Annotated in this window: 50 protein-coding genes (1 of these 50 running past the window's edge); 31 read left to right on the top strand and 19 right to left on the bottom strand. The window is 72.9% G+C overall.

The window, feature by feature from the left end:
- The 3 genes in view from ACBJ59_RS31865 to ACBJ59_RS31855 are tightly spaced (each overlapping or abutting the next) and all read right to left on the bottom strand, a layout consistent with a single transcriptional unit that may run on beyond the window.
- Window positions 1-530 carry the 5' portion of a hypothetical protein gene (locus ACBJ59_RS31865; protein WP_375113914.1) on the bottom strand. 49 nt of this gene lie to the left of the window's left edge, so the window shows 530 of its 579 coding nt (coding positions 1-530); its start codon is at window positions 528-530; the stop codon falls past the left edge of the window.
- Window positions 520-1,095, bottom strand: coding sequence for an NADPH-dependent FMN reductase (locus ACBJ59_RS31860; RefSeq protein WP_375113913.1), 576 nt, complete (start codon window positions 1,093-1,095; stop codon window positions 520-522). The genes ACBJ59_RS31865 and ACBJ59_RS31860 overlap by 11 nt, the downstream gene beginning before the upstream one ends.
- A complete protein-coding gene (locus ACBJ59_RS31855) occupies window positions 1,092-1,751 on the bottom strand; it encodes a dihydrofolate reductase family protein (RefSeq protein WP_375113912.1) in 660 nt (219 codons plus the stop codon). The genes ACBJ59_RS31860 and ACBJ59_RS31855 overlap by 4 nt, the downstream gene beginning before the upstream one ends.
- A 115-nt stretch (window positions 1,752-1,866) precedes the next feature.
- Here ACBJ59_RS31855 and ACBJ59_RS31850 point away from each other — a divergent pair, with 115 nt between their 5' ends.
- Window positions 1,867-2,730 carry a LysR family transcriptional regulator gene (locus tag ACBJ59_RS31850; RefSeq protein WP_375113911.1) on the top strand — a complete coding sequence of 288 codons (864 nt, stop codon included), beginning with the start codon at window positions 1,867-1,869 and terminating at the stop codon, window positions 2,728-2,730.
- 19 nt (window positions 2,731-2,749) lie between these two features.
- Here the strand turns inward: ACBJ59_RS31850 and ACBJ59_RS31845 are convergent, their stop codons facing one another.
- On the bottom strand, window positions 2,750-3,772 hold the full coding sequence (locus ACBJ59_RS31845) for a zinc-dependent alcohol dehydrogenase family protein (RefSeq protein ID WP_375114170.1): 1,023 nt from the start codon (window positions 3,770-3,772) through the stop codon (window positions 2,750-2,752).
- Window positions 3,773-3,976: 204 nt separating this feature from the next.
- Here ACBJ59_RS31845 and ACBJ59_RS31840 point away from each other — a divergent pair, with 204 nt between their 5' ends.
- The 8 genes from ACBJ59_RS31840 (at window position 3,977) to ACBJ59_RS31805 (ending at window position 11,157) form a co-directional block, all read left to right on the top strand.
- Entirely contained in the window at window positions 3,977-4,936 is a 960-nt protein-coding gene (locus ACBJ59_RS31840; RefSeq protein ID WP_375113910.1) for a fumarylacetoacetate hydrolase family protein, read from the top strand.
- A complete protein-coding gene (locus ACBJ59_RS31835) occupies window positions 4,926-5,864 on the top strand; it encodes a cyclase family protein (RefSeq protein ID WP_375113909.1) in 939 nt (312 codons plus the stop codon). Before ACBJ59_RS31840 ends, ACBJ59_RS31835 begins: the two co-directional genes overlap by 11 nt.
- 7 nt (window positions 5,865-5,871) lie before the next feature.
- The gene (locus tag ACBJ59_RS31830; RefSeq protein WP_375113908.1) at window positions 5,872-6,984 is read left to right on the top strand and encodes an FAD-dependent monooxygenase; all 1,113 of its coding nucleotides are present in this window, start codon (window positions 5,872-5,874) and stop codon (window positions 6,982-6,984) included.
- A complete protein-coding gene (locus ACBJ59_RS31825; protein ID WP_375113907.1) occupies window positions 6,981-7,967 on the top strand; it encodes an amidohydrolase family protein in 987 nt (328 codons plus the stop codon). The genes ACBJ59_RS31830 and ACBJ59_RS31825 overlap by 4 nt, the downstream gene beginning before the upstream one ends.
- Window positions 7,968-7,970: 3 nt before the next feature.
- A complete protein-coding gene (locus ACBJ59_RS31820) occupies window positions 7,971-8,903 on the top strand; it encodes a VOC family protein (protein WP_375113906.1) in 933 nt (310 codons plus the stop codon).
- A gap of 13 nt (window positions 8,904-8,916) precedes the next feature.
- Entirely contained in the window at window positions 8,917-9,864 is a 948-nt protein-coding gene (locus ACBJ59_RS31815; protein ID WP_375113905.1) for a fumarylacetoacetate hydrolase family protein, read from the top strand.
- Between the two features lie 128 nt (window positions 9,865-9,992).
- On the top strand, window positions 9,993-10,658 hold the full coding sequence (locus ACBJ59_RS31810) for a CAP domain-containing protein (RefSeq protein ID WP_375113904.1): 666 nt from the start codon (window positions 9,993-9,995) through the stop codon (window positions 10,656-10,658).
- Window positions 10,659-10,722: 64 nt separating this feature from the next.
- A complete protein-coding gene (locus ACBJ59_RS31805; RefSeq protein ID WP_375113903.1) occupies window positions 10,723-11,157 on the top strand; it encodes a hypothetical protein in 435 nt (144 codons plus the stop codon).
- Window positions 11,158-11,245: 88 nt separating this feature from the next.
- On the opposite strand, the gene ACBJ59_RS31800 is transcribed toward ACBJ59_RS31805, so the two are convergent.
- Window positions 11,246-11,830, bottom strand: coding sequence for a TetR/AcrR family transcriptional regulator (locus ACBJ59_RS31800; RefSeq protein WP_364136371.1), 585 nt, complete (start codon window positions 11,828-11,830; stop codon window positions 11,246-11,248).
- Between the two features lie 148 nt (window positions 11,831-11,978).
- Between ACBJ59_RS31800 and ACBJ59_RS31795 the strand changes: the two genes are divergently transcribed.
- The 5 genes from ACBJ59_RS31795 (at window position 11,979) to ACBJ59_RS31775 (ending at window position 17,838) form a co-directional block, all read left to right on the top strand.
- Window positions 11,979-13,520: an MDR family MFS transporter gene (locus ACBJ59_RS31795; RefSeq protein WP_375114169.1), complete on the top strand. Its 1,542-nt coding sequence runs from the start codon at window positions 11,979-11,981 to the stop codon at window positions 13,518-13,520.
- Between the two features lie 142 nt (window positions 13,521-13,662).
- Window positions 13,663-15,195, top strand: a complete 1,533-nt coding sequence (locus ACBJ59_RS31790) for an alpha-N-arabinofuranosidase (protein ID WP_375113902.1) — start codon at window positions 13,663-13,665, stop codon at window positions 15,193-15,195.
- Window positions 15,196-15,318: 123 nt separating this feature from the next.
- A complete protein-coding gene (locus ACBJ59_RS31785) occupies window positions 15,319-16,317 on the top strand; it encodes a LacI family DNA-binding transcriptional regulator (protein ID WP_375113901.1) in 999 nt (332 codons plus the stop codon).
- A gap of 96 nt (window positions 16,318-16,413) precedes the next feature.
- Window positions 16,414-16,908 carry a hypothetical protein gene (locus ACBJ59_RS31780; protein WP_375113900.1) on the top strand — a complete coding sequence of 165 codons (495 nt, stop codon included), beginning with the start codon at window positions 16,414-16,416 and terminating at the stop codon, window positions 16,906-16,908.
- A 75-nt stretch (window positions 16,909-16,983) separates the two neighbouring features.
- On the top strand, window positions 16,984-17,838 hold the full coding sequence (locus ACBJ59_RS31775) for an alpha/beta fold hydrolase (protein ID WP_375113899.1): 855 nt from the start codon (window positions 16,984-16,986) through the stop codon (window positions 17,836-17,838).
- A gap of 21 nt (window positions 17,839-17,859) precedes the next feature.
- On the opposite strand, the gene ACBJ59_RS31770 is transcribed toward ACBJ59_RS31775, so the two are convergent.
- Both ACBJ59_RS31770 and ACBJ59_RS31765 read right to left on the bottom strand, forming a co-directional pair.
- Window positions 17,860-18,960: a hypothetical protein gene (locus tag ACBJ59_RS31770; protein WP_375113898.1), complete on the bottom strand. Its 1,101-nt coding sequence runs from the start codon at window positions 18,958-18,960 to the stop codon at window positions 17,860-17,862.
- Between the two features lie 19 nt (window positions 18,961-18,979).
- Window positions 18,980-19,807, bottom strand: coding sequence for a LysR substrate-binding domain-containing protein (locus ACBJ59_RS31765; protein WP_375114168.1), 828 nt, complete (start codon window positions 19,805-19,807; stop codon window positions 18,980-18,982).
- Window positions 19,808-19,909: 102 nt separating this feature from the next.
- On the opposite strand from ACBJ59_RS31765, the gene ACBJ59_RS31760 reads away from it, so the two are divergent.
- On the top strand, window positions 19,910-21,379 hold the full coding sequence (locus ACBJ59_RS31760) for a hypothetical protein (protein ID WP_375113897.1): 1,470 nt from the start codon (window positions 19,910-19,912) through the stop codon (window positions 21,377-21,379).
- Between the two features lie 61 nt (window positions 21,380-21,440).
- Here ACBJ59_RS31760 and ACBJ59_RS31755 read toward each other — a convergent pair whose 3' ends face one another.
- Window positions 21,441-22,004 carry a topology modulation protein gene (locus tag ACBJ59_RS31755; protein ID WP_375113896.1) on the bottom strand — a complete coding sequence of 188 codons (564 nt, stop codon included), beginning with the start codon at window positions 22,002-22,004 and terminating at the stop codon, window positions 21,441-21,443.
- A gap of 158 nt (window positions 22,005-22,162) precedes the next feature.
- Window positions 22,163-23,062: an LLM class flavin-dependent oxidoreductase gene (locus ACBJ59_RS31750; protein WP_375113895.1), complete on the bottom strand. Its 900-nt coding sequence runs from the start codon at window positions 23,060-23,062 to the stop codon at window positions 22,163-22,165.
- Window positions 23,063-23,114: 52 nt separating this feature from the next.
- Between ACBJ59_RS31750 and ACBJ59_RS31745 the strand changes: the two genes are divergently transcribed.
- Window positions 23,115-23,621, top strand: coding sequence for a MarR family winged helix-turn-helix transcriptional regulator (locus ACBJ59_RS31745; RefSeq protein ID WP_375113894.1), 507 nt, complete (start codon window positions 23,115-23,117; stop codon window positions 23,619-23,621).
- A 229-nt stretch (window positions 23,622-23,850) separates the two neighbouring features.
- On the opposite strand, the gene ACBJ59_RS31740 is transcribed toward ACBJ59_RS31745, so the two are convergent.
- Window positions 23,851-24,972 carry an NAD(P)/FAD-dependent oxidoreductase gene (locus tag ACBJ59_RS31740; RefSeq protein ID WP_375113893.1) on the bottom strand — a complete coding sequence of 374 codons (1,122 nt, stop codon included), beginning with the start codon at window positions 24,970-24,972 and terminating at the stop codon, window positions 23,851-23,853.
- Between the two features lie 134 nt (window positions 24,973-25,106).
- A complete protein-coding gene (locus tag ACBJ59_RS31735; protein ID WP_375113892.1) occupies window positions 25,107-29,849 on the bottom strand; it encodes a GH92 family glycosyl hydrolase in 4,743 nt (1,580 codons plus the stop codon).
- A 171-nt stretch (window positions 29,850-30,020) separates the two neighbouring features.
- On the opposite strand from ACBJ59_RS31735, the gene ACBJ59_RS31730 reads away from it, so the two are divergent.
- On the top strand, window positions 30,021-31,214 hold the full coding sequence (locus tag ACBJ59_RS31730; protein ID WP_375113891.1) for an acyltransferase family protein: 1,194 nt from the start codon (window positions 30,021-30,023) through the stop codon (window positions 31,212-31,214).
- Between the two features lie 62 nt (window positions 31,215-31,276).
- Here the strand turns inward: ACBJ59_RS31730 and ACBJ59_RS31725 are convergent, their stop codons facing one another.
- A complete protein-coding gene (locus tag ACBJ59_RS31725) occupies window positions 31,277-31,840 on the bottom strand; it encodes an ArsR/SmtB family transcription factor (protein ID WP_375113890.1) in 564 nt (187 codons plus the stop codon).
- Window positions 31,841-31,919: 79 nt separating this feature from the next.
- On the opposite strand from ACBJ59_RS31725, the gene ACBJ59_RS31720 reads away from it, so the two are divergent.
- A complete protein-coding gene (locus ACBJ59_RS31720) occupies window positions 31,920-33,332 on the top strand; it encodes an alpha/beta hydrolase family protein (RefSeq protein ID WP_375113889.1) in 1,413 nt (470 codons plus the stop codon).
- Here the strand turns inward: ACBJ59_RS31720 and ACBJ59_RS31715 are convergent.
- On the bottom strand, window positions 33,308-33,775 hold the full coding sequence (locus ACBJ59_RS31715) for a MarR family winged helix-turn-helix transcriptional regulator (RefSeq protein WP_375113888.1): 468 nt from the start codon (window positions 33,773-33,775) through the stop codon (window positions 33,308-33,310). The genes ACBJ59_RS31720 and ACBJ59_RS31715 overlap by 25 nt on opposite strands.
- Before the next feature lie 246 nt (window positions 33,776-34,021).
- Here ACBJ59_RS31715 and ACBJ59_RS31710 point away from each other — a divergent pair, with 246 nt between their 5' ends.
- On the top strand, window positions 34,022-35,290 hold the full coding sequence (locus tag ACBJ59_RS31710; protein ID WP_375113887.1) for a pectate lyase: 1,269 nt from the start codon (window positions 34,022-34,024) through the stop codon (window positions 35,288-35,290).
- 45 nt (window positions 35,291-35,335) lie between these two features.
- Here the strand turns inward: ACBJ59_RS31710 and ACBJ59_RS31705 are convergent, their stop codons facing one another.
- A complete protein-coding gene (locus ACBJ59_RS31705; RefSeq protein WP_375113886.1) occupies window positions 35,336-35,968 on the bottom strand; it encodes a GNAT family N-acetyltransferase in 633 nt (210 codons plus the stop codon).
- A gap of 54 nt (window positions 35,969-36,022) precedes the next feature.
- Between ACBJ59_RS31705 and ACBJ59_RS31700 the strand changes: the two genes are divergently transcribed.
- Window positions 36,023-36,994 carry a helix-turn-helix transcriptional regulator gene (locus tag ACBJ59_RS31700; protein WP_375113885.1) on the top strand — a complete coding sequence of 324 codons (972 nt, stop codon included), beginning with the start codon at window positions 36,023-36,025 and terminating at the stop codon, window positions 36,992-36,994.
- Between the two features lie 154 nt (window positions 36,995-37,148).
- Here ACBJ59_RS31700 and ACBJ59_RS31695 read toward each other — a convergent pair whose 3' ends face one another.
- Window positions 37,149-38,048 (bottom strand): hypothetical protein, encoded by a 900-nt coding sequence (locus tag ACBJ59_RS31695; RefSeq protein WP_375113884.1) that lies wholly within the window; start codon window positions 38,046-38,048, stop codon window positions 37,149-37,151.
- A gap of 153 nt (window positions 38,049-38,201) precedes the next feature.
- Between ACBJ59_RS31695 and ACBJ59_RS31690 the strand changes: the two genes are divergently transcribed.
- The 5 genes from ACBJ59_RS31690 to ACBJ59_RS31670 all read left to right on the top strand — a co-directional run bounded on the left by ACBJ59_RS31690 (window position 38,202) and on the right by ACBJ59_RS31670 (window position 46,011).
- Complete coding sequence (locus ACBJ59_RS31690) at window positions 38,202-39,359, top strand: alkaline phosphatase PhoX (RefSeq protein WP_375113883.1); 1,158 nt, start codon at window positions 38,202-38,204, stop codon at window positions 39,357-39,359.
- Between the two features lie 94 nt (window positions 39,360-39,453).
- Entirely contained in the window at window positions 39,454-40,473 is a 1,020-nt protein-coding gene (locus ACBJ59_RS31685) for an Acg family FMN-binding oxidoreductase (RefSeq protein ID WP_375113882.1), read from the top strand.
- Window positions 40,466-41,881: a nitronate monooxygenase gene (locus tag ACBJ59_RS31680; RefSeq protein WP_375113881.1), complete on the top strand. Its 1,416-nt coding sequence runs from the start codon at window positions 40,466-40,468 to the stop codon at window positions 41,879-41,881. Before ACBJ59_RS31685 ends, ACBJ59_RS31680 begins: the two co-directional genes overlap by 8 nt.
- An 88-nt stretch (window positions 41,882-41,969) precedes the next feature.
- Complete coding sequence (locus tag ACBJ59_RS31675; protein WP_375113880.1) at window positions 41,970-43,211, top strand: MFS transporter; 1,242 nt, start codon at window positions 41,970-41,972, stop codon at window positions 43,209-43,211.
- A 115-nt stretch (window positions 43,212-43,326) separates the two neighbouring features.
- On the top strand, window positions 43,327-46,011 hold the full coding sequence (locus ACBJ59_RS31670; protein ID WP_375113879.1) for a multicopper oxidase domain-containing protein: 2,685 nt from the start codon (window positions 43,327-43,329) through the stop codon (window positions 46,009-46,011).
- A gap of 90 nt (window positions 46,012-46,101) precedes the next feature.
- Here the strand turns inward: ACBJ59_RS31670 and ACBJ59_RS31665 are convergent, their stop codons facing one another.
- On the bottom strand, window positions 46,102-46,533 hold the full coding sequence (locus tag ACBJ59_RS31665) for a hemerythrin domain-containing protein (protein WP_375113878.1): 432 nt from the start codon (window positions 46,531-46,533) through the stop codon (window positions 46,102-46,104).
- Between the two features lie 198 nt (window positions 46,534-46,731).
- Here ACBJ59_RS31665 and ACBJ59_RS31660 point away from each other — a divergent pair, with 198 nt between their 5' ends.
- From ACBJ59_RS31660 to narI, 4 genes are read left to right on the top strand one after another with little or no spacing between them, the layout of a single operon-like run.
- Entirely contained in the window at window positions 46,732-50,403 is a 3,672-nt protein-coding gene (locus tag ACBJ59_RS31660) for a nitrate reductase subunit alpha (RefSeq protein WP_375113877.1), read from the top strand.
- Window positions 50,403-51,953, top strand: coding sequence for a nitrate reductase subunit beta (gene narH, locus ACBJ59_RS31655; RefSeq protein ID WP_375113876.1), 1,551 nt, complete (start codon window positions 50,403-50,405; stop codon window positions 51,951-51,953). The genes ACBJ59_RS31660 and narH overlap by 1 nt, the downstream gene beginning before the upstream one ends.
- The gene (narJ, locus tag ACBJ59_RS31650) at window positions 51,950-52,609 is read left to right on the top strand and encodes a nitrate reductase molybdenum cofactor assembly chaperone (RefSeq protein WP_375113875.1); all 660 of its coding nucleotides are present in this window, start codon (window positions 51,950-51,952) and stop codon (window positions 52,607-52,609) included. The genes narH and narJ overlap by 4 nt, the downstream gene beginning before the upstream one ends.
- Window positions 52,606-53,316 (top strand): respiratory nitrate reductase subunit gamma, encoded by a 711-nt coding sequence (gene narI / locus ACBJ59_RS31645; RefSeq protein ID WP_375113874.1) that lies wholly within the window; start codon window positions 52,606-52,608, stop codon window positions 53,314-53,316. The genes narJ and narI overlap by 4 nt, the downstream gene beginning before the upstream one ends.
- Here narI and ACBJ59_RS31640 read toward each other — a convergent pair.
- Complete coding sequence (locus ACBJ59_RS31640; protein ID WP_375113873.1) at window positions 53,276-53,719, bottom strand: pyridoxamine 5'-phosphate oxidase family protein; 444 nt, start codon at window positions 53,717-53,719, stop codon at window positions 53,276-53,278. The genes narI and ACBJ59_RS31640 overlap by 41 nt on opposite strands.
- 192 nt (window positions 53,720-53,911) lie before the next feature.
- On the opposite strand from ACBJ59_RS31640, the gene ACBJ59_RS31635 reads away from it, so the two are divergent.
- Entirely contained in the window at window positions 53,912-54,298 is a 387-nt protein-coding gene (locus ACBJ59_RS31635; RefSeq protein ID WP_375113872.1) for a hypothetical protein, read from the top strand.
- Window positions 54,295-54,732, top strand: coding sequence for a hypothetical protein (locus ACBJ59_RS31630; RefSeq protein WP_375113871.1), 438 nt, complete (start codon window positions 54,295-54,297; stop codon window positions 54,730-54,732). The genes ACBJ59_RS31635 and ACBJ59_RS31630 overlap by 4 nt, the downstream gene beginning before the upstream one ends.
- Before the next feature lie 7 nt (window positions 54,733-54,739).
- Here the strand turns inward: ACBJ59_RS31630 and ACBJ59_RS31625 are convergent, their stop codons facing one another.
- Together ACBJ59_RS31625 and ACBJ59_RS31620 are read right to left on the bottom strand one after the other, a co-directional pair.
- Window positions 54,740-55,648, bottom strand: a complete 909-nt coding sequence (locus tag ACBJ59_RS31625; protein WP_375113870.1) for an alpha/beta fold hydrolase — start codon at window positions 55,646-55,648, stop codon at window positions 54,740-54,742.
- Window positions 55,638-56,150, bottom strand: a 513-nt coding sequence (locus ACBJ59_RS31620) for a carbohydrate-binding protein (protein ID WP_375113869.1), incomplete at its 5' end; no start/stop codon positions are given. The genes ACBJ59_RS31620 and ACBJ59_RS31625, both read right to left, overlap by 11 nt.

Genomic DNA, 56,150 nt, shown 5'->3' with positions numbered 1-56,150 from the left:
CGGGCCTCGCCGGTGGCGGGGTCGTACTCCCGCCGTCTGATCGTGGCGATGTCGCCGCCGTAGACGTGGATGCCGACGGTGGGCTCGCCGCCGACGGCTGCGACGGCATGGACGTCGTCGTCGGTGGTGCAGCAGACGGTCACCTGCCCCGGCTCCCACCGCGTTTCGCCGGCCGGCGTCAGCGGCGCGCCCTCGGTGGACGGTGTCGGCTTGAGGTAGCGGCTCTCGTGCTCGACTCCCGCGTAGATGCCGGCGACGCCCCACGTCTCGTGCGAGTGCACGTTGGTGCGCTGGCCCACGTTCCAGACCACGGACGCCAACGACCAGCTGCCATCGGGAGCGATGTGGAGCGGATATGTCAGGTGACGCGCCGGCGATGACCGGGTCACCTCCGGCGGGAGCCGGTAACCGCCGGCCAGCAGGGCGGACAGCAGCTCGGCGACCCGCGCCGTGATCTCGTGCTCGTCGGCGGTGCCGCTCACCACCAGGCCCACCTCGTCGATGAAGGTCTGCAGGCGGTCAGACTCCATGGTGCTCTCCTTCGCGCAGGGTCTTCAGTGCGCTGCTCCAGGCGACGACCTGGTCCAGCAGGGTGGTCAGGGTGTCCTCGTGGCGGCCGGCCGGCTGGAAGACGGTGAAGTCCGCGAAATCGGTGAACAGCGACAGCTCCACCTGTGCGCTGACGTGCGCGACCTGGAGACAGCTCATCACCAGCCGCAGGTGCTCTATGGCGCGGGCGCCGCCGGCGCTTCCGTAGCCGACGAACCCGGCCGCCTTGTTGGTCCACTCCGCGTAGAGGAAGTCGATCGCGTTCTTCAGCGGGCCGGGTGCCGAGTGGTTGTACTCGGGTGTCACGAACACGTACGCGTCGAACGAGGCGATCTTCGCCGCCCAGGTGTGGGTGTGCGGCCGGGTGTACTGGCCCGTGATCGCCGGCATCGGCTCGTCCAGGGAGGGCAGTGCGAAGCCGGCCAGGTCCACCACCTCGAACCTGGCGTCGCCGCGTTCGGCCGCACGGTCGTGCACCCACCCGGCGACCGCGTCGCCCTTGCGTCCGGGCCGGGTGCTGCCGATGATGATCGCCACGTCGATCATGACGCGGCGCCCGGCAGGATCCGGTACTTGAGGTGGGTGACGCCGGGCGCCTCGACGGCCCGGACCTGCTCGAGTCGCACATCGGCGCCCCCGAGGTCGTCCAGGAGGCGCGACCCGCCACCGAGCAGCACCGGGACGACGTGCAGCTCGAGCTCGTCCAGCAGCCCCGCCGCCAGGTACTGCGCGACGACCTGGCCGCCGCCCCACAGCATGACGTCCCGGCCGCCGGCGGCCTTCTTCGCCTGCTCCAGCGCGGCCTCGATGCCGTCGGTGACGAAGTGGTACGTGGTCCCTCCCGCCATCTCCACCGGATCGCGCGGGTGGTGGGTGAGGACGTACACGGGGTAGTGGTAGGGCGGGTTGTCACCCCACCAGCCCGTCCACCGCTCGTCGCCCCAGGCGCCCCCGCCGATGGGGCCGAACATGTTCCGGCCCATCATCCCGGCGCCGATGTTCTGCAGCGACTCCTCGAACACCGGCGTGCTCGCGTTCACCTCGCCGCCCTGCCCGCCGTGGGCCCGGCGGAAGGCGGCCAGCGCGGCCACCCAGTCGTGCAGCCGCTCGCCACCCTCGCCCAGCGGGTTCTCCTGGCTCTGGTTCGGGCCGGCGACGAAACCGTCCAGCGAGATCGAGATGTGACATTTGAGCTTGCTCATCGTGCCTCCTCAGTCGGTCCGGCGCCGCTGTCCGGCGCCTCACACAGAGCATGGCCGGATGCACAGATGACGTCTAATGCCAATACTTCGAGATTTACATTGATATCTTCTATCTATGCTGAACCTGGTCCATCTCAAGGTGCTGGCCGCGGTGGCGCGACACGGGTCCGTGACCGAAGCGGCGAGGGAACTGCACTACTCGCAGCCGTCGGTGAGCCATCACCTGTCCCGCCTGGAGGCGGCCACCGGCGTCAAGCTCGTCCAGCGGGTGGGTAGGGGGATCCGGCTGACCCCGGAAGGGCAACTGCTGGCCAACCGGGCCATCGAGATCGTGGGCCGGGTCGACGCGGCGACCAGCGAGCTGGCGGCGCAGGTCGGACTGCGGGCGGGGCGGGTGCGCCTGGCCGCCAACGCGTCGGTGCTGAGCACGATCGTGCCGAAGGCGGCCGCCGCGCTGGCCCAGGAGCATCCGGGACTCGAGCTGATCCTGATCGACCGTCACCCGGTCGAGGCGCTGCAGATGCTGCGGCACGGCGAGATCGACGTCGCGCTCATCTTCCGGTACGCCGACGCTCCGGTCGAGGAGGAGGGATTCCGCCTCGTCCACGTCGGCGACGACCCGGTCCACCTCGTGAGCCGGCGGCCGGACGACAGCATCGCGAACCATCGCCACTCCGCCTGGATCGGCGGCTGCGAGCGGTGCCAGAACGAGCTGATCGCGCTGTGCCGGCAAGAAGGCTTCACGCCACGCATCGCGTCGCTCAGCGACGACATGGTCGTCGTGCAAGCCCTCGTCGCCGTCGGCGCAGGCGTCACCACCCTGCCCGGACTCGCGCTGCAGGCCCACCGCCGGCCCGACATCCACACCACCGAGATCGCCGGCTTCACCCGCCGGATCTACGCCGTCACCTACGGCGATCCACCCGACCCGCCCGCCACCCTCGCGCTGATCCAGGCCATCCAGGACGCCGCCCCGTAGGAAGCCGGTCCGGCGCTGGTCACCCCGCCCGGCCCGCCCGCCCCGGGCCGACGGTGATGACGATCTTGCCCACCTGGGCGCCCGCCTCCATGTACCGGTGCGCCTCGACGATCTCCTCCAGGTCGAACGTGCGGTCCACGACGGGCCGGAAGGCGCCGCTCCGCAGCCCGGAGGAGACGAAGGCCACCGCCCGGCGCAGCAGCTCGGGGTCGGCGGTCGTCTCGCGGGTCACGGTGTAGGTGCGCAGGTTCAGCGCGGGCATGCCCAGCTCGAACGCCGGATAGGGCGTCACCTCGCCGCTCAGCGCCCCGTACAGGAAGAGCGTGCCGCCGGGGGCGGTCACCCGGGCCAGGTCCACCACGCCGGGGCCGGCGACGGCGTCGAAGACGAACTCGGCGCCCCGCCCGCCGGTCAGCCCGAGCACGCGCCCGACGACGTCCTCCTCGCTCGTGACGATCACCTCGGCGGCCCCCGCCGCGAGCAGCGCCTCCCTCTTCGCGCCGGTACGCGTGAGGGCGACGGGCACCGCCCCGACGCGCCGGGCGACCTGGATCGCGGCCAGACCCACGCTGCTGGAGGCCGCGGTCAGCACCGCCGTGTCGCCGGCCCGCATCCCGCCGACCTGCACCAGCGCCCCGTAGGCCGTCAGGTAGGGCATCCACACGGCCGCGCCCGCCACCGCGTCGAGCCCGTCGGGCCGGTGCACCACCGCGGCGGCGGGCACGATCGCGCGCTCGGCGTAGACGCCGTAGTCGTTCATCGAGAACGCCGGCAGCACGCTGACCGGCTGCCCGGCCGCGAACCCCGTCACGCCGGGCCCGGCCGCCTCGACCACGCCCGCCGCCTCCGTGCCGAGCCGCGCGGGGAACTCCTTGACCGGCTCGATGTAGTTGCCGCCGCGGAACAGCGCCTCGGCCCGGTTGAGGCCGATCGCCTCCACCCGGACCAGCAGCTCGCCCGGACCGGGCCGCCCGACCTCCACGTCCTCCAGCCGCAGCACATCCGGCCCGCCGAGCTCGTGGAACCGTACCGTCTTGACCATCACGCACACCGTCCTTTCCGGGGCTCACTCAAGCGGAAAGTACGATGGCTGTCAAACTTTGATGGATATCGTAATTAGGGACCTCGCACGGGTTCACGCCACGCTCCGAGGCATCCACGCGGTGGATGACGGTCATCCGGAGAATCAATTTCCCTTATCCATCCGGATGGCCGAAGGTTGAGCCACAAACCCGGAGGAAACCTCGTGGAAACATCCCCGTCCCTTGCCGGCCCCTTCGCGCTCGGCACCTTCTCGGCCGGTCCCGGCCCCGCCTTCCCCGGCCTGGTCGTCGCCGATCGGGTCCTCGACCTGACCGGCCACGCGCCGGACACCCGCGCCCTGCTGGAGCGCTGGGACGAGGTGCTGCCGCTGCTGCACGAGGCCGCCGCGGCGGCGGGGGAGTGGCTCCCGCTGCCGGACCTGCGGGCGCACGCGCCCGTCGAGCCCCGCCGGATCCTGCAGTCGGGCGCCAACTACCGCACGCACGTCATCGACCTGGCCGTGGCGCACGAGCCCGCGGACGGCCGCCCGGCCGAGCGGGTGCGTGCCGAGGTCGCGGCGATGATGGACCGGCGCGCGGCCGAGGACCAGCCGTACGTGTTCATCGGCCTGCCGTCCTCGGTCACCGGCCCGTACGACGACGTGGTGATCCCGGCCTGGTGCACGAAGCCCGACTGGGAGCTGGAGCTGGCCGCGGTGATCGGCCGCCCGGCGTTCCGGGTGAATCCGGACAAGGCGCTGGAACATGTCGCGGCCTACACGATCGCCAACGACGTCACCGCCCGCGAGGTGGTCTTCCGCCGCGACATGCCGGAGATCGGCACCGACTGGCTGCGGGCCAAGAACGCCCCGACGTTCACGCCGCTGGGCCCGTACCTGGTGCCGGCCGCCTTCGTCCCCGACCCGTCGAACCTGCGAGTGACGCTGCGACTCAACGGCGAGGTCATGCAGGACGAGTCCACCAAGGACATGATCTTCGACGTGGCGCGGCTGGTCTCCTACGCCTCCCAGACGGTGGAGCTGCTGCCCGGCGACGTGGTGCTGACCGGCAGCCCGGCGGGCAACGGCCTGCACCACGGCCGGCTGCTGCGCGCCGGCGACGTGATGGAGGGCACGATCACCGGTCTGGGCACGCAGCGGAACGGGTGCCGCGATGAACGCTGAGCAGGCCATCGCCGAGGCCGCGGCGAAATACTCCAACTGGGGCCGCTGGGGCGAGGACGACGTGCTCGGCACGGTCAACTTCATCGACGAGGCCGCGCGGGCCGCCGCGGCCGGGCTGATCCGCCGGGGCGCGAGCTTCTCGCTGTCGCAGCGGTTCGACATGGCCGGGCCGCAGAAGGGCTGGCGGCGGCGGACGAACCCGGTGCACACCATGCTCGACACCGGTCTGGACGCCGTACATGGGGACCAGGGCTTCCCGCACGGGTTCGGCGGCGCCGACGACGTGATCGCCATGCCGCTGCAGTGCTCCACCCAGTGGGACGGCCTGGGCCACATCTTCGACCACGGCCGGGCGTGGAACGGCCGCCCCGCCGACAAGGTCGTCACCAGCGAGGGCGACCAGGTCACCGGCATCGAGCACCTGGCGCCGCACGTGGCGGGCCGCGGGGTGCTGCTGGACGTGGCCGCCGTCCATGGGGAGCTGCCCGACGGCTTCGCCATCACCGAGGAGCACCTGACGGCCACCGCGGAGGCGCACGGCGTCGAGATCCGGCGCGGCGACCTCGTGTGCGTGCGCACCGGCCGGCTGGCCAGGGCCAAGCGGGAGGGCTGGGGCGAGTACGCCGGCGGCCCCGCCCCCGGCCTGTCGTTCTGGACGGCGGGCTGGCTGCACCGTACCGAGATCGCCGCGATCGCCACCGACACGTGGGGCTTCGAGGTGCGCCCCAACGAGTTCGAGCCCGCCTTCCAGCCCCTGCACCAGGTCGTCATCCCGCACCTCGGCCTGCTCGTCGGCGAGATGTGGGACCTGGACGCCCTCGCCGCCGACTGCGCCGCCGACGGCGTGTACGAGTTCTTCCTCAGCGCCGCCCCGCTGCCGGTCACCGGCGCGGTCGGATCCCCCGTCAACCCCCTGGCCATCAAGTGAGGCAGCCATGCCCGCAATCGAGAACGTCCTGATCGTCGGGGGCGGCACCGCTGGCTCGGCCCTGGCGATCCTGCTCGCCCGCGCCGGCGTCGGCGTGGACGTCGCGGAGATCGAGCCGGCGCCGACCACGCTCGGCTCCGGCATCACCCTGCAGGGCAACGCCCTGCGCGTGCTGCGCGACCTCGGCGTGTGGGAGCAGGTGAGCGCGGCCGGGTTCGCCTTCGACCTGCTCGGGCTGCGCACTCCCGACGGGGGCCTGCTCGCCGAGATCCCCGACGCCCGCATGGGCGGGCCCGACCTGCCGGCCACGCTCGGCATGAACCGGCCGGACCTGGCCGCCGTCCTGGCCGCCGCCGTGCGCGAGGCGGGGGCACGCGTCAGGTACGGGCTCACCGTGGACGCGCTCGCCACCGACGGCCGGGTGCGCCTGTCCGACGGCACGAGCGCCGAGTACGACCTGGTCGTGGGCGCGGACGGGATCCGCTCGCACGTCCGTGGCCTGCTCGGCATCGACGTCGCCCCCGAGCCGAACGGGATGGGCATCTGGCGGGTCCACACCCGCCGCCCCAAGCAGGTCGAGCGCACCGACCTCGTCTACGGCGGCCCCTGCTTCATCGCCGGCTACTGCCCGACCAGCCAGGACACCATGTACGCCTACCTCGTCGAGAAGGCCCGCCCCAGGGACGCCGTCGGCGACAAGTGCGCCCACATGCGGGCCCTGGCCGAGGGGTACGGCGGCGTCTGGGACGAGATCCGCGCCGACATCACCGACCCCGAGCGCATCAACTACACCTGGTTCGAGTCGCTGCTGCTCGACCGCCCGTGGAACCGCGGGCGCGTCGTCCTGATCGGCGACGCCGCGCACGCCTGCCCGCCCACCCTCGCCCAGGGCGTCGCCCAGTGCCTGGAGGACGCCGCGGTCCTGGCCGAGCTGCTGCTCGCCGCCGACCGGCTGGACCAGGACCTGTTCGACACGTTCATGGACCGCCGCCACGCCCGCGTCAGGGCGGTGGTCGAGGCGTCGGTGCGGCTGGCCCGCTGGCAGCTCGACGGGGTTCGCGACGCGGACGTGCCCGGACTGATGGGCCGCATCGCCGCGATGGTCACCGAGCGGCCATGACCCGCACCATCGACGTGCACGCGCACCTGCTGCTGCCCGGCATCGAGCAGGCCGTGGCCGGGGACCCCGGCCACGCCGCCCACCGGGAGCTGGACGCGCGCCGCAACGGGCCCGAGGCGCTGGCCGTGTCGGGCAGGATGATCGGCGAGCGGATCGGGCCGCTCACCCGGGTGGACGACCGGCTCGCGGCGATGGACGCGGCCGGGGTGGACACGCAGATCGTCAGCCCGTCACCGTCGCACTACCACTACTGGGCCGGCCCCGAGCTCGCCCGTACGGTGTGGCGGCTGGCGAACGAGGCCACCGCCGCCCACTGCGCCGAGGCCCCCGACCGCCTGCACGGCCTCGGCCTGGCCCCGCTCCAGCACCCTGACCTGCTGGCCGAAGCCCTGGACCACGCCCTTGGCCTGGGGCTGAAGGGCGTGGAGATCTCCTCCCACGCCCCCGGCCTGGAGCTGTCCGACCCCGCCTACGAGCCGTTCTGGGCGCGGGCCGGGGAGAGCGGCGCGGTGGTGTTCCTGCACCCGTTCGGCTGCACGCTCGACGAGCGCCTCGACCGCTTCTACCTGTCGAACATCGTCGGCCAGCCCGTGGAGAACGCCGTCGCGCTGGCCCACCTGATCTTCTCCGGCGTGCTCGACCGGCACCCCGGGCTGAAGCTGCTGGCCGCGCACGGCGGCGGCTACCTGCCCTACTACCTGGGCCGGGCCGACCACGGCTGGCGGGTCCGCCCCGACGCCCGCACCTGCGCCCGCGAGCCCGGCAGCTACCTGCGCGAGCTGCACTTCGACTCGCTGGTGCATGACCCGGCCGCCCTGCGCGCCCTGGTCCGCGTCGCCGGCCCCGAGCGCGTGCTGCTCGGCTCCGACTTCCCCTTCGACATGGGCGACCCCGACCCGCTCGCGACCCTGCGCGCGGCCGGGCTGGACGACGCCCGCATCCGCGGCGGCAACGCCGTCCGGCTCTTCGACCTGAAGGACTGACCGATGAGACTCATCACCCACCTGCGGCACGTCGACCTGGCGGTGCCCGACTACGACAAGCAGCGCGACTTCTACGCCGGCGTCTGGGGCCTGACCGAGGTCGCGGGCGACACCGGGATCAGCTTCCTGGCCGCCGAAGGATCGCCCGAGCAGTACGTCGTCCGCCTGCGCAAGGCGGAGGACAAGCGGCTCGACCTGGTCTCCTTCGGCGCCGCCTCGGCGCAGGACGTGGACGCCCTGGCCGGGCGGCTGCGCGCCGCCGAGGTGCGGCTCATCTCCGAGCCCGGCAAGCTGGACACCCCCGGCGGTGGTTACGGGTTCCGCTTCTTCGACCTCGACGGCCGCACCGTCGAGGTCTCCGCCGACGTCGCCGTACGCAGGCACCGCAAGCTGGAGGCCAAGGAGTCCGTCCCGGTCCGCCTCTCGCACGTCGTGCTGAACGCCCCCGACATCGACGCCACCCGCGCCTGGTACGAGACCCACCTCGGCTTCGCCCTGTCCGACACCCTCGCCCACCCCCACATGGGCCAGGTCATGCACTTCATGCGGTGCAACCCGCAGCACCACAGCATGGCCATCGCCCGCGGCCCGCACGCCAGCCTGCACCACATCAGCTTCGAGCTGCGCGGCCTGGACGAGTACATGTACGGGACCGGCAGGTTGTTGCGCGCCGGCATCCGCATGATCTGGGGCCCCGGCCGCCACCTCGCCGGGGACAACACCTTCTCCTACTTCCTGGACCCGCACGGCAACACCGTCGAGTACACCACCGAGCTGGAGGAGCTGGACGAGGACGCCTGGCACCCGCACGTCCATGACTTCTCCCGGCCCGAGGTCACCGATCAGTGGGGGACCGCCAATCCGATGAACGAGCTGGTGGCCAAGGAGTCGTTCAACGACGTCGACCGCGGCGTGTTCGTCGCCCCGCCGGTCTGACGGGGCCCGCCGGATGCGCATCGCCGCCTTCACCCACGACGGCCGCACCCGCTGCGGCGTCGTGCAGGACACGTCCGTACGGCCGCTCCCGGACGGGGTCACCCTCCTCGACCTGCTCAGGGACGGCGACCTGAGCCGAGCGGGGACGCGGGCGGGCGACCCCGTCCCCCTGGCGGACGTGCGGCTGCACGCCCCGTTGCGCCCGCCGACCGTCCGCGACTTCGTCGCCTTCGAGGAACACGTCGAAGGCGTGCGCAGGAGCGTGGACGGCCGCGCCGGGGTGCCGGAAGCCTGGTACGACGCCCCCGCCTTCTACTTCACCAACCCCTATGCCGTGATCGGCCCCCACGACGACGTGCCGGTGCCGCCGGGCTGCCTGGCGTTCGACTTCGAGCTGGAGGTGGCCGCGGTGATCGGCCGCTCCGGGCGCGACCTGACCCCCGAGCGGGCCCGGGAGCACATCGCCGGATACCTGATCATGAACGACTGGTCCGCCCGGGACCTTCAGGGCCGCGAGATGCAGGTCAACCTGGGCCCGGCCAAGGGCAAGGACACCGCCACCACCCTCGGCCCGTGGCTGGTCACCGCCGACGAGCTGGAGCCGTACCGGGACGCCGACGGCTTCCTCCGGCTGGCCCTGTCGGTCACCGTCAACGGCGACGAGATCGGGCGCGACCTGCTGTCCAACATGAGCTGGCCGTTCGAGGACCTCGTCGCCTACGCCTCCCGCGGCACCTGGGTCCGCCCCGGGGACGTGCTCGGCTCCGGCACCTGCGGCAACGGCGGCTGCCTGGCCGAGCTGTGGGGCCTGCGCGGCCGGCAGGACCCGCCGCCGCTCCGGCCCGGGGACGTGGTCGAGATGACCGTCGAGGGCATCGGCGCCCTCCGCAACACCGTCGTCGCCGGCCCGCCCCCGACCCCCGTCCCGAAGGCCCGCCCCCGTCCCCGTACCCGCCCCTAGACCCCGGGCCACAGGTGGGACAGGCTGCAAAGCCGCCACCGTACCTGCGGAGATCTGAGTAGGGCTTACTCAGGCCCCCGCCCGGGGGTCGCGGTTTCACTGGAGGACCCAACGAAAGGAGTCCTCTCATGAGCGAGTTGCCACCATCCGTCCGGCGGCGTCCGCTGCTGGCCGGCCCCCTGGCACGCACCGCCTGCCTGCTCGGGGCCGCCGCCCTCGGCGTCACGGCCATGGGCGCCACGGCGAACACGGCGAACGCCTCGACCGCCGCCGCGCCGAACTGCGCCGCCGCGGCGGCGTACTACGACCAGGCTCCCACCAGCGCCAACCTCACGATGGTGCGGCAGGCGGTGCACTGCCTCATCGACGCCGAGCGTGCCAGGGCCGGGCTGGCCCCGCTCACGCGCAACGCCCAGCTCGACACCGCGGCGGCCGGGCACGCCGCTGCCGCCGCGGCCCTGAAGTGGTGGCGGCCGGGCGCGGACTCGCACACCAACCCGCAGACCGGGTCGACCCCGTACAGCCGGATCACGGGCGCGGGCTACTGCCCGAACCCGCTCTCGTGGGCCTACGCCGAGACCACCTACACGGGCTGGGGCGGAGGATCGGGCACGCCGCGGGCCGCCGTCCACTGGTGGGTGCACGTCAGCACGTACGGCCACCGCCAGATCGTCCTGAGCCCGACGCTGACCGATGTCGGCATCGGCGCGGCGGCGGGGGCGGCGGACCCGGCCGGCGCGGGCGCGGCGGGCGGCGGGACGTACGTGGTCGACTACGGGCGCTGCCGGCGCTGACAGCCAGGCCGCCCGGCCGGGAAATCGGATTGAACGGCCCGGCGGCCGGTGCGACCATCCACGGATGGACGAACAGGAACCGCGGTGGATCGAGGAGAACGTCAGTCTCGCCGTCGAGCAGCTCGGGCCGCTGAGCGAGGTGGACTTCGGCCTCAACCGGGAGTCCGTCGAGTGGGTCGAGGGCTTCATCGAGCGCCAGCGGGCCCGGCCGGACTTCGACCCGGAGCGGATCGACGGCCTGGTCGGCGTGCTCGGCTCGTTCCTGGGCGCCTGCGTCGCCGCCGCCACGGGGGGTCGCTGGCACAGGCACGACGACGAGTGGGGCGTGCTCCTTCCCGAGGGCAGCACGGCGTTCCCGTTCGTCAAAGTACGCAAGCAGTTCCGCGACGGGGCCGAGTCCGGCGAGTCGATCGAGAGCTTCTACCGGATCGCGGTCGACTTCATCGCCACCGGCAAGATGCGGGAAGCGCGGGAGAAGGCCGGTCCCGGCGCGACCTGATCCGCGAGAGAAACACCGGCCCCGGCGCGACCTGATCGCGCGGCTGGCGACTTCCCGCAGGGGCCGGCCCGGCGGCGGCTGACCGCGCTCAGTCGAAGCGCTGGGCCATCTGGTCGAACGCCTGGCCGGTCAGCTCGCGCAGCGTGCGCGTCTCGTGCTCCGCGCACCACCACTGCGAGGCGACCCGCAGCGCGGCCAGGAACGCGGCGGTGACCAGCTCGGGGGCGGCATCACCCGGCCGCTCCCGGCCGGTCACCGCCTGGCTCAGCTCGTTCTCCAGCCGGAACCTGCTCGCGAGCTGCCTGGCCCGCAGCGAGGGGTGGCGCATGGCCAGCCGGGCGCGCATGTGCCATTCCCGGTCGGGGACGCCGCTCTCGTCGTGGAGGCTCTCCATCGCGCCGCGCAGCGCCCGCCAGGCGGACTGGCCGGCCGGCTGCTCGCGTACGCGCCGCACCAGGGTGCCCAGGTGCTGCTCGTCGCCGTACAGCAGCGCGTCCTCCTTGCTGTCGAAGTAGTTGGAGAACGTCCGCCGCGAGATGTTCGCGGCGTCGGCGATGGCCTCGACGGTGACGTGGTCGAGGCCGCGCTCGATGGTGAGCCGCAGCGTGGCCTCGTGCACGGCCTGCCGGGTCTCGGCCTTCTTGCGCTCGCGCAACCCTGCTGTGCTGCTCATGATGGAACCAGCTTACCCAATGGGAATAAATGCTCAATGCGCAAAGTTGCCACTTGAGCATGTATGGTGTCCAGGTTCCATCCCTTTCTCCCTTGATCGGAGGTTGCGCGTGAGTGCACAGCCGGCAGCGCCGTCCGCGGCGGAGCCGATGACCCACCGCCAGATCCTCGAAGCCCTCAGCGGCCTGCTGCTCGTCCTGTTCGTCGCCATGATCAGCGGAACCATCGTCTCGGTGGCGCTCCCGCAGATCATCGGCTCGCTCGAGGGCAACCAGTCGCAGTACACCTGGGTCGTCACCGCGTCGCTGCTGGCCTCGACCGCCTCGACGCCCATCTGGGGCAAGCTCGCCGACCTGTTCAACAAGAAGCTGCTGCTCCAGATCTCCATCGTGATCTTCATGGTCAGCTCGCTGGCCTGCGGCTTCGCCCAGAACACCGGCCAGCTCATCGCCTTCCGCGCCGTGCAGGGCCTGGGCATGGGCGCGCTGCAGATCCTCGCCCAGGTCATCATCGCCGCCATGATCAGCCCCAAGGAGCGCGGCCGGTACAACGGCTACCTCGGCGCCGTCATGGCCGTGGCCACGGTCGGCGGCCCGCTGCTCGGCGGGCTCATCGCCGACACCTCCTGGCTCGGCTGGCGCTGGTGCTTCTTCATCGCCGTGCCGTTCACCATCGCCGCCTTCGCGCTGCTGGCCAAGACCCTGCACATCCCGACCGTGCGCCGCCGCGACGTGAGCATCGACTACTGGGGCGCCACGCTCATCGCGGCCGGCGTCAGCATCCTGCTCATCTGGGTCACCTTCGTCGGCAACTCCTTCGAGTGGCTGTCCTGGCAGACCGCGGCCATGGCCGGCGGCGGCGTGCTGCTGCTCGCCGTGGCCACCTGGGTCGAGTCCAAGGTCAGGGAGCCGGTCGTGCCGCTGCACGTCATCCGGCGCCGCACCCCCGCGCTGGCCATCCTGGCCAGCCTCGCGGTGGGCATGGCGATGTTCGGCGGCTCGGTCTTCCTCGGCCAGTACTTCCAGATCGGCCGCGGGTACGGCCCCACCGCCGCCGGCCTGCTCACCATCCCGATGATGGTCGGCGTGCTGCTCTCCTCCACGATCAGCGGCAGGATGGTCTCCAGGAGCGGCCGTACCAAGCCCTACATCCTGGTCGGCCTGGTCGTCCTGCTGGCCGGCTTCGCGGGCCTGGCCACCATCGACCACGAGACCTCGCTCGTGCTGATCTCGGCGTACATGCTCGCCGTCGGCGTGGGCGTCGGGATGTCCATGCAGAACCTCGTCCTGGTCATCCAGAACACCGTCCCGCTCCGCGAGATCGGCGCGGCCAGCGGCGCGGTCACCTTCTTCCGCTCGCTCGGCGGCACCGTGGGCGTCTCGGTGCTCGGCGCCGTGCTGGCCAACCGCGTCGCCGCCAGCATCGTCGAGGGGCTGGCCAAGGCCGGCATCCCCGCCACCGGCGACGCGGCCGCGGCCGGCGCCAGCCTGAACATCGCCGCCCTGCCCGAGCCGATCCAGGAGATCGTCCGGGCCGCCTACGGCGACGCCACCGGGCACATCTTCCTCATCTCCGCGGCCATCGCCGTCGTGGGCCTCGTCGCGGCGGCCTTCCTCAAGCCCGCCAGGCTGCGCGACAGCCTCGACCTGCCCGAGCCGGCCTCCCCGGAGAAGGCCGTCACCCCCGCCTGACCACCGGGCCCGGAAGGCCGCGTCCCCGTATCGCCCGCGGGGACGCGGCCTTCCGTCCGTCATGGGGACCTTGACACGCATTGGTGTATCGATAAAGTGAAGTGCCTCACCCTCTTGACCCCCACACGCAAGGTTCTCATCGATGAGCAATGTCGTCGTGCCCGCCATCATCAATGTCGACGTCCCGGGCCCGGTGATCAACCGGCACCTCTATGGACACTTCGCCGAGCACCTGGGCCGGTGCATCTACGGCGGGTTCTACGTGGGCGAGGACAGCGACCTGCCCAACGAGGGCGGGATCCGGCTGGACGTGGTGGAGGCGCTGCGCGCCCTGAACATCCCCAACCTGCGCTGGCCGGGCGGCTGTTTCGCCGACGAGTACCACTGGATGGACGGCATCGGGCCCAAGGAGCAGCGGCCGTCGATGGTCAACACCCACTGGGGCAACGTCGAGGAGAACAACCACTTCGGCACGCACGAGTTCATGGCGCTGTGCGAGCTGCTCGGGGCGGAGCCGTACATCAGCGGGAACGTCGGCTCGGGCACGGTCAAGGAGATGAGCGACTGGGTCGAGTACCTCACCCGCGAGGGCGACTCGCCGATGGTCAGGTTGCGCAAGCGGAACGGGCGCGAGGAGCCGTGGCGCATCCGCTTCTGGGGGCTGGGCAACGAGGCGTGGGGCTGCGGCGGCCACATGTCGGCCCAGCAGTACGCCGCCGAGGCCCGCCGGTTCGGCACCTACAGCCGCGACCACGGCGACAACAAGCTGTATCGGGTCGCGGCCGGGGCGAACTCCGGCGACTACGCCTGGACCGAGACGCTCATGAAGCAGCTCGGCGAGCTGGGCTGCGCGTACCGGCCCGCCGCCTTCATGCAGGCCCTGTCGTTCCACTACTACACGATCCCGGGCACCTGGCAGGACAAGGGCGACGCCACGGTCTTCGGCACCGACGACTACTACCGGACGATGGTCAAGGCCGCGTACGTGGACGAGCTGATCACCGGCCACTCCAACGTCATGGACTGCTACGACCCGGGCAAGAACGTGGGCCTGGTGCTGGACGAGTGGGGCACCTGGTGGAACGTCGAGCCGGGCACCAACCCCGGCTTCCTCTACCAGCAGAACACCCTTCGCGACGCGCTCGTCGCCTCCCTGCACTTCGACATCTTCCACCGGCACGCCGACCGCCTGGTCATGGCCAACATCGCCCAGACGGTGAACGTGCTGCAGGCCATGATCCTCACCGACCCCGACTCGGGCGCGCTCGTGCTCACGCCCACGTACCACGTGTTCGAGATGAACAAGGGCCACCAGGACGCGGCCTCGCTGCGGGTGGACCTCCCCTCGGCCGTGCCCACCCGCGAGGTCGGCGAGTCCACGCTGGCCACCGTCTCGGTGTCGGCCAGCCGCAAGGACGGCCGCCTGCTCGTGTCGCTGTCCAACCTGGACGCGGCCGAGGCGGCCGACGTCGAGCTGGACCTGCGCGGCGGCGCCGTGACCGGGGTGCGCTCCCGGATCCTGACCGCCGGCAAGCTGCACGACCACAACACCCCCGAGACGCCCGGCGCCGTCGCCCCCCGCCCCCACGAGCAGGTCACGGCCACGACGGCCGGCGGGCTGCGGGTGCACCTGCCCGCGCACTCGTTCGTCACGGTGGAGGCCGACCTCGCCTGAACCGTTCGTCACGGCGGCGAAAGGGGCGGCCCGTCGACCCGCGATACGCTCGATCGCACGGCCGCGCCCGGGCCGGGCGGACCCTCCGGCGCACAGAACGCGAGGTGACGGCATGGTGACGAAATGGTGACCATGGGCGATGTCGCCCGGCTGGCCGGGGTGTCGAAGATGACGGTCTCCAACGTGGTCAACAACCGTGCCGGGGTCAGCGAGGCGGTCCGCCTCCGCGTGCTGGAGGCCATCCGGCAGTCGGGCTATCGCGTCAACGTCTCCGCCCGGACCCTCAAGTCCGGGCGGACCGGCGTCATCGGCCTCGCCGTGCCCGAGATCGACCGCCCCTACTTCGGCCGGCTCGCCGCCCACGTGATCGACCAGGCGCGGCGGCGGGGCTTCCACGTCGCGATCGAGCAGACCGGCGCGGCGGCGGACGGGGAGATCGACGCGATCGCCCACTCCCGTACGCTGCAGTTCGACGGCCTGATCCTCAGCGCGGTCGAGCTGGACCGCCGCGACCAGCGGCTGGCCGGCGCCGACTACCCCATCGTGATGCTCGGCGAGCAGGACTTCGGCGGCCGTTTCGACCACGTCGCCATGCCCAACGAGGACGGCACGAAGGCGGCGACCGCGCACCTGATCGACCGGGGCTGCCGCCGGATCGCGATGGTCACCGGGGACGTCGCCGGGACCCTGAACGTGGTGACCCGCCGCCATCAGGGCTACCTCGCCGCGCTCGCCGAACGGGGGCTCGCCCCCGACCCGGCGCTGCTCGTCAGCCTCGCCGGGCTGACCATGGCGGCCGGGCGCGACGCGGCCCACCGCCTCGTCGACTCCGGCCACGCGTTCGACGGCGTGGTCGCGGTGACCGACACCGTCGCCCAAGGCGTCCTGCGCGGCCTCGCCGACCGCGGGCTGCGGGTGCCCGGCGACGTCCGGCTCGTGGGCTTCGACGACGTCCCCGAGTCGGAGTTCATGGTGCCCTCGCTGTCCACGGTGGCGCCCGACCACGGCTGGATGGCCGCGAAGGCCGTCGAGCTGGTGGTCGGCCGCATGCAGGCGCCGCTGCGCCCGACCGGCCAGCACGTCGCCCCCTTCGAGCTGGTGATCCGCGAGTCGACCGGCTGATCGGCCCGTGGGGCCGTTCCCGGCGTGGCTCCGCCGCGGGCCTTCATGAGGTGGTCACAATGGGAGAACGCCTGGTCACGCAGGGGGAGGCGACGGGTGCGATCCATCATGGGGCCGGCGGCGGCAGCCGCCCTCACCGCTGTCCTCGCCGCAGTCCTCAGCACTGTCGTCACCACTGGCCCGGCCGCCGCGCAGGTGGCGCGCGGGGATGACGACGACGACTCGACGCCCCTGTGGCAGAAGCTCACCTCCTTCCGCGTCTCGCCGGAGGTGCCCCACCAGAACGACGTCATCCGGGTGCTGCTCCACTGCCCCGTCGAGGCGAACCACGCGATCGTCGGCTCCACCGCGTTCACCCTGAAGGGCTCCTGGCGTATCTACCGCGAAGTGGGGGTCGGCCTCTCCGGGCGGGGTTTCGGCAGGCGGGGCGTGATCATCTCGCGCTACGCGCCCCCCGGGGACCACGAGGTCCGCATGAAGTGCGTCAAGGTGACGATCGACAAGGCGACCGGCCTCAGGAAGGTCAAGCTGATCAGCCGCGCCGCGGGCCCGCTCACCGTCCGGAAGTTCCGCATCGGGCAGTACTTCTGAGACAGGGCGCCGCCGGGCGATGAGTTCCGCCGCCTCCGCAGGTCTACACTTCCGAGACCCAGGAAGGAATGACCCATGACCCACACCATCGAGGTACCCGGCGCCGTCCTCCACTACGACGTGCACGAGGCCGGGGCGAGCACCCACCCCACCCTGCTCCTGATCGGATCGCCGATGGACGCCACCGGCTTCGCGGGCCTGGTCACGCGGATCAAGGACCGTACGGTGGTCACCTACGACCCGCGCGGGATCGGGCGGAGCCCGCGGACCGACGGCGCCGCCGAGTCGACGCCCGACCTGCACGCCGACGACCTGCACCGGCTGATCGACGCGCTCGGCGGCGGGCCGGTGGACATCTTCGCCAGCAGCGGGGGCGCCGTCAACGGGCTGGCGCTGGTGGCCCGGCACCCGGAGCAGGTGCGCACGCTCGTGGCGCACGAGCCGCCGGCCGTCCAGACCCTGCCGGACCGCGAGCCGGCGCTGGCCGCGGTGGTCGACATCCGCCGGACGTACGAGCGGGACGGGTTCGGGCGCGCGATGGGCAAGTTCATCACGATCACCAGCCTGCGGGGCGAGATCCCGGCCGACTTCGCGGACCTGCCCGTGCCCGACCCGGCCACGATGGGGATGCCGACGGGCGACGACGGGTCCCGCGACGACGCGCTGTTCGGGCAGAACCTGATGACCTGCACGCACTACGAGCACGACTTCGAGGCGCTGCGCGCGGCCTCCACCCGCATCGTCGTCGGCGTCGGGGCCGAGTCGGAGGGCGAGCTGGCCCACCGCACCGGCCTGGCGGTCGCCGAACGGCTCGGCACCAAGCCGGTGACCTTCCCCAGCCACCACGGCGGGTTCATGGAAGGCGACTTCGGCATGAAGGGCGACCCCGACGCCTTCGCCGTCACCCTGCGCCAGGTCCTGGCGGAGTAGCGGGGGCGCCCCGCGGCCGCCTCAGGAGGCGTTCGCGGAGGGTGAGCTCTCCGGCTCCTCCAGGTAGGGGTGCACCCGTCGCTGCCGGTCGAAGGGGACGAACCAGGAGGCGAAGCCCATCGGCGCGATGCGCAGGAAGGCCGCCTCCGGGTGCTCGTCGATCCCGTCCAGCTCGGGGGTGTAGAGCATCTCGTGGTCGACGTCGTCGAAGGCGTGGTCGGTGAAGAAGTCGTAGATGGACTCGGCCTCGTCCGAGTCCATGAGCTCGTACAGCTCGAGGACGGCCTTGGCCTCCTCGATGAGCAGGCGCAGGGCGAGCTCCTCGGCGACGCAGGCCGGGTGCCGCCAGGTGTCGTCGGCCAGGCGGCCGGTGACGCTGATCGTGGCGACGGCGAACTTGCGGGCGAAGGCGGCGTCGTAACGCAGCGCGTATTGCGGCGGCAGGCCGTGCAGGGCCATCACGCCGGGGTCGTCGGCCACGGTGGACTCCTCGGCCGCCAGCGTCTCGGCATCGTCCAGCACGTGGTCGATGAGGATGTCGGTGGCGGCCATCAACGCGCCGGCGGCCAGCGTGGCGCTCTCCCTGGACGCCACCCCGCGGTCCGGCCCGTCCGGGCGGTAGCCGAAGTGTTCGAGGCCGAACGCCTGCATCCGCGCCGCGCCGGAGATCAGCGACGCCCGCATCCCGGCCAGCCGTTCCTGCCGGAACCGCAGGCGTGACCGCTCGCCCTCGTCGGGAGCCACCGGCTGCTCGACCGGCTCGGCGTCGGCGGCCTTCAGCCCGGCGCGGAAGGCCTCCTCGTTCAGATCCACCTCGCTGCGCAGGACGCGCCAGCTCGCGAGCAGCTCGCTGCGTTCGAGGACGGACTCGACCAGCCGGCGGACCCCGGTCTCGGCGATCTCCAGCGTCGACGTCTCCACCACCACGCCGAGCAGGGCGCCCTTGGGATGGGTGGTCACCCGGAAGCCGTACAGGTCGATGTCGATCCCGTCCGGCCCGTCGAGGTGTTCGACGCCGTCGAGCCCGTCCGACAGCAGCGCCCCGGCGCCATGACACTGCAATGCGTCCAGCTCAGGCGCCCCGAGGGCCGGCTCGATCTCGACCTGCACGACGTACTCCATCCCCCCAGCTTCTCAGGTTTCAGGTCAGGCTCCACAAGGCGGCCACCAGTGGGCGGCGCAGGTCGGCCCGGCGTACGCACAGGCCGATGGCCAGCGGCGGCGGCGCCGGCTCGGCGGGGACGACGCGCAGCCGGTCGCGTACGACGCTGGACCGTAGCACCATGCGCGGGACGATGCCCGTGCCGTACCCCAGCGCGACCAGGGCGAGCAGCGCCTCGTGCCCCTCCGGTTCGGCCGCGATCCCGGGCCTGGACGGGGCGTGGGCGCGCAACCACCGGTCGGCCGCCTCCCGCACCAGGCCGCGGCGGGGCAGCACGAACGGCCCGCCGAGCCCTGGCGCCGCGGGGTCGCGGGCCGTGACGAAGACCAGTTCGGTGGTCGCGACCGTCCGGCTGAGCAGGGGTTCGGGCAGGCGGGCCGGGAGGGCCGCGACCGCGGCGTCCACCTCGCCCTCGTCCAGGCGGGCCAGCGCGGCGGCGGCGTCACCCGTACTCAGGTCGATCCCGATCGCCGGATGCGCCGCGCGGAACGGCGCGAGCAGGTCGGGCAGCAGGACCTGGCAGGCCGTCACCGTCGCGAACACCCCCAGCCGCCCGGTCAGCTCCACCGGCTCGGCATCGCCCTGGCGGTAGGCGTGCCACAGGTCCAGCGCGGCGATCGCGTACTCGCGGAACCGCCGCCCCTCGGCGGTCAGCGACACCCCGCGCGGGCCGCGGTCGAACAGCCGGTGGCCCAGCCGCGCCTCAAGGCGCTGCACCATCCGGGTGAGCGTCGCCGGGCTGACGTGGCAGTCCAGGCTCGTCCTGCCGAAGTTCAGGCTCCGCGACAGGTGCAGGAACACGCGCAGCTCGCGTTGATCGTCGATGACCTGGGCCTTTCATCCGATGCAACGGCCCGCTGCACATGTTGCGCTTGTCGCGGGGCCGGGGCGGATCCTACAACTTCTGGTATGACCTCCAACTCCTTCACCTCCGCGGTGTTCCCGCTCGAGACCATGGACGTGCCCGGCGGCACCGAGACGATCCTGCGCGGCGGGCGGCACCTGTTCCCGCTGCTGCCGGCGGCGTTCGAGGGCGTACGGCAGATCGGCGTGATCGGCTGGGGGCCCCAGGGCCGGGCGCAGGCGTGCAACCTGCGCGACTCCCTCGCCGGCACCGGCATCCGCGTCGCCGTCGGCCTGCGCCCCGGCTCCGGCTCCGCCGCCGACGCGCGGGCCCAGGGCTTCACCGAGCAGGACGGGTCACTCGGCGACTGGCTCGACGTCGTCTCCGGCAGCGACCTGGTCATCCTGCTCATCGCCGACGCCGCGCTGGCCGCCCACCACGGGGAGATCTTCGCCGCGCTGCGTCCCGGCGCCACCATCGGGCTGTCGCACGGCTTCCTGCTCGGCCACCTGCGCGCCGGCGGCGGGTCGTTCCCCGACGGGCACGGCGTCATCGCGGTCTGCCCCAAGGGCATGGGCGACTCGGTGCGCCGCCTGTATCTGCAGGGCGCCGACGTCAACGGCGCGGGCATCAACAGCAGCTTCGCCGTGCACGCCGACCCGGACGGGCGGGCCGTCGAGCGGGCGCTGGGCTGGTCGGTGGCGCTCGGGGCGCCGTACACCTTCCGTACGACGCTCGGCAGCGAGTACCTGTCGGACATCGTGGGGGAGCGGGCCATCCTGCTGGGCGCGGTGCACGGCCTGGTCGAGTCGCTGTACGGGCACTACCGGCTCGGCGGCGACGACCCCGTCACCGCCTACGAGCGCTCCTGCGAGAACATCACCGGCCCCGTCGCGCGCACCATCTCCCGCCACGGCCTGCGTGCCGTCCGCGAGCACCTGGACGCCGCCGGGCGGGAGACCTTCGACCGGGCCTACGCCGCCGCCTACGGCCCGGCCCGGGACCTGGTCGCCGAGATCTACGACGAGGTCGCCGACGGGACCGAGCTGCGCAGCGTGATCCTGGCCGAGCGGCGACTGGCGGCGCGGCCGATGAGCGGGATCAGCGGCTCGCCGATGTGGGCGGCCGGCGACGCGGTGCGGGCCCGGCGGGCGCGGCGGGACCTGGCCGTGGAGCCGTTCACCGCCGGGATGTTCATCGGCACCATGATGGCGCAGGTGGACGAGTTCGCCGAGCGCGGGCACCCGTGGTCGGAGATCGTGAACGAGTCGGTGATCGAGGCGGTGGACTCGCTGCTGCCGTACATGCATGCCCGGGATGTGGCGTACATGGTGGACAACTGCTCGCGTACGGCCCGGCTGGGGGCCCGCCGGTGGGGGCCGCGCTTCCAGGCGGCCTACGAGCAGATCGCCTTCCCCGCCGCGGCCGGCCCGGGCGACGGCAAGGCCGTGAGCGCCTTCGCCGACCACCCCGTGCACCAGGCGCTGGCGTCGGCGGCCCGGCTGCGGCCGTCGGTGGACATCCACGTCATGTGACGCGGCTGCGTCCTGTGACCGGCGGCGTCATGTGATCGTCAGCGTCCTGTGACCGGCGGCGTTATGTGATCGGCAGCGCCTCCTGGAAGCGGCGGGCGGCTCGGCGGCTGGTCAGCGTGACGACCCGGGCGTGGGCGGCGTGCTCGGCGATGAGCCTGCGGATCTTGGGCCGCATCCGGCGGCGGTAGCCCAGGACGTAACGGACGAATTCCCAGGTGATGCGGTCGTGGACGCCGTCGGCGTGCCGGCCGCCGCGGTAGCGCAGGCGGCGCCGCAGCACGCCCCACAGGCACACGATCGGGGGGAGGTCGAGGAAGACCACCGTGTCGGCGCGGGCCAGGCGGATGGGCAGGGTGGAGGCGTAGTTCCCGTCGATCACCCACTCCGGTCCGGCGACGAGCCGCTGCTGGATCGCGGCGAACTCCTCCTGCGGCAGGGGGTTCCAGCCCGGGTCGTAGTAGAGGGCGTCCAGGTGGGTCAAGGGCGCGCCGACGTGGGCGGCGAGCCGGCGCCCGAGGGTCGTCTTACCACTGCCGCCACAGCCGACGATCGCGATCCTGCGCATGTCCGCCCAGGCTAGCGAGCCGAACGCCACCCGCGCGGCCTTGGCGCCGCCCCCGCCCACCAACCCACCACCCGCGGCTCCGCTGTCGCCTCCTGCCCGACTGCCCGGGTCCATGGGCCGGGGTTGGTGGTCCGGGTCTCTGGCGGGGGTCAGGGCGGAGGGCGGTGGCTTCTCTGTCGGGGGTCAGGGGCGTGGGGTGGTGGCTTCTCTGGCGGGGGTCAGGGGCGTGGGGTGGTGGCTTCTCTGACGGCGGGGACTATCTCGTTGGCCCATCGGCCGAGTGCCAGGTCGGTGGGGGTGTCGTCGTCGGGAAAGTAGACGAAGCCCGAGGCGCCGTGGTCGAGCACGGCGCCGGTGAGTTCCTCGATCCACTGCTCGGCCGAGCCGCCGATCCAGCGGCCCTCGTGGTCGCGGGTCTCGGCGAGCGGGTGCGGTGTGATGACGCCGGGCAGGTTGTAGATCGTGGCGATGTCCCCGGGGTCCCGGCCGGCGTCGGTGGCCGCGCGGTCGATGATGGGGCGCGAGGTGCGGTAACGGGGGCTGAGCCAGTCGGCGGCGTGCCCGGGGATCCAGCCGTCGGCCACCCGGCCGGTCGCGGCCAGCGACTTCGGCCCGACCGAGCCGGTCCACACCGGCGGGGCCGGGACGGGTGCCGGCTCCAGGTCGGTGACCTGGTAGAACTCGCCGTCGAAAGTGACCCGGTCCCCGCCGCCGCACAGCGCCCTGATGAGGGTGACGGCCTCCTCGAACGCGCGTACCGCCGCGCCCGGCCCCAGCTTCGGCACGCCCAGCCTGGCGATGTCCTCCCACAGGCCGCCCGCGCCCGCCCCCAGCACGATCCGGCCCCCGGACAGCGCGGACAGCGAGGTGATAGTACGGGCCAGCATCGGCGCGGGGCGGCTGGGCAGGTTGGTGACGCTCACCAGGCCCGCGATCCGCGTGGTGCCGCCCAGGGCCATGCCCACCAGGGAGTAGGCGTCCAGGCGGTCGGCGAAATAGGGATGATCGGATACGGTGAACAGGTCCAGCCCGTCCCGATCGGCCTGGGCCGCGTGCCGCAGGGTCTCGCGTGCGGCGCTTACAGCGGTTGAGATCCCGACGCCGAACAACGCCGTCATAGGTACCCCTCCATTAGTTCGTATAGCGAACAATATGTGGTAGCCTAACCGAGTGGCTAAGGCTGAGGAAAATCTGGGGGTCGTGGCCGCGCTGGTGCGGTCGGCCTTTCTGGTGAACGCCGTCTACGCCGAGTCGGCCCGCGAATACGGGCTGACCTCTCAGCAGGGGCAACTGCTCTGCGTGCTGATGGCGCAGCCGTACGGGATGAGCGCCCTCGGGTCGATGTTGCGGCTGGCCAAGTCCAGCCTCACCGAGCTGGTGGACAGGACCGCCCAGCGCGGCCTGGTGCGCCGCGAGCCCGACCCGAAGGACCGGCGCGCGGTCCGCGTCGCGCTCACCAAGCGGGGCGGCGAGCTGGCCGAGACGTTCTACACCGCCACCTGCCAGCGGATCGCGGAGCTTCCGGCGGGGCTCGACGGCGGGGAGAGCGACCAGCTCGCCGACCTGCTCGGCCGGGTGGTCAGCGACAACAACGTGCCGATGATCTTCCTGGAGCGGGACGAGACGCCCCCCGCCGCCGCTCCCGCCTCCGCCCCAGCTCCCGCCTCCGGCCGCTGACCGGGCGTGACCGGGCCGCGTTCCCGGTCACGCCCGTCGCCAGGCGGGATGGCGGGTCGGGCGCGTCGCCAGGCCGGATCCTCGGCCCGCCAATCGGGCGGCCAATCGGGCCGCCAACCGGCCCGCCAATCGGGACGCCAACCGGGCCGTTGCTCGGGCTGGCCGCCGCGGGCCGGGCTCGCGGTCGGGCGGTTGCGGAGTTTCGCGGTCGGGTCGCCTTTGGGGCGCGTCAGGCGGCCTCCGGTCGGCGGGTGTCGGTGCCGAACAGCTCGGCGAAGCGGCCGGTGAACAGGTCGGCGCCCTTGTACTCGGAGACCGTCTGTCCCGACAGGACGATCGGTCCGTCGGGGGAGGGCAGCTGGCCGACGCCGCCCTCGGGGCCGAGGGGGAGCAGTACGAAGGGCACCTCGGACGGCCGGTAGACGCTGGTGGGCTGCTCGTTCCGGACCTGGGCGAGGATGTTGGCGGCCACGACCTCCGCGTGGCTCATCGCGTTGCCCGCCATCTTCGCCTCGGGCAGGTCGGTGATGTCGCCGATGGCGTAGACGTGATCGAAGCCGTGGACGTTCAGCCGGTCGCCCACGCGGACGAAGCCCTCCGGCGTGCGGGCGGTGGCCAGGTCCGTGCCGAGGTAGGCGGTGTGGACGGTGACGCCGTGGGCGCGGAACCAGATGTCGGCGGAGATCTCCTCGCCGGTGGTCGGCCCGGTGAGGGGTACGGTGAACGGCTCGGCTCTGCCGGGCTCGACCGGGGGCTGCGCGCCCAGGGTCGTTCCCAGCCGCAGGTCCACCCCGAGCGCGTCGAGCTGCCGGCGCAGGTCTTCGCGCAGCTGCGGGGCGAAGCGGGGGAGGAGCTCGGGGGCCGGGTCGACGATGGTGACGTGCTTGTCCGGCCACACCGCCTTGATCTCCCCGGCCAGCTCCAGCCCGACCGGCCCCGCGCCGGTGATCAGGACGCGGGTGGCGGCCGCGAGCCCGGCGTGCAGGGTCAGCAGCCGCTCGCGCGCCTGGCCTGACCGGTCGGTGTCGAACTTGAACGGGAAGGGGTAGCCGGAGCCGGTCGCCAGCACCAGGTAGTCGGCGTCGAGCCGCTCGCCGGAGCCCAGGACCACACCGCCGGCGTCGACCGAGACCGCCCGCTCCCTGAGGACCCGGCCCCGTTGCAGCAACCGGTCATAGGGGATGAACAGGTTGTCGGCCCACTCCGGCCGCACCAGCGCGCGCAGCGACACCGCGTTCTGGACGAAGGCGTCCTTCGGTTCGACGAGGACGACGTCGGCGTCCTGGTCCAGCGCCTTGGCGGCGCTGGCGCCGCCGTACCCGCCGCCGATGATCACAACTTTCCGGCCCATGATGGCACACTCCTGAGAAATCCATAAATCTCGTTCGGGATACGAACCATATTAGTTCGTAACCCGAACTGCAAGCCGCGGCCGAACAAAAAAAGGGGCCCGGGGACGAAAGTCCCCGGGCCCGGTGAAACCGGCTAGCCCGCCGTACGCGTCAGGTCCAGCCGGACCCTGGCGAGCCAGGACCCCCAGCCGTCCTGCGGCCGGCTGTCCCCGATGCGCACGTAGAACGTGCGGGAATCACCGCGCAGCTCGTTGACGTCGAGCGCGCGCGGCGCCCGGTTGGACAGGTCACGCACGTTCGCGCTCTCCTGCAGCACCGTCCGCCAGCTCTGGTTGTCGGCCGAGACCTGCACCAGGAACTGGTTGCCGAGCTCCAGCGTCAGCGTGCCCCCGGTCACCCCGCCGGGCAGCTCGAACCGGTAGGTGGCGTGGCTGTCACCGTCGGTGAACCGGGCACGGCCGTCGTACACCTCGCCGTCGAGCTGCGACCCGTCCTCCTCCAGCAGCCAGGGCTCCTCGGCCGGGGTGCCGGGCGTGAACTCCACGGTGTCGCCGATCACCGTGACCATCACCTGCTCCCCGGCCGCCCCCTGGTCGGAGGTCGCGGCGAGCCGTACCGGATGGCTGCCGGGACCCGCCGTCGCCGGCACCGTCACCTGGAAGGACAGGGTCCGGGACGCGCCCGGCGCGACGGGCCCGAAGTCCGCGGCCGCCGGCTGGACGGTCCAGCCCTCCGGCACGGTCGCGGTCAGCCGCCCCGTGGCGGGCCCGGTGGCGTGGTTGGACACGGTCACCGGCAGCGTCACGGTCGCGCCCGGCGTGGCCAGGACGCCGGCGGCCTCGACGACCAGCGGCGAGGTCTCGGGCGGCGCGGAGGCCAGCAGCTCGGCCTCCGCGAGCGACGTCCCGCCGGCGAACGTGATCCGGTAGTGGGCGTACGCACCCGGCTCGGCGATCCTGAACGGCCGCGTCTGCTGCCGCCACGCGAAGCTCTCGCCGGACCGCTCGTCGAGCACCTTCCACGAGACGCCGTCGGCGGAGCCCTCCAGGACCCAGCCGGTCGGGTCCTCGGCCGGCTGGCCGGCTCCGGAGGTGAGCGTGTAGAAGCGCGCCCGGCGGTCGCCGTCGAAGGAGTACCGGACCCACTCGGGCAGCGTCGCCCGGGTGGCCGAGCTGTCGTCGAACAGCGCGCTCACGTCGGCGCCGCCGGCCGCCGACGCCGTGCCGCGGCCCGGCCCCGTGGCGTCGCGCAGCGGCGCGGGCACGCGGTCGTCACCGGTGATCGAGGGCGGGGCCGCGTTCCTGCCGGTGCCCCAGCGGGACGGCTTCGGCCCCATCTCGAACACCAGCTCGCCGCCCTTGGCGATCAGGTCGTGCGGCAGGTACGTCCGGTCGTACGACCTGCCGTTGACCTTCAGCCCCTGCACGTAGACGTCGCGCGCGCTGTTGCCCGGCGCCTTGACCACCAGCTTCCGGCCGCCCTCCAGGTGCACCGTGGCCTTCTTGAACAGCGGCGAGCCGATGGCGTAGTACGGGCTGCCCATCTGCAGCGGGTAGAAGCCCAGCGCGCCGAAGACCTGCCAGGCCGACATCTCGCCGTTGTCCTCGTCGCCCGGGTAGCCCTGGCCGATCTCGCTGCCCAGGTACAGCCGCGAGAGCGCCTCGCGCACCTTGGCCTGGGTCTTCCACGGCTGCCCGGCGTAGTCGTACATGTAGGGGATGTGGTGGGAGGGCTGGTTGCTGTGCCCGTACTGGCCCATCCGCACGTCCCGGGCCTCGCGCATCTCGTGGATGATCCCGCTGTACGAGCCGGGGAACAGCGCCGTCTCCGGCTCGGCGAAGAAGGCGTCCAGCTTGGCCGCCAGCCGGTCCGCGCCGCCGTACAGGTTGGCCAGGCCGCGGCCGTCCTGCGGGACGTGGAAGGCCATGTTCCAGCCGTTGGTCTCGGTGTAGTCGAAGCCCCAGGCCCGCGGGTCGTAGGCGCCCGGCTTGCGGCGGAAGGAGCCGTCGGTGTTCCTGCCCTGGAAGAAGCGCACGGCCGGGTCGAACAGGTGCACGTAGTTCTGGGCCCGGTTCCGGAAATATTCGTACTCCTCCAGGTAGCGGGTCCGCTGCGCCCCGGTGGCGCGCTCGGCCAGCGCCTTGGCCATGTTCGCGATCCCGAAGTCGTTGATGTAGCCGTCCATGGCCCATGACATGGCCTCGCCCGTGGACTGGACGGCGGTGTACCCGAGGAAGGCGGAGGTGGCCAGGCCCTTGCGCCCCACGTGGCGGGTCGGCGGGGCCACGGTGGCGTTCCTGACCGCCGCCTGGTACGCGGTCGCGGCGTCGAAACCCGTCACCCCCTTCAGGTAGGCGTCGGCGAAGGCCACGTCGGAGCTGGTGCCGACCATCAGATCGGCGTAGCCCGGCGAGGACCACCGCGCGATCCAGCCGCCGTCCTCGTACTGCTGGACGAACCCGTCCACCATCTCCCCGGCCGCGCCCGGCGTGAGCAGCGCGTACGCCGGCCACGTCGTGCGGTAGGTGTCCCAGAACCCGTTGTTGACGTACACCTTCCCGTCCGCCACCCGCGGGGCCGGCACGGTGCTCGTGGCCGACTGCACGGCGTGCCGGTACACCGGCGCGTCCGCCGTGCCGGTGTTCTCGAAGCCGGAGTTGGGATACAGGAACAGCCGGTAGAGGTTGGAGTACAGCGTGACGAGCTGGTCCCGGCTCGCGCCCTCGACCTCGATGACGCCCAGCTTGGCGTCCCACGCCCGCCGCGCCCGCTCGCTGACCGTCTCCAGCGTGTCCGAGGCGGCGAGCTCCAGCTCCAGGTTCCGCCTGGCCTGCTCCACGCTGATCAGCGAGGACGCGATGCGCATGGTGACCGTGCGCGCCTGGCCGGCGTCGAAGGCCAGGTAGCCGAGCACGTTGTCCCGGCCCTGCCCGGTCAGCTTGCCGCCGCCGGTGACCGGGCGGTCGAAGACGGCGTAGTAGAACATCCGGGTGGCCCCGGTGGACAGGTCGCTGCGCACGTCAGAATGGCCGGTCACGACGCCGCCCGAGACGTCCAGGGTCAGGCCGCCGTTGTCGTCGACGTTGTCGAAGATCAGCTTGGCCGAGGAGCCGGGGAAGGTGAAGCGGGCCATCGCCGCGTGGTCGGTCGGCGCGATCTCGGTCTTCAGCCCGCTGTCGAACGTCACCGCGTACAGGTGCGGCCTGGCCACCTCCCGCTCGTGGCGGAAGGCCAGCGCCCGGGCGGTACGCGCCGGGTCGGGCACCCCCTCGGCCGCCGAGGGCATGAACTGGAACGTCTGCCGGTCGCCCATCCACGGGCTCGGCTCGTGACTGGCGGTGAAGGCCTGGATCTCCGGCAGGTTGGCCGCGTTGTTGGCCCGGTGGTACTCGTAGAGCCAGCTGATCGAGCCGGCGTCGGTCATCGGCGTCCAGAAGTTGAACCCGTGCGGCACCGCGGTGGCCGGGAAGTTGTTGCCCCGCGAGAACCCGCCCGTGGAGTGCGTCCCCCGGGTGGTCACCGCATACTGCGAGGGCCCGGCCCGCCGGTCGTCGCGCCCCTCGTACGGCTGCCGCTTCCGCTCCGAGACGATCCTGATGTCGTCCACCCAGCCCCGGAACCCGGCCGCCCCGCCGGGGAAGTCGTAGGCCACCAGGACGCGGCTGATCCGCTTGCCCCTGGCCACCTCCCCGATCCGGGCCAGCTTGTGGTTCCACTGGTCGGCGTACAGGGTCTTGGACGCGCCCTGCTCGCGCGGCGCCAGCCGGACGCCGTGCTGGTCGACGGCCCGCAGGTCGCTGAGGTGGGTGCCGTCGCGGAAGGCCAGGTCCACCGAGACGTACGTGCTGGGGTAGCGCAGGTCGGCCGCGGTGAACTCGGGGAAGACCACGTACGACAGCTCGGTCGTGGACGTGACCGGGATGTCCACCTCGAACACCTTGTTGGTGGAGTGACCGCCGTCCTCCGAGGTGGTGCTGCCGGCGTACTGGAAGGCCCGCAGACCGGAGAAGCCGGCCCGCGGCTTGGAGACGAACCCGCCGGTCGGCCCCGTGCCCACCTGGCTGCGCATGTCGCTGGGCGGCCGGGGACCGGTCCGGCCGTCGGACAGCTCCCACTCGGCCAGCTGCAGGGTCGAGCCGCTGCCGATCCGGGTGACGTTCAGCCGGTAGTGGGCGTAGGCGGTGGTGCCGGCGAAGCGGTACTCCTTGCGCTGCAGGCGGGCGGTGAACGTCTCGTCCGTGCGGGTGTCCAGCGTGGTCCAGCTCTGCCCGTCCGGCGAGCCCTGGAGCTGCCAGTCGCGCGGGTCGCGCTCGGGCGCGTCGTTGGCGGAGGTCAGCGCGTAGTGCACGACCGCCACGGGTTCGGCCAGGGTGTACCGGGCCCAGCCCGTGGCGGTGAACACCAGCCACTTGGTGTTCACGTCGGTGTCGGCCAGGTTCTCCTTCACCTCGCCCGAGGCCGCGTACTCGCCGCTGGCGCCCACCTGGACGATCCGGTCCGTGATGCTGCCCTCGATGCCGCCGGGCAGTGTCCCGGTGGTGTTGGAGGCCCGCTCGGCCGTGTTGACCCAGGTCGGCTGCGGGTCGCCCGGCTCGAAGGAGGAGGCGAAGGCCGCGCCCTCATCCCTGGCCAGCGCCTGCCCGTCCCGCGCCGCCCGTTGCACCTCCGCCGGGGGCGCCGGCGGCTCGGCCGCTCCGGGGTCGGGCGGCGGGCTGTAGGAGGGGCCGGGGGCCGGGGTGCCCGACGGGCCGGGATTGGGAATGGGGTCCGGGCCGGTCCCCGAGGTCAGGGCCGCGGTCGCGGGGGCGGCGAGGAGGAGGGTGAGTGCGGTGGACAAGAGCGCCATGAGGAGGGGGCGCCGGGGAGGGTGCTTCATCCGGGGGGGCACCTTTCACGAGGAATCATGACAGCGTTGTCAACCCCCGATCTGTAAAGGAAGTTTTCAAATGTGCGATGCCGTGTCAAGAGCCCGCCAACCCCGGATGCGGAGAGGCAGGACGTGGAGCGGGTGATCCGTGGCGGGCGCCACTCCGATACGTTGTGGCATATGCCGACTGCCCCGCTGAAAACCCCCCATGTCGCGCAGCCGGGACCGTCCAGGCTCGCGTGGCTGGACGCGTTACGCGGCATCGGCGCCCTCGCCGTCGTGGGCGAGCACCTGACGACCTGGGCCATGCCGTGGCTACGGCCCACCGCGATCAACCTCGGCATCTACGGCGTGCTGGTGTTCTTCCTGGTCAGCGGGTACATCATCCCGACCTCCCTGGAACGGCACGGCGACCTGCGGGCCTTCTGGATCGGCCGGCTCTTCCGCCTCTACCCGCTCTACCTCGCGGTCATCGCCCTGGTCCTCGCGCTGTCCTGGTGGATCCCGATCCGGCCGGAGGTGGCCAGGGACCCGTCGTCCGTGGCCGCCCACGTGACGATGATGATGGACGCGGTCGGTGCGGCCGGGGTGCTGAACACCATGTGGACGCTGTCGTACGAGATGGTCTTCTACCTGCTGGCCGCCGCGCTGTTCGTGGCCGGGGTGCGCGACCGCCGCGGCGTGCTGCCGGTCGTGTTCGCGGTGCTCGGCTCCGTCGCCGGGCTGGCGCTGACCGGGGCGCCGCTGACGGGCGGGTGGCTGGCCTGGTTGTCGGCCGGGGCGTTCGTCGTCGGTCTGGCCTGCGTGGTCTCCGGCCGGGGGCGGACGGCCGCGGCCGGCGCGCTGGGCGTGATGGCGCTGGTCCTGGTGCTGCTGGGCAGCCGCGTTCCCTGGTTCGGCGCGGCGATCCTGGCCGTCATGTTCGCCGGCATGGCGATCCGCCGATGGGAGCGCGGCGAGGGGCCGCTCTGGCCGGTGGCCGTCGCCGCCTCGCTGGTGGCCGCGACGCCGCTCTGGGCGGCCAACGCCGGCTGGTGGTGGGTGCGGCCGGACGTGTGGAGCCTCACCATCCTGCTCGCGGCCGGCACCTTCGCCGCCGCCATGGCCTGGCGGGCCCGGCGGGTGCCCGCCCTCCTCGCCTGGCTCGGCGCGATCAGCTACTCCCTCTACCTGGTGCACCTGCCGATCCTGCTGGTGATCATGCAGGTGGCGGGGGAGATGCGCTGGTCGCCACCGCTCCTGCAGATCGGCGTCGGCGTCCTCTTCCTCGCCCTGCTCCTGCCGGCGAGCTGGCTGAGCCACCGGTTCCTGGAGCGGCCGATGCAGCTCATCGGCCGCCGGCTGGCCCGCAGGCCACCCGGCGTCCTCGCCTAGCGGCCCCCGAGGCTACCTACGCCCCGAGCCCGCCGGCCGGCCCGTACGGGCGGGCGCCCGCGTCATTCCTCGTCGGCGGGGAGCGTGAACATCCGGACGTAGACCGGGCGTGAGCCGGGCGGCGCCTCGTCGGCGGGGTGGCCGTACTTCATGAGCAGGGCGATGTACGCCTCGTAGAACTCGTTCAGCTCCTCCTTGGTCATGCGGGCGAGCCCCCTGGATCCTCTCGCCCACGCGGGGTCGGCGCGGAAGGCGGCCGGGAAGCGCTCGAACAGGACCCGGTCCTCCTCGTACCCGATCCGGTGGAACTCCTCCAGGGCCGGCCGGTCCTCCGGCGCCAGCTCGTCGGGGGTGGGCAGCCGCATGTCGCGGGGGAGTGTGGCCCGCCGCCACCAGCGCTCGCGGCCCGTGGAACGCTCGGGGATCTCCTCGATGAAGCCGTATTTCTCCAGCTGGCGCAGGTGGTAGCTGGTGGTGCCGGTCTTCGCCCCGAGCAGCTCGCCGAGGGTGGTGGAGGTGGCCGGGCCGTGCAGGTTCAGGTGGGTGAGCATGCGGCGGCGCATGGGGTGGGCCAGGGCCTTGAGCCTGTCGGGGTCGTTCAGCAGGAACGGCTCGTCGTCCTTCATGAGGAGCAGGCTAGTCCTCCAGAACGATATCTGCAGACAAGCCTTTGCCGAGAGTTCTCTGCAGACTAGTGTCGGCAATATGCGAATGATGATTCTCGCGGGCCTGATCGCCGTGCTGTCGGCGCTCACGCCCTTAAGTGCTGCCGCGACCACTCGAAGCGTCCCGCTTCCCGAAGGGCTCACGGCGACCGAGGTGAGCTTCCGCGGCGGCGGCGGGCTCCAACTGCACGGCAGCGTGATCAGCCCGGCGTCCGCGACGGGCGGGCGGCCCGGGATGGTGCTCGTGCACGGGGCCGGCACCGGGACGCCACGGGAGAAGCTGCTGGGGGAGGCCGTCGCCTTCGCCCGCCAGGGGCTCTCCGTGCTGATCTACGACAAGCGCTCGGAGGGCTACTCGCTGTTCAAGAGGTCGTACGCGAGCCTCGCCGAAGACGCGCTGGGGGCGATCAGGACGCTCCGGCAGCAGCCGGGGGTGGACCCGGCCAAGATCGGCATCTGGGGGCTCAGCGAGGGCGGCTGGGTGGCGCCGATCGCGGCGTCGCGCTCCTCGGACATCGCGTTCATGATCATCGTGGGCGCCAACGCGCTGCCGCCGCTGCGGCAGCAGACCTGGGCGGTGGCGGCGGGGCTGCGCAAGGCCGGCGTGGGCGGTTCGGTCGTCGACCGGGCGGAGCCCAACCTGTACCGGGTGATCGCCGACGGGGGGATGTTCCCCGAGCCGAACTTCGACCCGCGGCCGATCATCGCGGGCGTGCGCCAGCCCGTGCTGGCGATCTGGGGCGTCCACGACCTGCTGACCCCGCCCAGGGAGAGCCCGCCGATCTTCGCGCAGGCCCTCGAGTCCGGGGGGAACCGGCAGTACACGTTCCAGTTCTTCGCCGACGCCGACCACGCCGCGCACCGTACCCCCGACGCCGGGGTGACGCGGCTGCCCGACCTGGCCCCCGGCTACGCGGAGCTCGTGGGCAGCTGGGTGGGCGAGGCGATCTCCGGCCGGGCGCCCGTGGCCAGGATTTCCGGGCCCACGCCGGTCCAGGCCAGTGACACCGTGGACGTGCCGCCGGTGTCGTGGTGGGAGTCGGCGGCGGCGCAGCTCGCGGTCCTGGCGCTGATCCTGGCCGGGTTCGTCGGCTATCCGGTGGTGGCCCTGGTGCGGCGGGTGCGGCGACGGGAAGGCCCGCACGTGGTCAAGGCGGCCCGGCTCGTCAGCGCCGCCGGTCTCGCGGCGCTCGCCGGCGGGTTCGGGTACCTGTTCTACCTGATCATGACCGGTGGGAAGCTGTCGGTCCCCGGGCCGCTGCTGGGCGACCGGCCGGTGGTCTGGCTGGTGCTCCAAGGGCTCGCGGTCGTGGCCGTCGTGGCGACCGTGCTGACCGCGGCGCGGTGGCGGCGGGTGGCCGAGCGCGGGGAACGCGTGCGGCTCGGGCTCCTGCTCGCCGCCGGGGTGGCGTTCGTCCCGTGGGCGTTCTACTGGGGCCTGCTGGTCCCGTGAGACCCTCCCCGCAGCTCCCTGGTGGCCGATCGGTAGGCCCCGGCGACGCGGGCGAACATGTCCAGCAGCAGCGGCACCTGCTCCGGCGCGTAGTGCGCGCCGATCTCGTCCAGGTGTCGCCGGGACGACTCGCAGGCGGCGTCGTAGTCGTCGAGGCCGCCCTCGACCAGTTCCACGGTGACCGAGCGCCGGTCGCGCTCGCCGCGCACCCGGCGCACGTAGCCCGCCCTCTCCAGCCGGTCGATCAGCCTGGTCGTCGAGGCGGACGGCAGCCCGAGCTCCTCGGAGATCGCCCCCACGGCGAGCGGCCCCCGCGTCTCCAGCAGGATGGCGGCGGCGACGTCGACCGGTTGCAGGCCGAGCCGGTCGGCGACCGCCTCGTTGTGCAGCAGGACCGCGACCAGGAACTCGCGGAAGACAGTCTCGGGGTGTTTGTCGGCCACCTTCCCAATCTAGTCCTCCGGATCAGAGATTCTCCGCTTCGGAGAGGGCGGCTCGTTACCCGCCGATGAAACTTTCACCGCCTGCCTGCAACTCCAGCCGTCCGCGCACATGCGGGCCGACCTGGCCGGATGCCGATCCGGCGGCGCGCGCCCGCCGGCGACGCCTTCCGCCGCCGGTCCCCCTGTGCTTCACTTCAGCTGCCTTCCCGGGAAAGCGCTTACCGATCCTCGTCGAACGGAGCTGACGTGCGCAGAAGAACTAGTCCCGGCATCAGGCTGGCGATCGCGACGGCCGCCGGCCTGCTGCTGACCGGCGGGCTGGCGGCGCTGGCCACCGCACCCGCCTCGGCCGCTCCATCCAACGGCAACTACACGCTGGTCAACGCCGGCAGCGGCCTGTGCGCGACCGTACCCGGGCAGAGCGCCGGGGACGGTGTCCAGCTCGTTCAGGCCACCTGCGCCGGCTCGGCCGGGCAGGTCTTCACGCTGACCGCCGCGGGCAGCGCCTACCAGGTCAAGGCGCAGCACAGCGGCAAGTGCGCCGGCGTACGGGACGCCTCGACCAGCGCCGGCAAGGCGGTCCAGCAGGAGTCGTGCACCTCGGCCGCCTCGCAGAGCTGGCAGCTCACCGCCTCCGGCTCGAACTACCGGGTGGTCAACGCCAACGGCGGCAAGTGCCTCAACGTCAAGGACAACTCCACCGCGGCCAACGCCCCGCTCCAGCAGAACTCCTGCGACTCGGTGGCCACCAAGCAGTGGACGCTGCGGCCCGCGGGCGGCGGCACCCCCGGCCCCGACCCGACTCCCACCCCGACCGTGACCCCCACCAGCGGCGGCGGTAACGGCAGCGGCCCGTGGCCGTCGGACACGGGCAGCGTGCACACCACGAGCACGCGAAACCTCGGCTCGTTCTTCGACGGCGGCATGAAGCGCTACTACGGCATCGGCGACGGCGGCCAGGGCGAGAGCCAGGACCCGATGTTCGTGGTGCCGAACGGCGGGACGATCCAGAACGTCATCCTCGACGCGCCGGCCGGCGACGGCATCCACTGCGAGGGCTCCTGCACCATCCGCAACGTCTGGTGGAACGACGTCGGCGAGGACGCCGCCACGTTCAAGAGCTCCAGCTCGTCGGCCACGTACCTGGTGGACGGCGGCGGCGCCAGGTCCGGCTCGGACAAGGTCTTCCAGCACAACGGGGCCGGCACGCTGACCATCAAGAACTTCCAGGTGCACAGCTCCGGCAAGCTGTACCGGGCGTGCGGCAACTGCTCCACCTCCTACCAGCGCCACGTGGTGATGGACGGCGTCACCGCCCGCTCCACCAGCGTGCTGGCCGGGATCAACTCCAACTGGGGCGACACCGCGCGCTTCAGCCGGATCACCGTGTACGGCAGCGCCACCATCTGCGAGAGGTACAAGGGCGTGCCCAAGGGCAGCGAGCCGGAGAAGCTCGGCTCCGGCCCCGACGGGGTGCACTGCCTGTACTCGGCGTCCGACATCACCTACCGGTAACGGCCCCGGGGCGGGCGCCGGCACTCCGCCCGCCCCGGCAGGGGCTCACCCGAAGTCGATCCGCATGACCACCCGCCGGGTGGTGGGGCGGCTGACCTCCGTGAACCCGGCGTCCTCGAAGACCTGCCGGGCGCCCACGTGCAGCTCGCCCCAGATGATCTCCTTGCCCGGCTCGGTGAGCATCGCATAGGCCTCCAGCGCCCGGGCGCCGCGTTCGCGGGCGAAGCCGACCGTGGCCCGGGCGAGGAGATAGGTCAGGCCGCGACCGCGGTGGGCCTTCCGGATCACGAAGCAGGTCACCGCCCAGACGTCGCCGTCGTCCTTGTCCTCCTGGCGGCCGGTCCACGGCACGCGGGAGGTGCGCAGCTTGGGGTAGGCCGTCCGCGGCTCGACCGCGACCCAGCCGGCCGGCTCGCCGTCCACGTAGGCCACCAGCCCGCTGGTGGACGGGGCGTCCGGGTCGCCGCAGGCGGTCTGGGCCCGGAGCATCGCGGTACGTTCCTCCAGCGTGGAGTCGCGCCAGATCCAGCCGACGACCTTGAACCGCTGGCACCGGCACCGCTTCGCCTCCCCGGCGTCGAAGATCGCGGCGAGGTCCTCCCACGGCGCCTCGTTGGCGGGGACGATGGTCAACCGGCCGGGCTGGATCGGCTCCAACGTCGAGGATGGGTGAATCATGGCTGCATGTTAGGGTCCGTTCCGGACGTTCTGCTTCCGGAATGCGGTGATGTCGTGCTGCCCGACCTGAGCCCCACGGCCCGGGCACTGCTGGCCCTCGAGCTGGTCCAGGCCGGCCCGGGCATCACCGCGGACCGGCTCGCCGCCAAACTCGGCGTCTCGGAGCGGGCCGCGCGGCGTTACGTCGAGATCCTGCGCGAGGCGGGCATCCCGATCGAGTCCACCCGGGGGCCCTACGGCGGCTATCGCCTCGGGCGCGGGCTGCGGCTGCCGCCCCTGATGTTCACCGCCGCCGAGGCGCTCGGGCTGGTCATGGCCGTGCTCGACGGCCACCACGACGCCGGCGATCCCTCCGGCCCGGTCGGCGGCGCGCTCGGCAAGATCGTACGCGCGCTGCCGGAGTCGGTGGCCGCCCAGGCCGAGGCCGTCCGCCGGACCACCGCGCCCGCCCCCGACCGCGGCGCCGCGCGGCCCGACCCCGAGACCACGACCGCTCTGGTGCAGGCCTGTGCCAACCACCGGCGGGTGCGGCTCGGCTACCGCTCCGAGGCCGGGCGGGAGCGGGTCGTGGAGGTCGACCCGTGGGCGGTCGTCGTACGCCACGGGCGGTGGTATCTGCTGTGCCGGTCCCACACCGCCGGCGCCCGGCGGGCCTACCGGATCGACCGGGTCCGGGGCGTGGAGGTGCTCGACGTCCCCTTCAGCCCGCCGGCCGGCCTCGACCCGGTCGCCGAGCTGGAGGAGCACCTCGCCGTCGGCTGGGAGTACGACGCCGAGGTCGTCATCGACGCCCCCGCCGGCGTCGTGGCGGACCACCTGCCCCGAGCTCTGGGGCGGGTCGAACCGCTCGGCCCCGGCACCAGCCGCCTGGTCGGCAGCACCAGCAACCCGGCCTGGTACGCCGGGCAGCTCGTGGCGATCCCGGCCCCGTACCGGATCGTGCGCTGCCCCGAACTGCGCGAGGCCGCGAGCGTCCTCGGGCGGCGGCTGCTGGACGCCGGCGCGGACGGCCGGCCCGAGTCGTGACCACGGCTGCCGGGCGCCGCCGCTGACGGCCACCCGATCGTCGCCACGCCGGGGAAGAACCGGTCGGTCCCGCTCCCGCCGGTCAGCAGGTCGTTGCCCGCGTCGCCGTGCTGGTGGCGGAGTTGGGGGTGCGAGGTCGGAGGGTGTGGCGGGGTCAGAGGGCGCGGGCGCGGACGTCCTTCAGCGCGCTGCGGACGAACGCGTCGTCGCCGGAGGCGGCCAGGAAGAAGCCGTCGCGGCAGGCGCTGCCCGCGATGGTGTGGCGCGGGTCGACGACGGGCGTGCCGCTGGGCCCCCCGCTGGGCCCCCCGCAGCCGGGATCCGGGGCGATCACCAGCATGCGGCGGCTCAGCCCGCCCAGCCACAGCTGCGGCCCGACGAGCACGCCGTCGCGGACCTCGCCGGGCCGCGACAGGCGCAGCGGACCGCCGGCCGACAGGGTGAGGAAGCCGTCGGGGGTGAGCCTGCCGCGCAGGTTCTCGGCCCAGGCCAGCCGCTGTTCGAACGTCATCCCGGCGGTCTCGTCCTGCAGCGCCACCCGCCAGTCGCCGAAGCCGAAGAGCAGCACCTGGCCGGCGCCGTCCACCCCGAGCGGGCCGGGCCACAGCGTGACGGTCCGGGTGAGCGCGCGTACCATCGGGCGGCCGGCGGCGATCTCCGCCTCGCCGTAGAAGGGAGCGGTGAGCGGGCGGAACACCTCCGCCGTCCCGCCGCCGGACAGGGTGGCGCTCGTGTACGGGCGCGCCCCGAGCGAGGCCAGGTTCAGCCCGGCCGGGTACGTGAGCTCCGCCCGCGACCCGTCGGGGAACGTGACCCGCAACGTCCTGGTGCCGCCTGTGCCGCTCGCCACGGGGTAGAGGGCGTTGGGCACCACCCCACCAGCCTGGCGCACGGGCGCCGGGGCGGTGACGACCGGGGCCGGACGGCGGTCGGTGTCCCGGCCGGTGAGGAACGCGATGAGCGGCACGGCCAGCAGGGCGAGCAGCACCACGATCCCCGCGCGGCGGGGCCGGCGCGGGCCCTGTTCGACGATGTCGGCACGGCCGTCGATCACGACACCCAGTTCAGTCCAGGGCCCGCCGCCCGCGCAAGCGCGCACCGGAATGTGTTCCACCGCACTGCGGCCGTTAACTTTCCTGACAGCCGGTTGTCCCCTCGCCCGACTTACTGTCAGCGAGGCCGCACCCCCCTCAAGGAGGTCTCCTCGATGGAGCGTCGTCATTTCCTGCGTGCTTCCGTGCTCGGCGCGGGCACGGTCGCCTTCTCCGGCAGTCTCTGGCAGGGCGCGGCGCTGGCCGCACCGGCCCAGAACGCCACCGGCCCCTACGGCCCCTTACAGGCCGCCGACGCCAACGGCATCCAGCTGCCCGCCGGCTTCACCAGCCGGGTGATCGCCCGCTCCGGGCAGGTCGTCCCGGGCACCTCCTACACCTGGCACAACGCCCCCGACGGAGGCGCCTGCTTCGCCGACGGCACCGGCTGGATCTACGTCTCCAACTCCGAGATCAACCCTGGCGGCGGCGCCTCGGCCATCCGGTTCGACTCCGGCGGCACCGTCACGTCGGCGTACCGGATCCTGTCCGGCACCCGGACGAACTGCGCGGGCGGGAAGACGCCGTGGAACACGTGGCTGTCGTGCGAGGAGGTCAGCCTCGGCTACGTCTACGAGACCTACCCGTTCGGCGGCACGGCCGTGCGCCGGCCGGCGATGGGGCGGTTCAAGCACGAGGCGGCCGCCGCCGACCCCGTACGGCGGGTGATCTACCTGACCGAGGACGAGACCAACGGGCGCTTCTACCGGTTCATCCCCACGACGTGGGGCGACCTGTCCTCCGGCACCCTCCAGGTCATGATGGCGGGATCCGCCACCTCCGGCTCGTTCACCTGGGCGGACGTGCCCGACCCGGACGGCTCGCCGACGGCGACGAGGAGCCAGGTGTCGGGCTCCAAGTCGTTCAACGGGGGCGAGGGCTGCCACTACGCGGGCGACACGGTCTGGTTCACCACGAAGGGCGACAACCGGGTCTGGCAGGTCAACCTGGCCTCCGGCACGTACGAGCTCGCCTACGACGACAGCCTGGTCAGCCCCGGCACCCCGCCGCTCACGGGCGTCGACAACGTCACCGGCTCCTCCTCCGGCGACCTGTACGTCGCCGAGGACGGCGGCAACATGGAGATCTGCCTGATCACCCCGGACGACAAGATCTCCCCGTTCCTGCGGATCGGCGGCCAGGGCTCCTCGGAGATCACCGGTCCGGCCTTCAGCCCGGCCGGCGACCGGCTCTACTTCTCCTCCCAGCGCGGCACCTCGGGCTCCTCCTCCGGCGGAATCACCTACTGCGTGACCGGCCCGTTCCGCACCTGACCTTCGGACCGGCGGCGCGAAACGGTCCATCGGACCAGCTGGAAGGGACTTTGGTCCCTGCCCCGGGCACCCCCGGGCGCGGGATCTTGGGGCCATGTCAGCTGTCATCTCCGGGGAGAAGCCGTTCGCCACCCGCGCCGGCGTGCGCGCGCTGGTGAACGCCGCCGTCGCGGCGCCGTCGGTGCACAACACCCAGCCCTGGCGCTTCCGCCGAGTCGACGACGCGACCATGGAGCTGTACGCCGACCTCGACCGGTTGCTCACCGCCATCGACCCGATGGGGCGCGGCCTGGCCACCAGTTGCGGGGCCGCGCTCTGCAACCTCCGGCTGGCGCTCCGGATGACCGGGCACGACGCCCGCGTCACGCTGTTGCCCGACCCGGCCCGGCGTCCCGAGCTGCTGGCCACCGTGCGTGCCACGCCCGGTGACCCGCCGGGCCGGGACGAGCGGCTGCTGCACGACATGATCCCGCACCGGCGTACCAACCGGTTCCCCTTCGACGATCGGCGGCTGGCCAAGGACGTCTTCGTCGACCTGGTCCACGCCGCGTACGCGGAGGGCGCCACGCTCGTCCTGGTCAAGGGGCGGACGGCGCGGCGGGTGCTCGACATGGTCGGCGCGGCCGACGACACGCTGTCCGCCGAGGAGTCCTACCGCGCGGAGCTGGCCTGCTGGACCGCCCCGGACCGGCGCTTCGACGGGGTGCCCGCGCACGCCTTCGGCCCGCGCCCGCGCGGCGGTGAGCTGCCCATGCGCGACTTCGGGCTGGGCGGCCAGGCGGTGCCGGGGCAGGACCAGGCCCGGCGGAGCGCCGACTTCGAGTCCGACCCGCAGATCGCGGCCCTGTTCACCCGGCGTGACGGGCCGCGCGACTGGCTGCGCGCCGGGCAGGTGCTGCAACGGGTGCTGCTCGTCGCGACCACGCACGGCGTGTCGGCATCGATGTTCGGCCAGCCGCTCGACCTGCGCCCGGCACAGCACCGCGGCGACCGGACGGGGCCGCTCGGGCACGTGCAGATGCTGATCAGGGTCGGGTACGGCCCGCCGGTCCCGCGCGTGCCCCGCCGCCCCGTGTCCGAGGTCCTGGACGAGGCGGAGGCCCCGCGTGTCTGAGCCGGCGCGACCCGTCCTGATCCAGGGCGGCATGGGGGTGGGCGTGTCGGGCTGGCGGCTGGCCCGCGCGGTGGCCGCCACCGGGCAGCTCGGCGTGGTGTCGGGCACGGCGCTCGACGTCACCCTGGCCCGGCGGCTGCAGCGCGGCGACCCCGGCGGACACCTGCGCCGCGCGCTGGCCTGCTTCCCCGTGCCCGAGGTCGCCGAGCGGGTGCTGGGCCGCTATTTCGTGCCCGGCGGGTCCGGCCGGGACGTGACGTACCGGCCGGTGCCGCGGCTGGGGCTGCGCTACAGCCGGGCCCGCGACGAGCTGGCCGTGGTCGCCAACTTCGCCGAGGTCTTCCTGGCCAAGGAGGACCACGACGGCCCCGTCGGCGTCAACTACCTGGAGAAGATCCAGCTCGCCACGCCCGCCGCCGCGTACGGCGCGATGCTGGCCGGGGCCGACTTCGTGCTGGTCGGCGCCGGCATCCCGGCGGAGATCCCGCGCCTGCTCGACGACCTGGCCGAGCACCGCACCGCCCGGCTCTCGGTGAGCGTGGCGGGCGCCGAGGGGCACACGGCCGGGATCGACCCGGTCGAGCTGCTTGGCCACCGCCTGACGCCGCTGGCCCGGCCCCGGCTGCTGGCGATCGTGTCGTCCCACGTGCTGGCCGCGTACCTGGCCCGATCGCCGGCCACCAGGCCGGACGGGTTCGTGATCGAGTCGCCGGTGGCGGGCGGGCACAGCGCGCCGCCCCGCGGCCGGATGGTGCTCGACGCGGCGGGGGAGCCGGTCTACGGACCGCGCGACGAGGTCGACCTGGGCAAGGTCGCCGCGCTCGGGCTGCCGTACTGGCTGGCCGGCGGGTACGGCACGCCCGGCGGCCTGGAGCGGGCCTGGGCGGCGGGCGCGGAGGGGATCCAGGTGGGATCGGCGTTCGCGCTGTGCCGGGAGTCCGGGCTGGATCCCGTCCTGCGCCGGCGGCTGCGCGAGCGGACCGCGCACCGCGCCCTCCAGGTGCGCAACGACCCGCGGGCCTCGCCGACCGGGTTCCCGTTCAAGATCGCCGAGGTCGAGGGGACGGTGTCGGAGCCGGAGGTGTACGAGGCGCGGCCACGGCTGTGCGACCTGGGCTACCTGCGCAGCTCGTACGCCAGGCCGGACGGCTCGATCGGCTACCGCTGCCCCGCCGAGCCGGTGGACGTCTACGTGCGCAAGGGCCGCCCCGCCGAGGAGGCGGACGGGCGGCGCTGCCTGTGCAACGGCCTGCTGGCCGCGATCGGGCTCGGGCAGCACCGCGCCGACGGCTACGACGAGCCGCCGCTGCTCACCCTCGGCCAGGACACCGCCTTCCTCGACGGCCTGCCCGACGACCACTCGGCCGCCGACGTGGTGGCACACCTCCTGCTGGGAGCCCTCAGATGACCGGGCGGCCGCCGCTGCCACCTCGCCGCGCCCTGGGTCCCGAACCCCGACCGAGAATCCCTGAATCCATGAACCACGTGAGGATGACATGACGAACGCACCGGCCGCCCCTCGCGGTCGCACGCCCGCGTTGATGCTCGGCCTGGCGACATTGGGCTTCGCGGTGAACTTCTGGGCCTGGGCCCTGCTCAGCCCCCTCGGACCGCGTTTCAAGGAGCTGCTCGGCCTGTCGGCGGCGCAGCAGGCGCTGCTGGTCGCCGTACCGGTGATCGTCGGCTCGCTGGGCCGCATCCCCGTCGGCGCCCTGACCGACCGCTTCGGCGGCCGCGTGATGTTCCCCCTCGTCTCCGCCGCCGCCATCGTGCCCGTGCTGTTCATCGGCGTGGCCGGGCAGACCTCCCTGGCCGCCCTGCTGACCGGCGGCTTCTTCCTCGGCATCGGCGGCACGGCCTTCGCCGTGGGCGTGCCCTTCGTCAACGCCTGGTTCCCGCCGCACCGGCGCGGCCTGGCCGTCGGGATCTTCGGCGCCGGCATGGGCGGCACCGCCGTCAGCGCCCTGACCACCGTCCCCCTCGTCCGCACCGGCGGCGCCGCCACCCCCTTCCTCATCACCGCCGCCGCCCTGGCCGTCTACGCCGTCATCGCCTGGCTCGTCCTGCGCGACGCCCCCGGCCGCGCCGTCGCCACCCAGCCCCTCCTCACCCGCATGACCGACACCCTGAAACTGCCCATCACCTGGCAGGCCTGCGTCCTGTACGCCGTCGCCTTCGGCGGTTACGTCGCCTTCTCCGTCTACCTGCCCGCCTACCTGCAGACCGGCTACGGCCTGGAGCAGGCCGACGCCGCCAACCGCATGGCCGGATTCGTCGTCCTGGCCGTCCTGGCCCGGCCGCTCGGCGGCTGGCTCTCGGACCGCATCGGCCCGGTGCCCGTCCTCACCGGCACATTCCTCGTCGTCACCGTCATGGCCGCCATCCAGGCCCTCACCCCCAGCCTGCTGCCGGTCGGCACGATCGCCTTCCTCACCATGGCGGCGGCGCTCGGAGCCGGCAGCGGCGCCACCTTCGCCCTGATCACCCGCACCGCGCCGCCGGACAAGGTCGGCACCGTCACCGGCCTGGTCGGGGCCGCCGGCGGCCTCGGCGGCTTCGTACCGCCGCTGGTCATGGGCTTCATCTACGGCCGGCTCGGCTCCTACGGTCTCGGCCTTGGCCTCCTGGCCGTCACGGGCGTCCTCACCCTGGCCCTGACGGTGACCGTGGTCCGCTCCGCCACCACCCGCCGCACCACCCGCCCCGGCACTCCCCTCACCGCCGACCGCACCCGATGACCGCACGCGGGCGTGACGGACCACGGTGCGCACGCCGGGCGGGGCTCGCGGTGCTGATGTCCGCCGGATGCGCGATCACGCTGACGCGCTCCGGACACTAGAGGGAGGTAACGGAGTGAGTCCGGTCGATATCCGTATGGAGAAGGGCCGCCCGGCGCCCGCCGGGCCGCCGCCGCGCATGCGTGCCTCCTGGCACCTGCGCGCGAACGCGATCGTCGTCGGCTGGCTCGCCCTGACCGTCGTGGTGGCGACGGCGGGCGACGTGCTGCCGGCGCCGCGCTGGCTGCTGATCCACGTGTTCCTGCTGGGCGCGGTCAGCACCGCCATCCTGATCTGGAGCGAGCATTTCGCCGTGTCGCTGCTGCGCGTCCGCACCCCGCCGGAGCGCGGGAGCCTGGCCAGGCTGGCGGTGCTGAACGCGGCCACGGTCGCCGTCCTGATCGGGATGTCGGCGGGACCGTGGCAGGTGGCCGCCGCCGGCGCCGCGCTGGTGGTGGGAGTGGTGCTGTGGCACGCCGCCATGCTCGTCCGGCTGGTACGTCAGGCGCTGCCCGGCCGGTTCGGCCACGTCATCGGCTGGTACGTGTCCGCCGCCGCGGCGCTCGCCGCCGGCGGAATCCTGGGCGGGCTGCTGGCCGCGGACGTCTGGCACCACGGGCACGAGCGGCTGCACGCCGCGCACGCCCAGGTGAACCTGCTCGGCTGGGTCGGGCTGACCGTCCTGGGCACCCTGTTCACCCTGTGGCCGACGGTCCTGCGGACCCGCATGGCGGACGGGACCCGGCGGGCCTCGCGCGTGGGCCTGTGGCTGGCCGGGCCCGGGCTGGCGGTGGCCACCGGCGGCCTGCTGACCGGCTGGCGATGGGCGGCCCTGGCGGGGCTGGCGGCGTACGCGGCCGGTGGGCTGGCGGCGCTGGTGCCGCTGGCCGACGCGCTGCGGCGCAGGCGGCCGCACACCGGCGCCTCGTGGATGCTGGGTGCGGCGATCGTCTGGTTCGAGGTGGCGCTGGTGGCCGACCTGGTGGTCGTGGCCACGCGGCCGGCGCACGAGGTCGCCGCGGCGCTGGCACCGCTGCTGCCGCTGGTGCTCGCCGGGTTCGTCGCCCAGGTGCTGCTGGGCTCGCTGCTGCACCTGCTGCCCGCGGTGCTGGGGGGCGGGCCGGCCCGGTTCAAGGAGCACGCGGCGCTGCTGGAGCGCGGCTGGGCCGTCCGGCTGGTGGCGTTCAACCTGGGGGTTCCGCTGCTGGCCCTGCCGGTGCCGGGCCCGCCGGCGGTGCTGGGCTGGGCCCTGGTCCTCGGCTCGGTCCTGGCCTTCGTGGGCCTGGCCGGCACCGCCCTGATCAGAGCCCGCCGCCTGTCCACCGCCCCCCTGCCCGGTGCGGTCGGCGCGGCTCCGAGCCCGGTGGCCGGTGGCGAGAGCGTGGTCCTCAGCGGGGGCTGGGGGCGGTGGCGGCGGGTCATGCCTGCCGTGTCCGGTGTGGTCGCCGGGTGCCTGCTGACGGTCGCCGCCGTCGTCGTCGCCACGAGCGGTGGCTCGGGGCCGGCGACGGTGGTCGCGACCGGCTCGCGGACGGTCGACGTGACGCTGTCCGGGATGAGCATCCGGCCGTCGCTGATCGAGGCGCCCGCCGGGACGGTGCTGACGTTGCGCGTCACCAACACCGACGCCCAGCGGCACGACCTGCGCCTGGGCACCGGCGAGCGCACCCCGATGCTGGCGCCGGGAAGGAGCGCCACGCTGAAGCTGGAGCCGCTGGGCGAGGCCGTGGACGGCTGGTGCACGGTGGCCGGGCATCGCGCGGCGGGCATGACCATGCGGATCGTCCCCAAGGGCGCGGCGGCGGCCTCCCCGCGGAGCGGCGGACATGACGCGGGGCACGGCCGGAGCCGGAGCGGGGACCGGGCCACGACCACGGCACCCGGCCGGCTGGATCCGGGCGCTCCCATGACGCCGGGCTGGACCCCGTACGACGCGACCCTCAGGCCAGCCCCCGGCGGCACCCAGCACCACGTCGAGATCCGGGCCGGCGACACCGCCGTCCAGGAGGTCGCGCCCGGGGTGAGGCAGCGCGTGTGGACGTTCGACGGCACCATGCCGGGGCCGGTGCTGCGCGGCAAGGTGGGCGACGTGTTCGTCGTGACGTTCGTCAACGCGGGCACGATGGGCCACGGCATCGACTTCCACGCGGGGGCGACCGCGCCGGACGGGCCGATGCGCACGATCCAGCCGGGGGAGCGGCTGACGTACAGGTTCCGGGCCGAGCACGCCGGCGCGTGGCTGTACCACTGCTCGACCATGCCCATGAACCAGCACATCGCCAACGGCATGTACGGCGCGGTCGTCATCGATCCGCCGGACCTGCCCGAGGTGGACCGCGAGTACCTGCTCGTGCAGGGCGAGCTGTACCTGGGGGAGCCCGGCTCCGAGGCCCAGGCGGCCAAGATGCGGCGGGGCGAGCCGGACGGCTGGATGTTCAACGGCACCGCCGCCGGCTACGACCACGCCCCGCTGCGGGCCACGGCCGGGGAGCGGGTGCGGATCTGGGCGGTGGCCGCCGGTCCCAGCTCGGGCACGGCCTTGCACGTGGTGGGGGCGCCGTTCGACACGGTGTTCAAGGAGGGCGCGTACCTGCTGCGCAAGGGCGATCCCGGCGGGGCCCAGGTGCTGGACCTGGCGCCGGCGCAGGGCGGGTTCGCGGAGCTGGTCTTCCCCAAGGCGGGCACGTATCCGGTGGTGGACCACACGATGCGGCACGCGGAAGCGGGCGCGCACGGACTGTTCCAGGTGCGCGCCCGCTGATCGGGCCGGCCACGGGCGGCCGGCCCGATCAACCGGCGCGGGCCTTCCACACCGACGGGCCGGTCCCGGTGGTGAGGCCCGTGCGTGCCGTCAGGAGACGGGCGTGATGCGGTCCCACGCGGCGAGCGGGAGCATGATGACGGCGGCGGGGAACAACCCGTGCTCCTCGTGGTCGATGTGCTGGTGCAACCGGTCGAGGGCGGCCAGCACCGCGGCCCAGTCCGGCGCGCGCCGATCGACCGCCGCGAGCGCGCCGTGGATGCCCGCGTGCTCGCCGCAGAGCCGCTCCACCTCGTCGGCCAGCGAGCCCTCGGCGCGCAGCTCGGCGAACAGCCCGCTCTCCTCGGCGGCGGTGTGCGGGAGGAGCAGCGCCGGCAACTCGTCGAGCAGGGCGGCGGCGTCTCCGTGCCGGCCCTCGTGGATGGCCCGGCGCAGCGCCCCGGCGCACTCCTCGATGTCCCAGTGCTCCTGGGAGAGGCGGCCGATCAACGGGAACTCCCGGCAGCCGCAGTAGTTGCACATGGTCCAGTCCTTTCGAAGCACGCGGGCATCGGGTCGCCGCCTGCCAGCATCCCGCCGGCGACCGCCGCCGCGTCAGGGCCGAAGGTCCCGCCGATCGCGCTGATCGTGGGCCCATCGGGCCTCTGAGACGGGACTTTGGTCCCTGCCGTGAACCGGGTGGTGGCCACGAGGCTTGAGCCGTGTCAGCTGCTGCCTGCTATGGCGAGGAAGATTGCCGTGAGTGATATCGACGCGACCCCGGGGATGGGGCCGCTGCTGGCCGCCCGTACGTTCTTCACCAGGGCGGAGGTGTCGGCCGACGGCCGGACCCTGCACCGGATAGACCCCAGCGCCTGGGACCGCTTCTACCGTGACCGGTGGGCGCACGACAAGGTCGTGCGCTCCACGCACGGGGTGAACTGCACGGGCTCGTGCTCGTGGCAGGTGTTCGTCAAGGACGGGCTGATCACGTGGGAGCACCAGGCGACGGACTACCCGTCGGTGGGGCCCGACTCGCCCGAGTACGAGCCGCGCGGCTGCCCGCGCGGGGCCTCGTTCTCGTGGTACACCTACTCGCCCTCGCGCGTGCGCTACCCGTACGTGCGCGGGGTGCTCCTGGAGATGTGGCGCGAGGCGAAGGCCCGGCTGGGCGACCCCGTGCTGGCGTGGGCGGAGCTGACCGGCGACCCCGAGCGGTCCAGGGCGTACAAGCGGGCCCGCGGCAAGGGCGGGTTCGTGCGGTCGAGCTGGGACGAGGTCCTGGAGATCATGGCCGCCGCCCACGTGCACACGATCAAGCGGCACGGGCCGGACCGCGTCGTGGGGTTCTCCCCGATCCCGGCGATGTCGATGGCGTCGTTCGCGGCCGGCACGCGGTTCCTGTCGATGATCGGGGGCACGCTGCTGTCGTTCTACGACTGGTACGCCGACCTGCCGATCGCCTCGCCGCAGGTGTGGGGCGACCAGACGGACGTGCCCGAGGCCGCCGACTGGTGGAACTCCCGCTACCTGATCATGTGGGGGTCCAACATCCCGGTCACCAGGACGCCCGACGCGCACTTCATGACCGAGGCCCGCTACCAGGGCACCAAGGTCGTCGCGGTCAGCCCGGACTACGCCGACAACGTCAAGTTCGCCGACGACTGGCTGTCCCCGCATCCGGGTACGGACGGGGCGCTGGCCATGGCGATGGGTCACGTGACGCTGGCCGAGTTCTTCCGCGATCGCCAGGTCCCCTACTTCACCGACTATGTCCGGAAATACACGGACCTGCCGTTCCTGGTGACGCTGGAGGAGCGCGGCGACGCGTACGTCCCGCGCCGCTTCCTCACCGCCGCCGACCTGTCCGACGAGGGCGGCGAGAACGCCGAGTTCAAGACCGTCTTCCTCGATGGGAAGAGCGGTGAGCCCGTCGTGCCCAACGGCTCCCTGGGCTTCCGCTGGGGCGAGGAGGGCGAGGGCCGCTGGAACCTCGGCCTGGACGGCGCCGAGCCCGCGCTGACGCTGCTCGGGCGGCGCGCGGTCGCCGTGGACCTGCCGCGCTTCGACGAGGGCGACACCGAGGGCGGCAGCGTCATGCGCCGCGGCGTGCCGGTGACCGAGGTGGGCGGCAAGCTCGTCACGACCGTGTTCGACCTGCTCATGGCCCAGTACGGCGTCAAGCGCGACCTCCCTGGCGAGTGGCCGGACTCCTACGAGGACGCCACGCAGCCGTACACGCCGGCCTGGGCCGAGGAGATCACCTCGGTGCCGGCCGCGACGATCACCAGGATCGCCCGCGAGTTCGCCCGCAACGCCGAGCGCACGCGAGGCCGGTCGATGATCGCGATGGGCGCGGGCACCAACCACTGGTTCCACTCCGACCAGATCTACCGCTCCTTCCTGACGCTGGTGCTGCTGACCGGCTGCCAGGGCGTCAACGGCGGCGGCTGGGCGCACTACGTGGGCCAGGAGAAGGTCCGGCCGTTGATGAGCTTCCAGCACCTGGCCTTCGCCTTCGACTGGCAGCGCCCGACCAGGCACATGGCCGGCACCGCGTTCTGGTACCTGGCCACCGACCAGTGGCGCTACGAGCGCATCCAGGCCGGCGAGCTGGCCAGCCCGCTCGGCGCCGGCCTGTTCGAGGGCCGGACGTTCGCCGACTGCAATGTCCAGGCGGCGCGGCTGGGCTGGCTGCCCTCCTACCCCACCTTCAACCGCAACCCGCTCGACCTGGCCGACGAGGCCGCCGCCAAGGGCGTCCCCGTGGCCGAGCACGTGGTGAACGAGCTGACCTCCGGCCGGCTGCGCTTCGCCGCCGAGGACCCCGGCGACCCGGCCAACTTCCCGCGCGTGCTCACCGTCTGGCGGGCCAACCTGCTCGGCTCCTCCGGCAAGGGCAACGAGTACTTCCTGCGCCACCTGCTCGGCGCCGACGCCGAGCAGCGCAACGAGGAGACCCCCGAGGGGGCGCGGCCGGCCGAGGTGACCTGGCGCGAGGAGCCCGCCGAGGGCAAGCTCGACCTGCTCACCACGGTCGACTTCCGGATGACCTCCACGGCGCTGTTCTCCGACATCGTGCTCCCCGCCGCCACCTGGTACGAGAAGCACGACCTGTCCAGCACCGACATGCACCCGTTCGTGCACGCGTTCAACCCCGCCATCGCGCCGCCCTGGCAGACGCGCACCGACTACGACGCCTTCCTCTCCCTCGCCGACCGGTTCTCCGAGCTGGCCGCCGAGCACCTGGGCAGGCGCACCGACGTGCTGGCCGTGCCGCTCGTCCACGACACCCCCGACGAGCTGGCCCAGCCCGGCGGGCGGGTCCGGGACTGGAAGCACGGCGAGTGCGAGCCCGTACCCGGCCGGACGATGCCCAAGCTGGTGACGATCGAGCGCGACTACGCGGCCACCGCCCGGCGCATGCGCGGCATCGGCCCGCTGTTCGAGCGGCAGGGCCTGACCACCAAGGGCATCACCTACCAGGTGGGGCCGGAGCTGGACTACCTGCGCACCAAGAACGGCGTCACCCCGGAGGGCGACGTCTCCCTGGCCACGGCCGAGGGCATGTGCGAGGCCATCCTCGCGATGTCGGGCACCACCAACGGGCGGCTGTCCACGCAGGGGTTCGAGACGCTCGAACGGCGCACCGGCACCCGGCTGGCCGACCTGGCGGCCGAGCACGAGGGCAAGCGGATCACGTTCGCCGACACGCAGTCCCGGCCGCAGCCCGTGATCACCTCGCCGGAGTGGTCGGGCTCGGAGACCGGCGGGCGCCGCTACTCCGCGTTCGTCATCAACGTCGAGCGGGACAAACCCTGGCACACCCTGACAGGCCGCCAGCAGTTCTTCCTCGACCACGACTGGATCATCGAGCTGGGCGAGCAGCTGCCCGCCTACCGCCCGCCGCTCAACATGCACCGCCACTACGGCGAGCAGGGCGACGGCGAGGGCGCCGAGGTCACCGTCCGCTACCTCACCCCGCACTCCAAGTGGTCCATCCACTCCGAGTACCAGGACAACGCCTACATGCTCGCGCTCTCCCGCGGCGGGCCCACGATCTGGATGAGCGTGGCCGACGCCGAGAAGATCGGCGTGCGCGACAACGACTGGATCGAGGCGTACAACCGCAACGGCGTCGTCGTCGCCCGCGCGGTCGTCTCGCACCGCATGCCCACCGGGACGGTGTACATGTACCACGCGAAGGACCGCAACGTGAACGTCCCGCTCACCGAGAAGTCAGGCCGCCGCGGCGGCGTGCACAACTCCCTCACCCGGCTGCTGCTCAAACCCAGCCACCTCATCGGCGGGTACGCGCAGTTCACCTACGCCTTCAACTACTACGGCCCCACCGGCAACCAGCGTGACGAGATCACCACGATCCGGCGGCGGGCCCAGGAGGTCGATTACTGATGCGCGTCCTCGCCCAGGTGGCCATGGTGATGAACCTGGACAAGTGCATCGGCTGCCACACCTGCTCGGTCACCTGCAAGCAGACCTGGACCAACCGGGAGGGCGTCGAGTACGTCTGGTTCAACAACGTCGAGACCAAGCCCGGCATCGGCTACCCCAAGCGCTACGAGGACCAGGAGCGCTGGCGCGGCGGCTGGCAGGTCGACCGGCGCGGCCGGCTCAAGCTCCGCTCCGGCGGCCGGGTCAGGCGGCTGATCAACCTGTTCGCCAACCCGGACCTGCCCGACCTCGACGACTACTACGAGCCCGCCACCTACGACTACGACACCCTCATCAACGCCCCGGCCGGGCCGCACACCCCGGTCATCCGCCCCAAGTCCGCCATCACCGGCCGGGACATGGCCATCACCTGGGGCGCGAACTGGGAGGACGACCTCGGTGGCGCCCACGAGACCGCACCCGCCGACCCCAACCTGGCCGCGATGGCGGAGAAGGTGCGGCTGGAGTTCGACCGGACGTTCATGTTCCACCTGCCGCGCATCTGCGAGCACTGCCTCAACCCGGCGTGCGTGGCCGCCTGCCCCTCCGGCGCGATGTACAAGCGCGAGGAGGACGGCATCGTGCTGGTCGACCAGGAGCGCTGCCGCGGCTGGCGCATGTGCGTGTCGTCGTGCCCGTACAAGAAGGTGTACGTCAACCACAAGACCGGCAAGGCCGAGAAGTGCACGTTCTGCTATCCCCGGATCGAGGCGGGGCAGCCGACCGTGTGCGCCGAGACCTGCGTCGGCCGGCTGCGCTACATCGGGCTCATCCTGTACGACGCCGACGCCGTGCTCGGCGCCGCCCGCGTCGCCGACCCGCGGGACCTGCTCGAAGCCCAGCGCAAGGTGTTCCTCGACCCCGAGGACCCGGCGGTGATCGAGGCCGCCCGCGCCTCGGGCATCGGCGAGGACTGGATCAGGGCGGCCCAGAGGTCGCCGATCTACCGGCTGGCCATGCGCTACCGGGTGGCGCTGCCGCTGCACCCGGAATACCGCACGATGCCCATGGTCTGGTACATCCCGCCGCTGTCACCCGTGCTCGACGCGGTCACCGGGGCGGGAGCGGACGCCGACGACCCGGACAACGTCTTCCACGCCATCACCGACCTGCGCATCCCCCTCGAATACCTGGCGAGCCTGTTCTCGGCCGGGGACACCGAGGTCGTGGCCGGCGTGCTGATGAAGCTGTCGGCGATGCGCTCGTACATGCGGGCCCGCAGCCTCGACGGCACGGTCGCGCACGACCTGCTGGAGTCCGCCGGGATGACGGCGGCCGACATGGAGGAGATGTACCGGCTGCTGGCCATCGCGAAGTACGAAGAACGCTACGTGGTGCCCGCCGCGCACCGGGAGGACGCGGCGGCGCTGTCCGCGCAGGCCGACGGGTGCAGCCTGGACGGCGATGGAGGGCCCGGCATGTCCGGGTTCCACCCCACCGGGCTCACCGGGAAGCGCGGGGACGGCCGCCTGGGGCTGAAGCTCTTCGTCGGCAAGGGAGGCACGGCATGAGACTCCTCTCCCGGCCGGACACCACCTACGTCGAGCGCCCCGAGGACCGGGCGGCGCTGCTGCGGCTGGTCTCGCTGCTGCTGCAGTATCCCGACGCCGGGCTGCTCGCGGCCCGCGCCGAGCTCGGCCGCGCCGTCGCCGCGCTGCCGGTCCCGCAGCCGGCCCTCGAGGAGTTCATGCGCTGGTTCGGCGACCGGGACCCGATGTCGCTGGCCCGCGACTACGTGCGGACCTTCGACCTGCGCCGCAGGTCCAGCCTCTACCTCACCTACTACCTGCACGGCGACACCCGCCGCCGCGGCATGGCCCTGCTGACGCTCAAGCAGCGCTACCGCGTGGCCGGGCTGACCCCGCCCGAGGGCGAGCTGCCCGACTTCCTGCCCGTGGTCTGCGAGTTCGCGGCCCTGGCCGGGCCGTCCGCGGGGGAGGCGCCGCTGCGGCAGCACCGCAAGGGGCTGGAGCTCATCCGTACCGCGCTGCGCGCCGCGGGCTCGCCGTACGCGCTGGTGCTCGACGTGCTGTGCGCGGCCCTGCCCGACCTCTCCGAGGCCGAGCGGCTGGCCGTCGCCGACCTCGCGCTGGCGGGACCGCCGGCCGAGGAGGTCGGCCTGGCCCCGTACGGCCCGCCCCTCAACGAGATGGAGGTGCGGCCGTGAGTGTCGCGCTCTGGGTCGTCATCCCCTACATCGCCCTGACCGTCTTCGTCGTCGGCCACGTCTGGCGCTGGCGGGCCGACCAGTTCGGCTGGACCACGCGCACCACCCAGGTGCTGGAGAGCCGGCTGCTGCGGCTCGGCTCGCCGCTGTTCCACCTCGGCGTGTTCGCGGCCATCGGCGGCCACGTCATCGGCCTGCTCGTCCCCAAGAGCTGGACCGAGGCGGTCGGGGTCGACGAGCACCTCTACCACCTGGTGTCGGTGAGCGCCGGCACCGTGGCCGGGGTGATGGTGGTGGCCGGGCTGGTGCTGCTGCTGGCCCGCCGCCTGGCCACCCCGCGGGTCCGCCGCACCACCACCCGCATGGACAAGGCGCTCTTCACCGTCATGGCGGTGGTGATCGCGCTCGGCATGGCCGGGACCGTGGGCCGCAACCTGCTCGGCGGCGGCTACGACTACCGCGACACGATCGCGGTGTGGTTCCGCGGCGTCCTGACCTTCCGGCCGGACCCGGACCTGATGGCGGACGTCCCGCTGGTGTACCAGCTGCACGCGCTGGTGGCGTGGGTGTTCGTGGGCATGTGGCCGTTCACCAGGCTCGTGCACGTCTGGTCGGCGCCGATCGCGTACCTGTGGCGGCCGTACGTGGTCTACCGCCGGCGTACCGCTAGGCCGGAGCCGCGGCGGGAACCAGCACGAACCCCGTGACGATCTCCGGCTGGACCCGGATCACCTGGTCCATCTCGCCCGCCACCCAGGGGCGGAGCATCGCCTTGAACCGGGCCGCCTCGTGCGGCTCGGTCACCAGGCGGGCCACCCCGGTGACGATGACGCTCCAGCCCAGGCGCTCGTGACCGTCCAGCTCGTCGGCCTCGTACGCCACCACGGCCTCCGAGGGCGCCACGTGGGAGCTGAGGATCGTGCCGGGACTGGAGCGGATGATGATCTGCCCGTCCACGACGACGTGGTTCACCGGCCGGACCGCGGGCAGCGCGTGGCGGGTGAAGACGATCCGCCCGAACGGCACCCCCGCCAGCAACTTCAGGGCCTCGGCCGCGGGCAGTTCCCTGAGCCGGCGGGCATCCGTCCGGTCGTCGTCCTGGTACGTCACCCCGACAGCCTGCCGCCCCCGGCGATGCCGCGAGTAGGGACCAAAGTCCCCTCTTCCCGGGAGAAGGTCCCTGCCCGCCGATCCGGCCGGAAGGCCACGCGGATCGGGACCAACGGCCCTACCCGGCCCGGGGGCCGCCCCGCCAGGCTCGTAACCTGCCACCAACCGTCGCGAACACCAAGGAGACCCCCGATGAGCACCCGGAGGGAAGGCCGGCTCCCAGCCGCTCACGAGGCGGTGATCTCCGCCTACGCCACCGCGCTGGCCGGGTCCGCCCTGGCGGACTCCAGCAAGGCCGCCTATCTCCGTCGCGTGCGCGGCTTCCTGAGATGGATCGCGACGGAAGGCGACGGCCCGCCGGCCGACATGGCGGCGGCGGTCCGGGTGGCCCAGCGCTACGGCCTGCACCTGCGGCACGCCCGCTACGCCACCACCACCGTGGACGGTGTCATCGCCGCCCTCGACGACTTCTACGCCCGCTCCGGCCTGGGCGCCACCGGCCTGCGCCGCAGGTGCGGCCCCTCCGGCACCCGGTTGGAGGGCGAGAACCCGCCGGTGCTGGACCTGAGCGCGCCATGACCTGGTGGTCGGTGGTGCGCTTCGCGCACGTGCTCGGGGCCGCGCTGTGGGTCGGCGGGCAGCTCAGCGTCTCCCTGGTGCTGCTGCCGCTGGCCCGGAGGCTGCTGGACGAGGAGCGGCGCGGCCAGGTGCTGAAGGCCGTCGGCCGCCGCTTCGGCCTGCTGACCGCCGCCGTGTTCCTGCCCGTGCAGCTGGCCAGCGGTGTGGCCATGGCCTGGCACAAGGGCGTCACCTGGGCCTCGCTCGCCGAGCCCGGTTACGGGCGGATCCTGGCCGCCAAGCTGCTGCTGTTCTGCCTGGTCATGGCGGCGGCGGGGGCGCATGGATGGGCCACGGGAGCCGGCCGGCCCCGGCTGGCGCGGGCCCTGGCGGTGACCTCGCTGGTGGGCTCGCTCGGCGTGGTGCTGCTGGCCACGGCGCTGCCCGCCACCTGACCGCGGTTCAGGAGTGGACGCGCCCGAGGAAGTCGCGGACGAGGGGGACGATCTCCCCGAGGCTGGTCTCCAGCGCCCAGTGCCCGGCGTCGAGCAGGTGCAGCTCGGCGTCCGGCAGGTCGCGCAGGTACGCCCTGGCCGACTCCTCCGGCATGTAGCCGTCGTGCGGCCCCCAGACGATGAGCGTCGGCGGCCGGTGCTCGCGCAGGTACGCCTGCTCCTTGGGGAACCAGCCGAGCGTGGTCGCCTGGTCCTCGAACAGGCCCACGACGTTGGCCCGGCGCCGCGGCGTGTCCATCAGGCTCCAGTGCAGCTTCCACAGGTCCGGGCTCACCCGCGCGGCGAGGTGCGGGGGCAGCTCGCCGGCGAACTCGTCGCGGAAGCCCTCCTCCGAGACGTTGCCGGCCATCTTCTCCCGGCCCTCCGGCGTCGGGTTCGACCAGAACTCCTTCAGCCACGCGTACTTCGGGCCCAGCGCGTCCTCGTAGATGTCGCCGTTCTGGATGACGAGCGCGGCGACCCGCTCGGGTGCCCGCATGGCCAGCCGGAGGCCGAACTGGGAGCCGTAGTCGTGCAGGTAGACGGCGTACCGCGACAGCTCCATCACCTGGGTGAAGCGTTCGAGGAAGCCGGCGTAGCCGTCGAAGGTGTAGGAGAAGTGCTCGGGGGTGCCGCTGTAGCCGAAGCCCGGCAGGTCGGGGGCGAGCAGGCGCCAGCGGTCGCCGAGGGCGGGCATGAGGCCGCGGAACTCGTACGAGGAGCAGGGGTAGCCGTGCGGCAGCAGGAACACCGGGGCGTCCGGCGGGCCGGCCTCCCGGTAGAAGATCTCGATCCCGTCCACGTCGATCGTCCGGTGCGCCACGGGCGCGGGCAGGTGCGACATGGAGGCCCCCTGCCCGGTGCCGTCAGGGGCCATACCTGCCCAAGGTGAAACTGTCGACGTCGAACAGGAACCCCCTGCCGCCCTTGAAGACCAGATGGAGCGGGCCGGTGGCGGAGGCGGTCAGGGTGGTGGCGACGTCCCGGAAGCTCTCCCACCCGCCCGTGACGGGCACGGTGACCGAGCCGAGGAGCGGCCCGCGGGGCGAGCCCGAGCGGACCTGGATCGTGCCGCCGGAACCGGCCGAGGAGACGCGGGCGGAGAAGGCCGTCGCGCCCTCCGTGGTGACGTGCGCGTAGCCCGCCCAGTCGCCGTCGTTGATGTGGCCGAGCGTCTTTCCGCCGCCTGCGGGGGAGTGGCGGACGGCCCGCACGCCACGGCTGGAGGTACAGGACTCGGCCTCCACCGTGACGCTCAGCTCCTTGACGCGGATGTTGCGGAAGGCGACCTGGTCGGAGGCGCCGTGGTTCTGGATGCCGACGTGGCCCTGGCGTAGCGAGCGTGCCGGGTCGGCGTTGGTGAAGTCGTTGATCTGCAC

Source organism: Nonomuraea sp. MTCD27 (assembly GCF_041950495.1).
Lineage (GTDB): Bacteria > Actinomycetota > Actinomycetes > Streptosporangiales > Streptosporangiaceae > Nonomuraea.
The sequence above is the reverse complement of the archived record's forward strand: the minus strand, read 5'-3'. Positions and strand labels throughout refer to the sequence as shown.

What these genes read in the sequence shown, in the direction of transcription:
- ACBJ59_RS31860 (WP_375113913.1), bottom strand. Translation starts at nt 1,095, where the DNA reads ATGATCGACGTGGCGATCATCATCGGCAGCACCCGGCCCGGACGCAAG.
- ACBJ59_RS31855 (WP_375113912.1), bottom strand. Translation starts at nt 1,751, where the DNA reads ATGAGCAAGCTCAAATGTCACATCTCGATCTCGCTGGACGGTTTCGTC.
- ACBJ59_RS31850 (WP_375113911.1), top strand. Translation starts at nt 1,867, where the DNA reads ATGCTGAACCTGGTCCATCTCAAGGTGCTGGCCGCGGTGGCGCGACAC.
- ACBJ59_RS31845 (WP_375114170.1), bottom strand. Translation starts at nt 3,772, where the DNA reads ATGGTCAAGACGGTACGGTTCCACGAGCTCGGCGGGCCGGATGTGCTG.
- ACBJ59_RS31835 (WP_375113909.1), top strand. Translation starts at nt 4,926, where the DNA reads ATGAACGCTGAGCAGGCCATCGCCGAGGCCGCGGCGAAATACTCCAAC.
- ACBJ59_RS31830 (WP_375113908.1), top strand. Translation starts at nt 5,872, where the DNA reads ATGCCCGCAATCGAGAACGTCCTGATCGTCGGGGGCGGCACCGCTGGC.
- ACBJ59_RS31825 (WP_375113907.1), top strand. Translation starts at nt 6,981, where the DNA reads ATGACCCGCACCATCGACGTGCACGCGCACCTGCTGCTGCCCGGCATC.
- ACBJ59_RS31820 (WP_375113906.1), top strand. Translation starts at nt 7,971, where the DNA reads ATGAGACTCATCACCCACCTGCGGCACGTCGACCTGGCGGTGCCCGAC.
- ACBJ59_RS31815 (WP_375113905.1), top strand. Translation starts at nt 8,917, where the DNA reads ATGCGCATCGCCGCCTTCACCCACGACGGCCGCACCCGCTGCGGCGTC.
- ACBJ59_RS31810 (WP_375113904.1), top strand. Translation starts at nt 9,993, where the DNA reads ATGAGCGAGTTGCCACCATCCGTCCGGCGGCGTCCGCTGCTGGCCGGC.
- ACBJ59_RS31805 (WP_375113903.1), top strand. Translation starts at nt 10,723, where the DNA reads ATGGACGAACAGGAACCGCGGTGGATCGAGGAGAACGTCAGTCTCGCC.
- ACBJ59_RS31800 (WP_364136371.1), bottom strand. Translation starts at nt 11,830, where the DNA reads ATGAGCAGCACAGCAGGGTTGCGCGAGCGCAAGAAGGCCGAGACCCGG.
- ACBJ59_RS31795 (WP_375114169.1), top strand. Translation starts at nt 11,979, where the DNA reads ATGACCCACCGCCAGATCCTCGAAGCCCTCAGCGGCCTGCTGCTCGTC.
- ACBJ59_RS31790 (WP_375113902.1), top strand. Translation starts at nt 13,663, where the DNA reads ATGAGCAATGTCGTCGTGCCCGCCATCATCAATGTCGACGTCCCGGGC.
- ACBJ59_RS31785 (WP_375113901.1), top strand. Translation starts at nt 15,319, where the DNA reads ATGGTGACCATGGGCGATGTCGCCCGGCTGGCCGGGGTGTCGAAGATG.
- ACBJ59_RS31775 (WP_375113899.1), top strand. Translation starts at nt 16,984, where the DNA reads ATGACCCACACCATCGAGGTACCCGGCGCCGTCCTCCACTACGACGTG.
- ACBJ59_RS31770 (WP_375113898.1), bottom strand. Translation starts at nt 18,960, where the DNA reads ATGGAGTACGTCGTGCAGGTCGAGATCGAGCCGGCCCTCGGGGCGCCT.
- ACBJ59_RS31760 (WP_375113897.1), top strand. Translation starts at nt 19,910, where the DNA reads ATGACCTCCAACTCCTTCACCTCCGCGGTGTTCCCGCTCGAGACCATG.
- ACBJ59_RS31750 (WP_375113895.1), bottom strand. Translation starts at nt 23,062, where the DNA reads ATGACGGCGTTGTTCGGCGTCGGGATCTCAACCGCTGTAAGCGCCGCA.
- ACBJ59_RS31740 (WP_375113893.1), bottom strand. Translation starts at nt 24,972, where the DNA reads ATGGGCCGGAAAGTTGTGATCATCGGCGGCGGGTACGGCGGCGCCAGC.
- ACBJ59_RS31735 (WP_375113892.1), bottom strand. Translation starts at nt 29,849, where the DNA reads ATGAAGCACCCTCCCCGGCGCCCCCTCCTCATGGCGCTCTTGTCCACC.
- ACBJ59_RS31730 (WP_375113891.1), top strand. Translation starts at nt 30,021, where the DNA reads ATGCCGACTGCCCCGCTGAAAACCCCCCATGTCGCGCAGCCGGGACCG.
- ACBJ59_RS31725 (WP_375113890.1), bottom strand. Translation starts at nt 31,840, where the DNA reads ATGAAGGACGACGAGCCGTTCCTGCTGAACGACCCCGACAGGCTCAAG.
- ACBJ59_RS31720 (WP_375113889.1), top strand. Translation starts at nt 31,920, where the DNA reads ATGCGAATGATGATTCTCGCGGGCCTGATCGCCGTGCTGTCGGCGCTC.
- ACBJ59_RS31705 (WP_375113886.1), bottom strand. Translation starts at nt 35,968, where the DNA reads ATGATTCACCCATCCTCGACGTTGGAGCCGATCCAGCCCGGCCGGTTG.
- ACBJ59_RS31690 (WP_375113883.1), top strand. Translation starts at nt 38,202, where the DNA reads ATGGAGCGTCGTCATTTCCTGCGTGCTTCCGTGCTCGGCGCGGGCACG.
- ACBJ59_RS31685 (WP_375113882.1), top strand. Translation starts at nt 39,454, where the DNA reads ATGTCAGCTGTCATCTCCGGGGAGAAGCCGTTCGCCACCCGCGCCGGC.
- ACBJ59_RS31675 (WP_375113880.1), top strand. Translation starts at nt 41,970, where the DNA reads ATGACGAACGCACCGGCCGCCCCTCGCGGTCGCACGCCCGCGTTGATG.
- ACBJ59_RS31665 (WP_375113878.1), bottom strand. Translation starts at nt 46,533, where the DNA reads ATGTGCAACTACTGCGGCTGCCGGGAGTTCCCGTTGATCGGCCGCCTC.
- ACBJ59_RS31660 (WP_375113877.1), top strand. Translation starts at nt 46,732, where the DNA reads ATGGCGAGGAAGATTGCCGTGAGTGATATCGACGCGACCCCGGGGATG.
- narH (WP_375113876.1), top strand. Translation starts at nt 50,403, where the DNA reads ATGCGCGTCCTCGCCCAGGTGGCCATGGTGATGAACCTGGACAAGTGC.
- narJ (WP_375113875.1), top strand. Translation starts at nt 51,950, where the DNA reads ATGAGACTCCTCTCCCGGCCGGACACCACCTACGTCGAGCGCCCCGAG.
- ACBJ59_RS31635 (WP_375113872.1), top strand. Translation starts at nt 53,912, where the DNA reads ATGAGCACCCGGAGGGAAGGCCGGCTCCCAGCCGCTCACGAGGCGGTG.
- ACBJ59_RS31630 (WP_375113871.1), top strand. Translation starts at nt 54,295, where the DNA reads ATGACCTGGTGGTCGGTGGTGCGCTTCGCGCACGTGCTCGGGGCCGCG.
- ACBJ59_RS31625 (WP_375113870.1), bottom strand. Translation starts at nt 55,648, where the DNA reads ATGGCCCCTGACGGCACCGGGCAGGGGGCCTCCATGTCGCACCTGCCC.